The organism is Colwellia sp. Bg11-12 (genome assembly GCF_014076955.1).
Lineage (GTDB): Bacteria > Pseudomonadota > Gammaproteobacteria > Enterobacterales > Alteromonadaceae > Colwellia_A.
Window position 1 is genome coordinate 1 of the sequence record NZ_JACGUZ010000073.1, and the last position, 57,367, is coordinate 57,367.

Annotated in this window: 44 protein-coding genes, 2 tRNA genes and 1 riboswitch; of the genes, 31 read left to right on the forward strand and 15 right to left on the reverse strand. The window is 38.6% G+C overall.

Annotated elements, in window-relative coordinates; translation table 11 throughout:
• Positions 1–185: 185 nt before the first annotated feature.
• Positions 186–262 (reverse strand) — tRNA-Met (locus tag H4J39_RS12505).
• A 364-nt stretch (positions 263–626) separates the two neighbouring features.
• Here H4J39_RS12505 and rlmKL point away from each other — a divergent pair.
• The 8 genes from rlmKL to H4J39_RS12545 all read left to right on the forward strand — a co-directional run bounded on the left by rlmKL (position 627) and on the right by H4J39_RS12545 (position 9,880).
• A complete protein-coding gene (rlmKL, locus tag H4J39_RS12510; protein WP_182228758.1) occupies positions 627–2,762 on the forward strand; it encodes a bifunctional 23S rRNA (guanine(2069)-N(7))-methyltransferase RlmK/23S rRNA (guanine(2445)-N(2))-methyltransferase RlmL in 2,136 nt (711 codons plus the stop codon).
• Positions 2,762–3,007, forward strand: a complete 246-nt coding sequence (locus H4J39_RS12515; protein WP_182228759.1) for a glutaredoxin family protein — start codon at positions 2,762–2,764, stop codon at positions 3,005–3,007. The genes rlmKL and H4J39_RS12515 overlap by 1 nt, the downstream gene beginning before the upstream one ends.
• A gap of 3 nt (positions 3,008–3,010) precedes the next feature.
• Positions 3,011–4,918 (forward strand): ABC transporter ATP-binding protein, encoded by a 1,908-nt coding sequence (locus tag H4J39_RS12520; protein WP_182228760.1) that lies wholly within the window; start codon positions 3,011–3,013, stop codon positions 4,916–4,918.
• Between the two features lie 25 nt (positions 4,919–4,943).
• Positions 4,944–6,734, forward strand: a complete 1,791-nt coding sequence (locus H4J39_RS12525; protein ID WP_182228761.1) for a DUF3466 family protein — start codon at positions 4,944–4,946, stop codon at positions 6,732–6,734.
• Between the two features lie 103 nt (positions 6,735–6,837).
• Entirely contained in the window at positions 6,838–7,491 is a 654-nt protein-coding gene (gene bluB / locus H4J39_RS12530; protein WP_182228762.1) for a 5,6-dimethylbenzimidazole synthase, read from the forward strand.
• A 21-nt stretch (positions 7,492–7,512) separates the two neighbouring features.
• On the forward strand, positions 7,513–7,863 hold the full coding sequence (hinT, locus tag H4J39_RS12535) for a purine nucleoside phosphoramidase (protein ID WP_182228763.1): 351 nt from the start codon (positions 7,513–7,515) through the stop codon (positions 7,861–7,863).
• A gap of 122 nt (positions 7,864–7,985) precedes the next feature.
• A complete protein-coding gene (locus tag H4J39_RS12540) occupies positions 7,986–9,059 on the forward strand; it encodes a sensor histidine kinase (protein ID WP_182228764.1) in 1,074 nt (357 codons plus the stop codon).
• Between the two features lie 2 nt (positions 9,060–9,061).
• Complete coding sequence (locus tag H4J39_RS12545; RefSeq protein WP_182228800.1) at positions 9,062–9,880, forward strand: LytTR family DNA-binding domain-containing protein; 819 nt, start codon at positions 9,062–9,064, stop codon at positions 9,878–9,880.
• A gap of 97 nt (positions 9,881–9,977) precedes the next feature.
• Here the strand turns inward: H4J39_RS12545 and H4J39_RS12550 are convergent, their stop codons facing one another.
• Complete coding sequence (locus H4J39_RS12550) at positions 9,978–10,805, reverse strand: sterol desaturase family protein (RefSeq protein WP_182228765.1); 828 nt, start codon at positions 10,803–10,805, stop codon at positions 9,978–9,980.
• Positions 10,802–11,170, reverse strand: coding sequence for an SRPBCC family protein (locus tag H4J39_RS12555; RefSeq protein WP_310649753.1), 369 nt, complete (start codon positions 11,168–11,170; stop codon positions 10,802–10,804). The genes H4J39_RS12550 and H4J39_RS12555 overlap by 4 nt, the downstream gene beginning before the upstream one ends.
• Positions 11,171–11,345: 175 nt before the next feature.
• Here H4J39_RS12555 and H4J39_RS12560 point away from each other — a divergent pair, with 175 nt between their 5' ends.
• Together H4J39_RS12560 and H4J39_RS12565 are read left to right on the forward strand one after the other, a co-directional pair.
• Positions 11,346–12,350 carry an AraC family transcriptional regulator gene (locus H4J39_RS12560; protein WP_182228767.1) on the forward strand — a complete coding sequence of 335 codons (1,005 nt, stop codon included), beginning with the start codon at positions 11,346–11,348 and terminating at the stop codon, positions 12,348–12,350.
• 269 nt (positions 12,351–12,619) lie between these two features.
• Entirely contained in the window at positions 12,620–14,233 is a 1,614-nt protein-coding gene (locus H4J39_RS12565; protein WP_182228768.1) for an endonuclease, read from the forward strand.
• A 71-nt stretch (positions 14,234–14,304) separates the two neighbouring features.
• On the opposite strand, the gene H4J39_RS12570 is transcribed toward H4J39_RS12565, so the two are convergent.
• Positions 14,305–14,946 carry a TetR/AcrR family transcriptional regulator gene (locus H4J39_RS12570; RefSeq protein ID WP_182228769.1) on the reverse strand — a complete coding sequence of 214 codons (642 nt, stop codon included), beginning with the start codon at positions 14,944–14,946 and terminating at the stop codon, positions 14,305–14,307.
• A 479-nt stretch (positions 14,947–15,425) separates the two neighbouring features.
• On the opposite strand from H4J39_RS12570, the gene xdhA reads away from it, so the two are divergent.
• The 13 genes from xdhA to pgi all read left to right on the forward strand — a co-directional run bounded on the left by xdhA (position 15,426) and on the right by pgi (position 31,348).
• Complete coding sequence (gene xdhA, locus H4J39_RS12575) at positions 15,426–17,006, forward strand: xanthine dehydrogenase small subunit (protein ID WP_182228770.1); 1,581 nt, start codon at positions 15,426–15,428, stop codon at positions 17,004–17,006.
• The gene (xdhB, locus tag H4J39_RS12580; protein ID WP_182228771.1) at positions 16,999–19,371 is read left to right on the forward strand and encodes a xanthine dehydrogenase molybdopterin binding subunit; all 2,373 of its coding nucleotides are present in this window, start codon (positions 16,999–17,001) and stop codon (positions 19,369–19,371) included. Before xdhA ends, xdhB begins: the two co-directional genes overlap by 8 nt.
• Positions 19,364–20,332, forward strand: coding sequence for a xanthine dehydrogenase accessory protein XdhC (gene xdhC / locus H4J39_RS12585; protein WP_182228772.1), 969 nt, complete (start codon positions 19,364–19,366; stop codon positions 20,330–20,332). Before xdhB ends, xdhC begins: the two co-directional genes overlap by 8 nt.
• Positions 20,325–21,692, forward strand: a complete 1,368-nt coding sequence (gene allB / locus H4J39_RS12590; RefSeq protein ID WP_182228773.1) for an allantoinase AllB — start codon at positions 20,325–20,327, stop codon at positions 21,690–21,692. The genes xdhC and allB overlap by 8 nt, the downstream gene beginning before the upstream one ends.
• Before the next feature lie 59 nt (positions 21,693–21,751).
• Positions 21,752–22,783 carry an allantoicase gene (alc, locus tag H4J39_RS12595; RefSeq protein WP_182228774.1) on the forward strand — a complete coding sequence of 344 codons (1,032 nt, stop codon included), beginning with the start codon at positions 21,752–21,754 and terminating at the stop codon, positions 22,781–22,783.
• A 3-nt stretch (positions 22,784–22,786) separates the two neighbouring features.
• Positions 22,787–23,338, forward strand: a complete 552-nt coding sequence (gene uraD / locus H4J39_RS12600; protein WP_259368835.1) for a 2-oxo-4-hydroxy-4-carboxy-5-ureidoimidazoline decarboxylase — start codon at positions 22,787–22,789, stop codon at positions 23,336–23,338.
• Between the two features lie 4 nt (positions 23,339–23,342).
• Positions 23,343–23,687 (forward strand): hydroxyisourate hydrolase, encoded by a 345-nt coding sequence (uraH, locus tag H4J39_RS12605; RefSeq protein ID WP_182228775.1) that lies wholly within the window; start codon positions 23,343–23,345, stop codon positions 23,685–23,687.
• Position 23,688: 1 nt separating this feature from the next.
• Complete coding sequence (locus H4J39_RS12610) at positions 23,689–24,222, forward strand: ureidoglycolate lyase (RefSeq protein WP_182228776.1); 534 nt, start codon at positions 23,689–23,691, stop codon at positions 24,220–24,222.
• Between the two features lie 4 nt (positions 24,223–24,226).
• The gene (gene guaD, locus H4J39_RS12615; RefSeq protein WP_182228777.1) at positions 24,227–25,552 is read left to right on the forward strand and encodes a guanine deaminase; all 1,326 of its coding nucleotides are present in this window, start codon (positions 24,227–24,229) and stop codon (positions 25,550–25,552) included.
• 40 nt (positions 25,553–25,592) lie between these two features.
• Positions 25,593–26,804 carry a urate hydroxylase PuuD gene (locus H4J39_RS12620; protein ID WP_182228778.1) on the forward strand — a complete coding sequence of 404 codons (1,212 nt, stop codon included), beginning with the start codon at positions 25,593–25,595 and terminating at the stop codon, positions 26,802–26,804.
• 595 nt (positions 26,805–27,399) lie between these two features.
• The gene (locus H4J39_RS12625; protein ID WP_182228779.1) at positions 27,400–28,620 is read left to right on the forward strand and encodes a NupC/NupG family nucleoside CNT transporter; all 1,221 of its coding nucleotides are present in this window, start codon (positions 27,400–27,402) and stop codon (positions 28,618–28,620) included.
• Positions 28,621–28,676: 56 nt separating this feature from the next.
• On the forward strand, positions 28,677–29,639 hold the full coding sequence (gene tal, locus H4J39_RS12630; protein ID WP_182228780.1) for a transaldolase: 963 nt from the start codon (positions 28,677–28,679) through the stop codon (positions 29,637–29,639).
• Positions 29,640–29,701: 62 nt separating this feature from the next.
• Complete coding sequence (pgi, locus tag H4J39_RS12635; RefSeq protein WP_182228781.1) at positions 29,702–31,348, forward strand: glucose-6-phosphate isomerase; 1,647 nt, start codon at positions 29,702–29,704, stop codon at positions 31,346–31,348.
• A gap of 186 nt (positions 31,349–31,534) precedes the next feature.
• Here pgi and deoA read toward each other — a convergent pair whose 3' ends face one another.
• A complete protein-coding gene (gene deoA / locus H4J39_RS12640) occupies positions 31,535–32,851 on the reverse strand; it encodes a thymidine phosphorylase (RefSeq protein WP_182228782.1) in 1,317 nt (438 codons plus the stop codon).
• Positions 32,852–33,161: 310 nt separating this feature from the next.
• Between deoA and H4J39_RS12645 the strand changes: the two genes are divergently transcribed.
• Entirely contained in the window at positions 33,162–33,782 is a 621-nt protein-coding gene (locus tag H4J39_RS12645; protein ID WP_182228783.1) for a hypothetical protein, read from the forward strand.
• Between the two features lie 65 nt (positions 33,783–33,847).
• Here the strand turns inward: H4J39_RS12645 and H4J39_RS12650 are convergent, their stop codons facing one another.
• On the reverse strand, positions 33,848–34,024 hold the full coding sequence (locus H4J39_RS12650; RefSeq protein WP_182228784.1) for a DUF6435 family protein: 177 nt from the start codon (positions 34,022–34,024) through the stop codon (positions 33,848–33,850).
• A 335-nt stretch (positions 34,025–34,359) separates the two neighbouring features.
• Here H4J39_RS12650 and H4J39_RS12655 point away from each other — a divergent pair, with 335 nt between their 5' ends.
• From H4J39_RS12655 to lysC, 3 genes are all read left to right on the forward strand, one after another.
• Positions 34,360–34,644: a hypothetical protein gene (locus H4J39_RS12655; RefSeq protein WP_182228785.1), complete on the forward strand. Its 285-nt coding sequence runs from the start codon at positions 34,360–34,362 to the stop codon at positions 34,642–34,644.
• A gap of 48 nt (positions 34,645–34,692) precedes the next feature.
• On the forward strand, positions 34,693–35,097 hold the full coding sequence (locus H4J39_RS12660) for a GNAT family N-acetyltransferase (protein ID WP_182228786.1): 405 nt from the start codon (positions 34,693–34,695) through the stop codon (positions 35,095–35,097).
• 351 nt (positions 35,098–35,448) lie between these two features.
• Positions 35,449–35,649, forward strand: a riboswitch (Lysine riboswitch).
• 110 nt (positions 35,650–35,759) lie between these two features.
• On the forward strand, positions 35,760–37,112 hold the full coding sequence (lysC, locus tag H4J39_RS12665; RefSeq protein ID WP_182228787.1) for a lysine-sensitive aspartokinase 3: 1,353 nt from the start codon (positions 35,760–35,762) through the stop codon (positions 37,110–37,112).
• Between the two features lie 175 nt (positions 37,113–37,287).
• Here lysC and queC read toward each other — a convergent pair whose 3' ends face one another.
• Positions 37,288–37,944 (reverse strand): 7-cyano-7-deazaguanine synthase QueC, encoded by a 657-nt coding sequence (gene queC / locus H4J39_RS12670; RefSeq protein WP_182228788.1) that lies wholly within the window; start codon positions 37,942–37,944, stop codon positions 37,288–37,290.
• A gap of 79 nt (positions 37,945–38,023) precedes the next feature.
• On the opposite strand from queC, the gene queE reads away from it, so the two are divergent.
• On the forward strand, positions 38,024–38,698 hold the full coding sequence (gene queE, locus H4J39_RS12675) for a 7-carboxy-7-deazaguanine synthase QueE (RefSeq protein WP_182228789.1): 675 nt from the start codon (positions 38,024–38,026) through the stop codon (positions 38,696–38,698).
• A gap of 30 nt (positions 38,699–38,728) precedes the next feature.
• On the opposite strand, the gene pdsS is transcribed toward queE, so the two are convergent.
• Together pdsS and pdsR are read right to left on the reverse strand one after the other, a co-directional pair.
• Positions 38,729–40,924 (reverse strand): proteobacterial dedicated sortase system histidine kinase, encoded by a 2,196-nt coding sequence (pdsS, locus tag H4J39_RS12680; RefSeq protein ID WP_182228790.1) that lies wholly within the window; start codon positions 40,922–40,924, stop codon positions 38,729–38,731.
• Positions 40,914–41,612 (reverse strand): proteobacterial dedicated sortase system response regulator, encoded by a 699-nt coding sequence (gene pdsR / locus H4J39_RS12685; RefSeq protein ID WP_182228791.1) that lies wholly within the window; start codon positions 41,610–41,612, stop codon positions 40,914–40,916. Before pdsR ends, pdsS begins: the two co-directional genes overlap by 11 nt.
• A gap of 203 nt (positions 41,613–41,815) precedes the next feature.
• Between pdsR and pdsO the strand changes: the two genes are divergently transcribed.
• Positions 41,816–42,634: a sortase-associated OmpA-like protein PdsO gene (gene pdsO / locus H4J39_RS12690; protein ID WP_182228792.1), complete on the forward strand. Its 819-nt coding sequence runs from the start codon at positions 41,816–41,818 to the stop codon at positions 42,632–42,634.
• Positions 42,635–42,801: 167 nt separating this feature from the next.
• Here pdsO and H4J39_RS12695 read toward each other — a convergent pair whose 3' ends face one another.
• The 5 genes from H4J39_RS12695 to H4J39_RS12715 all read right to left on the reverse strand — a co-directional run bounded on the left by H4J39_RS12695 (position 42,802) and on the right by H4J39_RS12715 (position 53,947).
• Entirely contained in the window at positions 42,802–44,610 is a 1,809-nt protein-coding gene (locus tag H4J39_RS12695) for an alpha-amylase family glycosyl hydrolase (RefSeq protein WP_182228793.1), read from the reverse strand.
• A 50-nt stretch (positions 44,611–44,660) separates the two neighbouring features.
• Positions 44,661–46,841: a 4-alpha-glucanotransferase gene (malQ, locus tag H4J39_RS12700; protein WP_182228794.1), complete on the reverse strand. Its 2,181-nt coding sequence runs from the start codon at positions 46,839–46,841 to the stop codon at positions 44,661–44,663.
• A gap of 84 nt (positions 46,842–46,925) precedes the next feature.
• The gene (gene glgX, locus H4J39_RS12705; RefSeq protein WP_182228795.1) at positions 46,926–49,100 is read right to left on the reverse strand and encodes a glycogen debranching protein GlgX; all 2,175 of its coding nucleotides are present in this window, start codon (positions 49,098–49,100) and stop codon (positions 46,926–46,928) included.
• Positions 49,097–51,397 (reverse strand): 1,4-alpha-glucan branching protein GlgB, encoded by a 2,301-nt coding sequence (gene glgB / locus H4J39_RS12710; protein WP_182228796.1) that lies wholly within the window; start codon positions 51,395–51,397, stop codon positions 49,097–49,099. Before glgB ends, glgX begins: the two co-directional genes overlap by 4 nt.
• A gap of 45 nt (positions 51,398–51,442) precedes the next feature.
• The gene (locus H4J39_RS12715) at positions 51,443–53,947 is read right to left on the reverse strand and encodes a glycogen/starch/alpha-glucan phosphorylase (RefSeq protein ID WP_182228797.1); all 2,505 of its coding nucleotides are present in this window, start codon (positions 53,945–53,947) and stop codon (positions 51,443–51,445) included.
• A gap of 434 nt (positions 53,948–54,381) precedes the next feature.
• Between H4J39_RS12715 and H4J39_RS12720 the strand changes: the two genes are divergently transcribed.
• Positions 54,382–55,407 carry a LacI family DNA-binding transcriptional regulator gene (locus H4J39_RS12720; RefSeq protein WP_182228798.1) on the forward strand — a complete coding sequence of 342 codons (1,026 nt, stop codon included), beginning with the start codon at positions 54,382–54,384 and terminating at the stop codon, positions 55,405–55,407.
• A 116-nt stretch (positions 55,408–55,523) separates the two neighbouring features.
• On the opposite strand, the gene H4J39_RS12725 is transcribed toward H4J39_RS12720, so the two are convergent.
• Positions 55,524–56,975: an MFS transporter gene (locus H4J39_RS12725; RefSeq protein ID WP_182228799.1), complete on the reverse strand. Its 1,452-nt coding sequence runs from the start codon at positions 56,973–56,975 to the stop codon at positions 55,524–55,526.
• A 301-nt stretch (positions 56,976–57,276) separates the two neighbouring features.
• Here H4J39_RS12725 and H4J39_RS12730 point away from each other — a divergent pair.
• A tRNA-Ser gene (locus H4J39_RS12730) sits at positions 57,277–57,367 on the forward strand.

Here is a 57,367-nt window from a genome sequence, read left to right on the forward strand (position 1 = left end):
ATTTGAACTGACGACCTTCGGGTTATGAGCCCGACGAGCTACCAGACTGCTCCATCCCGCGTCCGAATGACCTACAATAAGTAGGAAGCCCTAAAGGTTTTAATTCTCTTTAGAAGAATTGGTTGTGGCAGCCCATATCTTTGAAGAGTGAACTGACGACCTGATTTTATACTTATATCTTAAGTTGGTTGCGGGAGCCAGATTTGAACTGACGACCTTCGGGTTATGAGCCCGACGAGCTACCAGACTGCTCCATCCCGCGTCCGAATGGTTTAAATACTTCCAGTAAAGGATTTACTTAAACAAGCCATAACTGTTTTAATTCGTGTTATTAACGAATGCATTTCAAAAACATCTGCCCTTGAAAGCGAGGCGTATCTTAAGGATAGTTACATCATATTGCAAGGCGTTTCTTTAACATTTTTACATCTATCAAAAAACGGCTTTAAATTGCCCTAATTGTAGACTAAAAGCTGTTTTAATGACCTTTTATTGCAGGTCAACACCGTTATTGAAAATATTTTAAAATATATATCGGAGAATATGAGTGTTTTATACATGTCTCTATATAAGTAGTTAACGTCTTTGTTTATAATCGCGGTCATAAATCGGTCTGGAAAACACTCATGCAGCAATTTTTAGCATTAACATCTCCTGGTATAGAAATTTTATTAGCCCAAGAGCTAAAAGATTTAAAAGCATCACAAGTCGTGCAAAAGCCTGAAGGCGTATATTTTACAGCGACAATTGAAGAAGCGTACAAAATTTGCCTTTATTGTCGTTTATCAACGCGAATTTTATTAAAGCTTGCCGAAGGCGATGCTATGAATAAAGACCAGTTGTTTGCAACAGCAACAACCGTTAATTGGTCAGAGCAATTTTCGAGTAACCATACCTTTGCTATTGATTTTGTCGGTTCAAGTGATGAAATTAGAAATACACAATTTGGCGCACTTACTATAAAAGATGCTTTAGTTGATCATTTTCGTGATCAAGGCATGGACAGACCTTCTGTTGATAAAAGCGCTCCGGATATTAGTTTCCAAGCACGTTTGTTAAGAGATAACGTCGTTATTTATCTCGACTTTTCAGGGCGTAGTTTATTTAAGCGAGGTTATCGTGAACATTCTGGTGCAGCACCATTAAAAGAACATTTAGCTGCTGCTATTATTACCCGTTCAGGTTGGTTAGACGATACATCTAAGCCGCTTGTTGATCCAATGTGTGGCTCAGGAACTATTCTAATTGAAGCGATAATGATGGCTGCTGACTATGCACCAGGTATCGACAGAGTAAAGTGGGGCTTTGATTGTTGGTTAGGTCATCAACTTTACCCGTGGCAAGCACAGTTGACACAAGCTAAACAAAAATCACATTTAGGCCTTGAGCAATTAAAGGCGAAGGTTTTTGGTATAGATATCGACAGTCGAGTGATAAATACCGCACAAGTTAATGCGCGTAATGCTGGTGTACAGAAATTTATTGAGTTTTCATGTAAAGATATTAATGCGCTTAATAATGGTTTTGGTCACAACGGAACGTTCTTACTTAACCCTCCTTATGGCGAACGTATCGGTGAATTACCTGAGCTTGTAGAAAACTTTGTTTTATTAGGTCGTAAACTTAAAGCACAGTTTGTTGACTGGCGTATTGCAATTTTAACGGCGAATGTTGAATTGCTTTCTATGATGAAACTTGCCAGTCATAAACGCTATAAATTTAAAAATGGTCCTTTAGATTGTCAGTTAGCACTTTATAACGTTGATGAAAAACAAGCTTCAGGGCAAAGCAATGATGCTGAGTTTGAAGATAAAGATTCAGATTTTGGCAACCGCTTATTGAAAAATAAAAAGAATTTAAAAAGTTGGCTTAAAAAAGAGCATATTGAATGTTACCGCTTATACGACGCTGATATTCCAGAATATAATGTTGCGGTTGATGTTTACGGTGACTACTTAGTTATCCAAGAATATTCAGCACCTAAGATTATTGAAGAAAGTAAAGTAGCTAAACGTTTGCAAGAAGTTATTTATTTTGCACCTAAGGTACTTGGCGTACCTACCGATAAAGTCATATTAAAAACCCGTGCTAAGCAAAAGGGTAGCGACCAATATCAGCGTGTTGATCAAAGTAAGCAGTCAATGATTATTACTGAACATGGCGCAAAATTAAAAATAAACCTGTGGGATTATCTCGATACTGGCTTATTTTTAGATCACCGTAAAACAAGACAAATTGTTGCTCAAAAATCAAAGAATAAAACATTACTCAATTTGTTTGCCTATACCGGTTCTGTTTCCTTACAAGCAGCACTTCATGGTGCAGCAACAGTTACAACTGTTGATATGTCGAATACTTATTTGAATTGGGCACAAGAAAACTTTGCGCTAAACAAATTGTCTGGTCATAAGTACCAATTTATTCAAGCAGATTGTTTAACGTGGTTAAAAGAACACAGAAGCACTTACGATGTTGTTTTTGTTGATCCGCCAACTTTCTCAAATTCAAAACGTATGGAAGACAGCTTCGACGTACAAAGCGATCATGTTTCACTTATCACTGACGCGATGAAATGTGTTGCTGAAAATGGTGAGCTGATTTTTACCAATAATAAGCGAAACTTTAAAATGGATTTCGACGCAGTAGCCGCTTTAAACTTTGAGGTTAAATCAATCTCTGAGTTAACGCGTGATAAAGATTTTCAGCGCAATAAGCATATTCATAACAGCTGGTTAATTACCCGTAAAAAAGTTAATAAATAATGACCGTATTATTTCACTTATATAGTAGTGAAGGTTGCCACCTTTGTGAGCAAGCTTTAGCACTAATCGCTAATGTAATTCCCGAACACCAACTTAGGGTAGTCGATATTATTGATGGCGATGAAGGAAGTGAAAATAACTTAGTAAAATTATACGGTGTTCATATTCCCGTATTAGAGCGTCTGAGTGACAATACAACGTTATTCTGGCCTTTCGAACAATCACAAGTAGTAGAGTTGAGATAGCCCATGGAATTAATCCGAATAGCTCAAGGCGAATTAGCCTTTGGTGAAGACAGTATTTTAGACAAATCAGACTTGACCGTAAAAACGGGCGAAAGAGTGTGTTTAGTTGGTAAAAATGGCGCAGGTAAGTCGTCATTAATGAAAGTGTTAATGGGTAAGCAAAACCTTGACGATGGTCAAATACTGATGTCGAGCAATATTAAGTTAGCGATGTTAGAACAAGATCCACCAGAGTCATCTGACATGAGCGTTTTTGATTATGTTGCTCAAGGTGTTGCAGAAAATGCAGAATTGATTAAGCAATATCATCATATCATTCATATTATTGGCGAAGACCCTTCAGAGAAAAATCTGAATAAGTTATCGAATGTTCAACAACAGCTTGACCAAGCTAATGCTTGGCAAGACGAACAGCGTATCGATAAAGTATTAACCACGTTAGCGTTAGAAGCTGACAAAATGATTTGCGACCTTTCGGGTGGTTGGTTAAGAAAACTTGCACTCGCTAAAGCTTTAGTCAGTGAACCTGATGTGTTACTACTCGATGAGCCTACTAACCATTTAGATATTAGTAGTGTGTTGTGGTTAGAGCAGTTCTTGAAAGACTTTAAGGGCACGATCATATTTATTAGCCACGATAGAGCATTTATTCGTGGTTTAGCAACCCGTATTTTAGACTTAGACCGCGGTCAATTAGTAAGCTATCCAGGTAACTATGATCTTTATATAGAACAAAAAGCCCATGACTTAGAAGTTGAGTCTACGCAAAATGCGCTTTTTGATAAGCGCTTAGCTGAAGAAGAAGTATGGATAAGACAGGGTGTTAAGGCTCGTAGAACCCGAAATGAAGGTCGAGTTCGCTCTCTAGAAAAATTACGTGTTGAACGCCAAGAGCGTCGTGAAGTTAAAAAGCAGGGTGATATTAATATATCAACAGGCGATCGCTCAGGTAAGTTAGTGTTTGAATGTGAAAACTTGCATATGGCTTTTGGTGATAAAACTATTTTCAATAATTTAGATTTACTGATTACTCGTGGTGATCGTTTAGCACTTATTGGCGCAAACGGCACGGGTAAGTCAACGTTAATTAAATTAATCATGGAACAACAACAACCATCGTCTGGAAAAATGCGAGTGGGTGTTAATTTAGATGTTGCCTATTTTGATCAACATCGTGATGCATTAGACTTGAATATGACTGTTCAAGATACTGTTGCTGAAGGTAAACAAGAAGTGACTGTTAATGGCGTAACACGCCATGTATTGGGATACTTGCAAGACTTCTTATTTAGCCCAAAACGTGCTCGAACTCCTGTAAGAGCATTATCAGGTGGTGAGAAAAACCGTCTGTTATTAGCACGTTTATTTTTGAGACCCAGCAACTTACTTATTCTCGATGAGCCAACTAACGATCTAGATATAGAAACTTTAGAATTATTAGAAGAAGTCGTTGCAAATTATGCAGGAACCGTTATTTTAGTTAGCCATGATCGTGATTTTGTTAATAATTGTGTAAACACTTGCCTTTACTTTGATGGAAGTGGTCAAATAACAAATATTGTCGGCGGTTACGACGATGTTGATAGTTATTTAGTTTACAAAGCTGAGCAGCGTAAGCAGTTAGCAGACGGTGTAAAAACAGCACCGACTTCAGCTAATGAAAGTAAGCCAGCTGTTAATACGTTAGCTAAAAAAAAAATGTCGTTCAAAGAAAGTCGTGAATTAGAAGCGCTCCCTGAACAAGTTGATGAGCTTGAATTATTAATTAGTTCACTGCAAGAACAGGTAAATGACGCTAACTTTTTTGCTCAAGATAGTGATAAAACAAAAAATATATTGAACCAGCTTGAAGAAAGTGAGTCAAAACTCGAAATCGCTTTCGCGAGATGGCAAGAGCTAGATGAATTATAACAAGAAATGAGAGTTAAGTAGTTATATGAACAAATTTGTAAAATCGGTATTAGTGTTAGGCATTAGCAGTACTTTAAGTGTATCAATGACACATGCAGCTAAATATGAAGTTATCGATAAAGGTGGCATTAACATAGTTAAATATAGTTATGCTCAGCAAGAAAATAACCAAAGTCAAATGGCTATTTCTGGCTCAGATCTTTATAATTTTCCTGTGCAATTTCAATATTTCGATGAAGTAGATTTTGACAATATTGTAAGATTAGCGGATCTGCAGTATGAAAATGTTTATGCCTTAAATAACATTGAAGATGAAATTGCTTTAAGAGCTGGTACCCCCACGGCAAACGATTTATCTTGGGTTGTTCGATTTTTAAATAGCCAAGCCAGTAGTAGCTTGTATCAAAAAATTGGTGGCATTGTAGCGATGCGCAACTTAACAGGTAATGCCGGTGATACTGAAGATTTTGTTGTATTTGACCAAAACTTTCCTAACACTACAACGTTAACACGCTCAACGGTAAATTTTGTTAATGGTATTACTAATGACGGATGGATTTACGGTAATGGCTCTGCACCATATATCCCAGTAGATTTTACTGAAAGTGATGGTGATGAAGTTGTGCATTGGGTGCGTGATTTCACTACTCGTGCTTTCTTTTCTCCTGATGCTGGTGAAACTATTATTGAATTAAAGCCACCTACGGAAGATGACAGCATTGCTGAAAACTTACGTTTTGGTGGGGAGTCTGCGATATTAGATATTAGTGAATCTTTATTTGCTGTCGGCTATGCAAGTACCAGCATAGATCAAAATGCCATTGATTTTATCACTGATGAAACAGGTGGTTGTGCTGATCCTAACGTACTTGACGATATTCCTTTTAAGGTGTGTATTCAAGGTGCTATTGATAACATGTACAATACCGAGGCTATTTTGTGGACACTTAATGCCGACGGTCCTACATCGGCAAAAACTTTAGGTCACTTAGTTACTCCAAACCCTGAAGATCAGCGTGAATTTGTTAATTACGCTCAAGCGATAAATAATCAAGGTGTGGCTGTAGGCTTTGCTCACGGATGGTGGGATGAATCTGAAACAGACCCAAGTATTAATGAACAACGTCAACTTTATGCTGTTGTTTATAAAAATGGTCAAGTAAAAGATTTTACTGAAGACCATAGCGAATTCTTTGATTCTCGCGCATACGGTATAAATAACGCAGGTATTGCTATTGGCCATGTTAAAACGTTTGTGAATGGTAGTTTACGAACTAAATTTTTCCATGTAGACACCAACGATTTTGATGGTGTTATGGAAATGATAAGACCGGACGATTTCTTTAAAGGTTCATCAAGCACTGCTCGTGCGATTAACGAAAACGGTATTATTGTTGGTGAAGGTGAAGTTGAAACGCATAATGACAGTGCAAATGCTCCTCGTCGTAAACATGCTTTTATGTATGATATTGCCAGTAAAAAGTTTACTGATCTTAACGATTTCCTCACCTGTACGTCTGATTACACGATTATTGAAGCCCGTGATATTAACGACAATAATGAAATAGCAGCTTCTGCCTTGATTAAAGTTCCGCGTCTTGATTCTAAAGGTCAACCGGTACTTGATACAACAACAGGCGAACAGCTTGTCGAAGATGTTGTTCGTGCTGTTACGTTGAAACCTATAGCGGGTGAGATTGAAGACTGTTCAGCCGTTGAAGAGAAAGTAGAAAGAGAAGGAGCCGGTTTAGGTTTTATTAGCTTTTTTGCTTTATTAACTTTTGGCTTTACACGTAGGTTTTTTACAAAAAACTAAGTTTTGCTTTAAAATATCTTATTAGGTCTAGATTAGTGATTAATCTAGACCTTTTTTATGCGACACTATTAACTGAAATTTTTACCTTAACCGAAAAATTCACATGAATATCTCTGAAGAAGAAAGAAACGCTGTTTATAAAACTATCTTTTCCCGTCGTGATGTTCGTAGCGACTTTATCAAAGAAACGATCCCTGAAGACGTTTTAAAGCGCGTATTAACGGCTGCTCATCATGCTCCTAGTGTTGGTTTTATGCAACCGTGGGACTTTATTGTTATAAATGACAATGAGACAAAACAGCGGATTAAAAATGGCTTTGATCAAGCAAACTCAGCTTCAAAAGCAATGTTTACTGATCATAAGCAAAGACAGTATCAAAAATTTAAACTTGAAGGTATCTTAGAAGCACCGATCGGTATTTGTGTCACTTGCGATAGAGAACGAAATGGCCCAGTAGTTTTGGGGAAAACCATCAAACCTGAAATGGACTTATACAGTGCGGTTTGTGCAGTACAGAATTTATGGCTTGCCGCCAGGGCTGAAAATTTAGGTGTGGGTTGGGTAAGTATTATCGAAGACAACATTCTAAGAGACGCTTTAGATATACCTGAAAAAATCGAAATTATTGCCTATCTGTGTATTGGCTATGTCACACATTTCAAGGATAAACCTGAGCTAGAAAGTGCAGGGTGGTTGCCCAGACGTACAGTCGATAAAGCAATACACTATAATAAATGGTCAGCCGAAAAAATTTAACATTAAAAATTGGAGTACATCATGGCAGAAGAAACTATATTTTCAAAAATAGTCAGACAAGAAATACCAACCCCCTTACTCTATCAAGATGACCTTGTTACTGCATTTAGAGATATAACGCCAAAAACAAGTACACATGTTCTTATTATTCCTAATAAATTAATTCCTACGATTAATGATGTAACCGAAGATGATGAACTCACTTTAGGTCGAATGATCACTGTAGCCAAAAAAATTGCCAAAGAAGAAGGCATTGCAGAAAATGGTTACCGTCTTATTATTAATTGTAACGAACATGGTGGCCAAGAGGTTTACCATATTCATATGCATTTAGTGGGTGGGCAACATTTGGGTAAAATGTTAGCGATATAAACACTCTCTTTATTTTATTTAAAATAAATGAGATAAGTCGCTGAAATGCTACGCTCAATGGCAATGCGTGAAATGCAAAGCTACCCCATAATTATCGTAATATATTCTATTGGTTATACTGTGTGAATTGGAAAGAATTATTAGAAAACAAAAATCGACTGTTTTGGCTGGTACATAGCTCAAGTTGGTTTGGTTTTGCTTTAGTACATTATTTAGGGTCATTGTTACATGATCCTCGCGATATTTTTGTCGTTATTATTTTTTTAAATGCTTACGCAGGCTGGCTCTTTACTGTACCTCTACGATATCTTTATCGTAGAGTTTGGAATTTTAGCCCAGCAAAAATAGCGGTTGTTGTTATCGTTGCGTCTTATCTGGTGGGTGTTCTTTGGCAAGTTGTCAAAAACATTAATCATTGGGAAATATATAAACACGGTTACCGACCTGATTTTTGGCTGTATTACACAACAAACAGTGTTTATTCATTTTTTATTATTTTGAGCTGGAGTGGTTTATATTTCGGTACTAAATACTATCAAATGCTGCAAAAAGAAAAGCAAAATGTATTAGAAGCAAATAGTGTTGCTCATCAAGCTCAGCTTAAAATGCTACGCTATCAATTAAATCCACATTTTCTCTTTAATACCCTTAACGCAATTTCTACCCTTATTCTGGTGCAAGAAAATAAAATAGCGAATGGTATGGTGACTAAATTAAGTGAATTTTTACGTTACTCTCTTGATAAAGACCCAATGAAAAAAGTCACTTTAAACAGCGAATTACAAGCACTTAAATTGTATTTAGATATAGAAAAAGTGCGCTTTGAAGACCGATTGTGCGTAGAATTTATTGTTGCTGTCGACTGTGAAAGTGCATTAGTACCTAGTATGATATTACAACCGATTGCTGAAAATTCGATTAAATATGCTATTGCTTCTCAAGAAGATGGTGGCACAATTAAAGTAACCGTAACGCGCTTTGCTAATGATTTGCTATTAGAACTTGCAGACAATGGCCCTGGTGCTGAAATTAAAAATGGCAATCTATACCGCGAAAATGGCGTTGGTCTTGCAAACAGTCGTGAAAGATTATCAGCATTGTATGGTAATGATTTTTCTTTGGTTGTTGCCAATAATAAACCAAAAGGTGTTAAAGTGAGCATCCGAATGCCCTATGAACTAGAGACAAATACATGACAATGCTTCTTTCAACAATCATTGTTGATGATGAACCTTTAGCAAGAAAAGGTCTTGCAGTAAGATTAGCTGATCACAAAGACGTTGATATTATTGCACAATGCCATAATGGTCGTGAGGCACTTGAAGCTATCCGTGCCTATGAGCCTGACTTAATGTTTCTTGATATTCAAATGCCTGGGCTCAATGGTTTCGAAGTTGTACAAGCTATTATTGAACAAGGTTTAAAATTACCGATAGTTATTTTCGTTACTGCATTTGATCAATACGCATTAAAAGCGTTTGAAGTTCACGCACAAGACTACCTGCTAAAACCTGCTGACGAAGGTCGCTTAGCAGAGTCGATGAACAAGGTACGACAGAGACTTATCAGTACAGAAAATGCGGCACATAAAAATAAACTCATTCAGTTAGTGAGTGATGTTACCGGTAATGACTGTGAAAAAATTCTAGAAGAGTTAGCAAACAATCAGCCCGTAAGCTTATCGTCATATTCTGATATTTTGGCTATTAAAGATGCTGGAGAAGTTAGCCGAGTTCCCGTCAAAGATATCTTATGGATTGATGCTGCAGGTGACTACATGTGTGTTCACACGGATACTACCACTCATATTTTACGTAAAACAATGAAACAGCTTGAAGAAATTTTAGACCCTAAACAATTTGTTCGTAGTCATCGCTCTACCATTGTTAATAAAAATTATGTGGATAAATTTTGTAGCCAACTTAATGGCGAATATTATTTAGTGATGAGCAACGGTAAAGAATTAAAAGTGAGCAGAAGTTACAAAGAAAAGGTTAAACACGCGGTAGGGATATAAGCTAAACAATAAAATATAGCCTCGACTTCCCCTAAAAAAAGGCCCTTCATTTTAAAAGGGCCCGATAACAAAACCTGATGTTAACACACCAAATTATTTATACTTTCTTATGTTTTATCGCACTTGTTGGATAGCCAAAGAGTACCTTCATTTTAGCTTTGAAGCCTTTAGCATTAAGTGTAGTTTTAATTAAGTAACGCCATTGATGAAAGGTGATCGTCAACGGGTTATTACTCTTCAATTGTCCGACAATGCCATATTTACAAGGTTTTGATGGCTCTTCTTCAGCATAAGTACCAAATAATTTATCCCAAATAATAAGCACGCCTGCAAAGTTTTTGTCTAGGTAACCTTTGTTTATTGCATGGTGAACCCGATGATGGGATGGGGTATTAAATATTTTTTCAAACCAACCTAACTTATTTACTATTTGTGTATGAACAAAAAATTGATAAGCCAAATTAAGTGCGACGACGGTAAATACCGTAATAGGGTCAAAACCTATTAGTATCATTGGCAGCCAAAATAACCACATTCCTGCAAGTGGGTACATCAAGCTCTGCCTAAAGGCGGTGGAAAAGTTCATTTTGGTAGAACTATGATGCACTACATGTGCTGCCCATAACCAATGAATATGGTGTGATGCTTTATGAAACCAATAATATAAAAAATCTTGTAATATAAATGCAGAAAACACACTCAAGACTGTAAGTTCTATGTCGAATACCCGGTAGGTATAAAGCCAATAAAAAAAAGGCATTAATACCAGTAAGGCAATTGCATCCGCACCTTGATGCATAAGGGCGAGAGCGGTATTGGCTAGGCTGTCTTTTATATCGTAATAGCGGCGATATTTAATAAATTCAAAACTGACAAAAACAATAAAGATCGGACTCAGTGCAAGCAAAATAATTTCTATTGTCATAGGGTCTTGCCTTTGAAGTGAAGCGCTATTTTTTTAAGAGCTTGAGTGACATCTTTTTTAATCAAAAAGCTCAGCACAAAACTCGGTAGCCACCAGGGAGCTTTACAACTTATATGGTAGATAACTTCAGTTGTTGGGATAGCTGTTATCTTATTTAAGCAAAAATAAATATCGCCACGGTGGTCGCTAACCGGTTTATTTCCGACTATTTTGTAGTGAATATGTTGGTTATCAGCACTTATTATTTCTTCTTTAAATTTAACGCCGAGCATACTTATCTGTCTAATAGCGCCTTTTCCGCCTTTTATTTCGCCATTATTTTGGTTTTTTATCAGTGAGAAGTCCGCATCAAAAAAACGATTCAACTGATCATGTTCCAGCAAGATAGTGCTTACTTGTGAAGGCGAAGCGATAACGTTCTGTTTTAAGGTTATTGATATCATTTTTATAACGACAACTATCTATAGCTTTCACTAGTATATAAAAAACTTCCGTGGCAGACTTGCTTTTACACGACCATTTTTTAGCTTTAGGCGACAAATGAACACACTTGCCGATCATTACTTTTCAAGCAGCCTAGATTACCTTGAAACTCTAGGGCTGAACAGTCAGCGTGTTTTGCTCGCTATTAATTTTACAGAATACTCCAATAAACAGACACAACAGCTAGCCCCGCGTATTAGTTTAGCGAGCTATAATGCACTTCTTGAGTATGCCCAACAGACCTTAGGTGAGCCATTATTTGGTTTCATGCTAGGTCAACAAATTAGGACTGCTGATTTTGGTGTACTGGGCTATCTAATAGAATCGAGTAATAACTTAGCGAGCGCAATTACAGCGCTTCTTAATTATGACAGGTTGGTCGCCGATATAGGAAAAGCACAATTTGAACAGCAAGAAGATTTTGCTGTTATTCGTTGGTTGCCTGACCCAAATTGTAACCCACAGGTGGTGCTTCGTAATATGACCGCTTGGGTAGGTGTTATTCGCCAATTACTTAACCTGCAGTTATCACCCAGTTGTATTTTTTTTACGCACGCTTGGCATGGTACTGAGCAATTAAGACTCTCTAATTGGTTTAAATGCCCGGTTGAAACGAATGCTCAATACAATCAAATAACATTCCCTAGCAGTTATTTAGCGTTGCCCTTTAAAACTGACAATACACACATTAACCAAGCGCTCAAACAAGTATCGGCCCAGCAACTTTCGCGCTTTAAAAGCCAACAGCGATTAACTGAAAAAATTAACCATTTATTGATGGCCAAACATGATTTAGACGACTGCAGCTTATTACGTACAGCAAGTGCATTAAACATGACTTCTAGAACAGTTCAGCGCTACTTAAAACAAGAAGAAACCTCGTTTGTTAATTTACTTGAATACGAACGAAAAAGACGACTGTTGCTGTACATAGGCAAATATCCCTTAAGCATCATCGCGAGTAAACTAGGCTTTAACGACCAAAGTTCTTTTAATCGTGCATTTCAACGTTGGTATGGGTGTAGCCCATTGTATTATCTTAAGCATAAATTAATAGTGTAGCTAATGCTCTGCTGTTAAAAAAAACCTTTGAGATAATAAGAGTTAAACATCGCTCTAAGGAACCGCTTGTCTAGATAACGGCTTGGACCTTACATTAAAATATTACTTTTTGTTACATGTTGACTAGTTGATTAAGACTCTCTAAATTAGTGTCGTATCAAATTTGCACGTAAATAGTGTCGGTTTTTTCGGGTTTTATTACGGAGCATTAAACATTATGGAAAATATAGGGAGGTTTATCATTATTCAATAAAACGTAAGGTATATAAATGAATTATAAAAATAATATGGCAGCTTTATTACTCTGCACTGTTAGTCACTATGCTACGGCAGATGTTACTAATGGTAGTTTTGAAACATGGCTCACTGGCTCTCCTTCGGGCTGGACCACCATTGATTCTGGTATAGGTGTAAACAAGAATACCCTTATCGTTCAAGAAGGCTTGAGCTCCGCTGAAATCACGGTCAATACAAGCACTCAAGGCTCAACCGACATGCAGCAGTTTGTTAGTGTTGTCTCAGGTCAAAACTATGACTTTTCTGTTTGGATATACCATACAGAAGGCAACATTAAAGCGCGTTTGTACATTGATGGCTATCAGGGCTATTCTGATGAAAATTTAGTTAATCAATGGCAACAAATTACCTATAACTTCACCGCAAGTACCACGTCAGATATTGCTGTTGGCCTTCGCTTCTATGACCTTGCTGGTTTTGATGGCTCCGAAATTGTTTATGTCGACTATTTTCAACCAACGCAAGTATCAGGTAGTAACAGCTGTAGCAGCAACGATGTTGTTTTTAGTTTAACGACAGACAATTACGGCTATGAAACTAGCTGGACCTTAACCAACAAGAGTAACCAACAAGTTGCGAGCGGTAATAATTATGAAAGTTCAACAAGCTATAATGAAAGTTATTGTTTAGCTGATGATGATTATACTTTCATTATTGATGACAGTTACGGTGATGGTATCTGTTGCACCTATGGTAATGGCTCTTATGAATTTTCTCTTGCGGGTACTTCATTAATAAGTGGTAGTGATTTTAGTTCGAGCGAAACTAAAAGCTTCAGTTTAGGCAATATGGGTAGTGTAACGGGCAACTATGTTGGTACTTATTATGATGGTATTACAGCATCAGCCGGTTATCCCTTAAAAACACAGCTTTATAATCTAATTAAAGACCACGCAAACCAAGGTTATTCAGCACTATGGACCTTCTATGAAAACCATTCACTGGATGTTTATTTTGAAAATGATGGTTCAATTTTAGATATCTATTCTGAGGATCCTCTGTCAGCCGACAATTATAGCTTTACTAAGATTACTGATCAGTGTGGTAACTATAGTGGTGAGGGGGGCTGTTATAACCGAGAACATACGTTCCCTAAAAGTTGGTTTGGTGGCAAGGTTGAACCGATGAATTCTGATGTCCATCACATTTATGCAACCGACGGTTTTGTTAACTCAAAACGTGGTGGTTTTCCTTTTGGTGAAGTGGCATCGGCATCTTTCACTTCAACCAATAACAGTAAACTTGGCTCTTCAACGACAACGTTAGGCTATAACGGTACTGTCTTTGAGCCGATTGACGAATTTAAAGGTGATTTAGCGCGCGCACAATTTTATATGGCAACGCGATATGAAAATTTGATTAGTAGCTGGCAGAATAATTCAGTTTATGGTGATGCTATTTTAGATGGTAGCAGTAACAGAGTATTTGAATTGTGGCAATTAGACATGTTAATGCGCTGGCATACCAATGACCCTGTCAGCCAAAAAGAAATCGACCGTAATGAGGCTGCACTTGGGCATCAAGGAAATCGTAACCCTTTTGTTGACCATCCTGAGTATGTTGACCGTATTTGGGGAAGTAATTAAAAGGTTTTCTATATGAAATATTCGACTTAGAAAATAACATAAGGCATTTTATCAAACGGTGAAATGCCTTCCTATTTAGTGATGCCACAACCTTTAAGAATGATCTGAGTGAGGGTTTTGGCCACTTGCTCAAAATCTTCATTGGTTAATTTATCTTTATTCATTGCAGCAGTAACCTGTGGAGAAAAGTCAGCATAATGTTGCGTTGCTCCCCATATTGTAAAGAGTAAATAAAGTGGGTCAACGTTATCCATTTTTCCTAGCTTAATCCAGCCTTCAATCGTCGCTTTAACTTCATCTACCCAAGTCTTAAAACTCGTTTGTAAGTAGTTCTGTAATCTAGGTGCGCCATGAATAAATTCACTGGCAAAAATGCGGGAAGCTTCAGGATTCGTCTTTGAATACATTACCTTAGCAAGAATATAATCACCTAAAACTTTAGCCGGTTCTTCAGTCGATGTAATAATAGATGAGTCCCATAACGAGAGTATTTCTAATAAAATATCAGAATAAATAGCTTCTTTATTTTTATAATAGTAGTGAACATTTGCGCGAGGGATCCCCGCACGTTCTGCAATACCTTTTATAGATGCTCCCTTAAAACCATGTTCTAAGAAATCTTGTTCGGCGGCTTTTAAAATGATGGATTGATTTTTTTTTCTTACTCGCCCTGCAGATGAAGTGTTTTGGTCTTTATTTTTTATTATTGGCATATTAATCAATCATTTTTGCTCAATCTATTCAATGTGGCAAATATAAGCTATTTCAGCAATAAAGTTAATACTCAATAGGCGGATTAATTTTATCAAAATCATTTATTACTTGACACTGGTGTCAGCTTATTTCTATTATGTAAATTAAAATAGCTAAAATTTAGTGAAGTTATTGCTAAAAGACGAATAAAAATTCGCAAAATTGGTCATGTTCTTCTGTAAATTAATTCTATGTGCCAGAGTCTTTGTCGTTGAAGTTCTTAAAAATAATAAATTATATCCGCATAAACCTAAGCTTACAGGCTTTATGGTTGCAGTGCTGAGTGAGTTTAAAGGCACATTTTTACTTACTGTGAGGCGCTTAAAATGCGCGAAAATATTAGCAGTAAACCGTCAGTTAAAATTTGGTTAAAGAACTAAAGTTACAATAGAAAGTTTGATTAAATTTTGTAATGCATACTTGTAAAGGTTAAAGCACTATGTCAGAAAATAACATTCAATTTTTGCTAAATAACGAGCTTACCGTCATAGAAAATTGTGACCCTAATATGACAGTGCTCAATTATTTAAGACAAGAGTTAAGTCGAAAAGGAACTAAAGAGGGGTGTGCCTCAGGCGATTGTGGTGCTTGTACCGCTGTGCTTGTGGAAGTTGCGACGAAAGAGAATAATCAGTCAACGACCGAAAACCTTAGTTACCAATCTATTAATACGTGTATTACTTTTTTATCGGCGCTTCATGGCAAACAATTACTAACCGTTGAAGATTTACAACAAGGTAATAAATTACATGTTGTTCAGCAAGCGATGGTTGATTGTCATGGTTCTCAGTGCGGCTTTTGCACCCCCGGTTTTGTTATGTCACTTTTCTCATTAAAGAAAAACTTAGCGCAAACTTCCTTTACCGATGCTACTACTGAATCTTCATCGTCTGATCTCAACCTAAGCTTAGACAATGACATAGAGCATGGATTAGCGGGTAACTTATGTCGCTGTACAGGATACCGTTCAATTACTGATGCAGCAAAGCAAGCTTGTAATAATGATGAGGTAGATCAATTCGACCAAGATAAATTAGCCACTATTAATACACTGAAAAATATTTCAAAGCAGCAAGAAACAGTCGTACTTCACAATAACGATAAAAGTCTTTACCTGCCCAGTACCCTTGATAAATTAGCCCAACTTGTTGAAAAATTTCCGCAAGCAAAGTTATTAGCGGGTGGCACTGATTTAGCATTAAGTGTTACTCAAAACATGGCGCAAATTCAAACCATGATTGCGATGGGTAATGTTAGCGAACTTGCTCAAATCAAAGAAACTGAAGATATGCTGTCTATTGGTGCAATGGTCAGTTATCAAGACAGTCATGCTTTATTAACCAAGCACTATCCTGAATTTGGTCAAATGCTTTATCGACTTGGTTCTACGCAAGTCAGAAACTCTGGCACGTTAGGGGGGAATGTCGGTAATGCTTCTCCTATCGGTGATACGCCACCGGTTTTAATCGCCTTAGGTGCAAAACTCGTGCTGAGAAAAGGACAACGTACTCGCGTAGTATCTGTTGAAGATTATTTTGTTGATTATAAAGTCACTAAGCTTGAAAGCGGAGAATTTATTCAACGTATTGAAATCCCTAAAGCGGTGAATAAAAAACACTTAAAAGTATTTAAAATTTCCAAACGTTTAGATGATGATATTTCAACCGTGCTCGCTTGTTTTTATATCGAATTTTCTCACCAAAAAGTGTCAGACATTAAAATTGCTTTTGGCGGTATGGCGGGAATTCCTAAACGTGCTTTTACTTGTGAACAAGCATTAATGGGCAAAGTGCCAAACGACCAAAATATTGCTTTAGCCATGGAGGCGTTAGCAACAGACTTCTCTCCTTTATCTGATGTTAGAGCGAGTAGTGAATATCGTTTACAAGTGGCAAAAAATTTAGTCAGAAAATGTTTTTATGAACTAGAGCAGACGCATGCGTCGACGCGGATTGAAACGTTTGAAACTAATACCTTTGAAGCAGAGAAGTTGAAAGTAAATGGAGTTACTCATGCGTAAATTGACTGATGCAGATAAGCAAAAAAATAAGAAAAGCAATACAGGTGCAGTAGGGCGCTCTACTAAGCATGAAAGCGCTGAAATGCACGTGACCGGCAAAGCTGTTTACACTGACGATAAGTTAGAGTCGTTAGGACAACTGCACGCAGCCGTAGGTATGGCAACCATTGCCAGTGGTAATATTACGGCGATAGATTTGACCGCAGTACGTACCGCAAAAGGTGTTATGGCGGTTATTACGCTTGATGACATTGTCGGCCATACAGACATTGGCCCTGTTTTTCCGGGTGATCCGATATTAACAAACGATGTTGTCGAATTTTATGGTCAAGCTATTTTTGCAGTGGCAGCAACAAGTCATGATCTCGCTAAACAAGCAGTAGCGCTTGCGAAAATTGAGTATAAAGAAACTAAGCCTGTGCTTAGTATTGATGAAGCGTTAGCGGCCAAAAGTTTTGTTAGACCGCCACATAGTATGAAAAGAGGAAATAGCGCAATCGCAATTAAGCAAGCTAAGCATAAACTTAGTGGTAAAATTGCTATTGGTGGACAAGAACATTTTTATCTTGAAGGTCAAGTTGCTAGTGTTATTCCAACCGAAGATGGCGGTATGACCGTTTATTCATCAAGCCAACATCCCGCTGAAGTACAAAAGCTTGTTGCTGAAGTTTTAGGTATTCCCTTTAATCGTGTCGTTGTCGATATGAAACGCATGGGTGGCGGCTTTGGTGGCAAAGAAACTCAAGCTGCTGGTTGGGCTTGTTTAGCGGCTGTGCTAGCTAATAAAACGCAAAAAGCAGTAAAAATTCGCCTAAACCGTTCAGACGATATGATGATGACAGGTAAGCGACACCCCTTTGAAAATCACTATCAAGTGGGCTTTAACGATCAAGGTATTATTGAAGGAATTGATTTAACCGTTAACGGTAATTGTGGTTACTCGCCTGATTTATCAGACGCTATTGTTGACAGAGCGATGTTTCATGCCGATAACGGGTATTACTTGGACCAAGTGAGTATTACTGGCAATCGTTGTAAAACAAATACCGCGTCTAATACTGCTTTTCGAGGTTTTGGTGGACCACAGGGCATGATGATCATTGAATGCGTAATGGACGACATTGCCTATTCTCTAGGATTAGATCCTTTAGCCGTTCGTAAAGCGAATCTTTATGGCACCGATGATCGCAATATTACGCCGTATCATCAGCAAGTTGAACACAATAATTTAAGCGAGATGATATCAAAACTTGAAGCAAACGCTCGATATACTGAACGTCTTCAAGAAATAGCGGATTTTAATGCTAGTAGTAAATTTCTTAAAAAAGGCCTTTCACTTACGCCTGTTAAATTTGGTATTTCGTTTACTGCGCAGCATTTAAATCAAGCAGGCGCGTTGATTAATATCTATACCGACGGTAGCGTAGACGTAACGCACGGCGGCACAGAAATGGGCCAAGGGTTACATACTAAAATCGCACAGATAGTTGCTCAGGTTTTTGGTATTGATGTTGATAACGTAAAGGTCTCTGCAACCCGAACCGACAAAGTACCTAATGCTTCACCAACTGCCGCCTCTTCAGGGACAGATCTTAATGGTAAAGCCGCTCAAAACGCCGCACAAACTATTAAGCAAAGATTGATTGATTTTGCGGTTGAGCATTTTAAAGTAGACAACAACGATATTACTTTTAGTGAAGATGCTGTTGAAGTAGGTAAAGACAAAATCAGTTTTGTTGAACTGGTTCAAAAAGCGTATTTTGCTCGTGTTTCCTTATCGTCAACTGGTTTTTACCGTACACCTAAAATTCATTACGATAGAGAGAATGCAACAGGTAGGCCTTTCTTCTATTTTGCGATGGGTGCATCAGTATCTGAAGTAATAATCGATACGCTAACGGGTGAATACAAATTATTGCAAACCGATATTTTACATGATGTTGGAGATTCTTTAAATCCCGCCATCGATATTGGCCAAATTGAAGGCGGTTACATTCAAGGTGTCGGTTGGTTAACCTCAGAAGAATTGCATTGGAATGATAAAGGACGTTTGTTAACAACGGGACCTGCAACATATAAGATCCCTGCGATTAGTGATGCACCTAAAGTATTTAATGTTGAGTTGTTAAAAGATTCGCCTAATCGTGAAGCAACAATTTACCACTCTAAAGCGGTTGGCGAACCTCCGTTTATGTTGGCTATTTCGGTATGGTCAGCATTGCGAGCAGCCATTGCTAATTCTGTTGATGTTAAAGACAGAGTTAAAGGCGTTATTCCATCTCTTGATACACCTGCTACACCAGAGCGAGTTTTGAAAGCTGTACAATTGATAACAGCGCAACAGCGGATTGTTGAAAATGGATAATCGTCAACGTTGGTCTGAAGCTGTTAGCTTATTAAAGGCTAAAGGTGAAGCATTTGTACTGCTTACTATTATTGGTGTTCATGGCTCTGCGCCAAGAAATTCGGGTACAAAAATGGTTGTTACTGCCAAGTCGACTTATGACACGATTGGTGGTGGGCACTTAGAATTTAAGTCTATCGCTATTGCACATAAATTATTAGCCGACAAGGATGAAAATCAACATATTGAACATTTCTCATTAGGTGCCACGTTAGGACAATGTTGTGGTGGTGATTGTACGGTTTTGTTTGAAAGCTTTGCGGCGTGTAAAACTCAAATAATGCTCTTTGGTGCAGGGCATGTAGGTAAAGCGTTAACGACTATACTGGCTGATTTGCCTTGTCAGGTAAAATGGGTAGACAACCGTGAAGCACAATTTCCAGCCAAAATGCTTAATAATTTCCCTCATAATGTTGAATGTATTGTCAGTGACAACCCTGTTGACGAAATTGCAAATATGCCAGCAGGCAGCTTTTTTATCATCATGACGCATAATCATCAATTAGATTTCGAACTTTGTCAGGCGCTATTAAAGCGAGGTGACTTTGCATACGCGGGTCTTATTGGTTCTGAGACAAAATGGAAGCGCTTTCAGCACCGTTTAAAACATAGAGAATTCAGCCAAGAAGCAATAGAACAACTCAAGTGTCCTATTGGCTTAAGCGAAGTCCCGGGTAAACGACCTATGGAAGTTGCGGTATCTATTGCTGCTGAAGTTATTGGTTTATATCAAAAAGATGACAATGCTAGTCATCACTCAAGTAAGGCTCAAGGCATTAGTTTTAAAGCGTTAGCACCGTTACTCAATAGCGGCTCTAACCTTAAACGTGCGGATCTTAAAAGTGAAAATTTTAAAAATACTAGCCAAAACAATAATGAACCTATACTCAGTAAATCGGTTACGGAGAAGATAAATGAATAATTTCGCACTGCGCTCAAAACGTGTGATCACACCAAACGGTGTAAAAGCTTTGACCCTTATTATTAATAACGGCTTAATTGATACCTTACTACCTTACGAATGTGAAGTTGAATGCGAGTTAATCGATCACGGTAATTTAGTGATAATGCCGGGGTTAGTTGATACTCATGTACATATAAACGAGCCCGGACGTACAGACTGGGAAGGCTTTAACACAGCTACACAAGCAGCCGCAGCTGGCGGTATTACAACATTAGTTGATATGCCACTTAATTGTATTCCAGCAACCGTTACAAAAGAAGCATTAGACATTAAACTGCAAGCGCTTAAAGGAAAACTTTGGGTAGATTGTGGGTTTTGGGGCGGCGTTATCCCCCAAAGTCTTGAGAACAATGGCGCACAATTAGATGAATTGTTGAGTGCTGGCGTTTTAGGCGCAAAAAGTTTCTTAATACATTCTGGTGTAGATGAATTCCCAAATGTTAGCGGTGAAGACGTTAAAAAAGCACTACCGATTATGGCAAAACATCAGGTGCCATATTTGATCCATGCTGAATTAGATAAAGCGCATAACGAACCACAGGAAATTGGCGATAAATACCAAAGTTTTCTCGACTCTAGACCAAGGTCATGGGAGAACGACGCTATTGATCTAATGGTCTCGTTGGGCGAAGAAGCTAAAGCGGAAGGGGTTGATGCTCACATCCATATTGTGCATTTATCATCAAGTGATGCATTAGAAAAAATCATTTATGCCAAAAAAGCAGGCCTGAAGTTTACCGCGGAAACGTGCCCTCATTATTTGACGCTGTTCTCCGAAGAAATTCCTGATGGAAAAACCCTTTTTAAATGTTGTCCGCCGATACGAGAAGATGAAAACAGACAAAAACTTTGGCAAGCATTAAAGGCCGGTGATATTGATTTTATTGTCTCTGACCATTCTCCTTGTACGCCTGAGTTGAAAAAAATAGACTCTGGCGACTTAGAGAGTGCGTGGGGAGGAATCTCCGCACTACAATTTGGTTTACCTTTAATTTGGACGGAAGCAAAACAACGCGGTTTTACTTTATCAGACATCAGTCATTTAATGTCGACAGCAACGGCTCAATTCGTTGGTTTAGATGACAAAAAAGGAAAAATCGCTGTAGGCGCTTATGCAGACATTTTAGTATTCGATGATGAAAAAGAAGTCATTATTAGTAGTGATATGATCAAACATAAACATAAAATCACCCCTTATGTTGGTAAAAAAGTAACGGGCGAAGTCAGCAAAACTTATCTCCGTGGCCAACTGGTTTATAGCGAGCAAGACATTATCGGTCAACCTCAAGGTAATACTTTGTTGAAACATAACTACTAATACGCGCGTTAAATAAAAGCTAAATTTAATAATAAAAGCATTAATGAAAGAGAATTTAAATGAATGATTTAACCGTAAACACTTCAGATACAAAAAGTATTGATACTTTATTGGACACTATAACCAGTAACTATGTTGATTTAGCGTCAAAACGTATTGGTGGAGAGACTATCGCGTGTAGTGATGATTTCTTTGCAGAAATGGAAAACTTACTTAAGCCTGGTCGTGGCATTTTTATTGACGATAAATATACAGATCGTGGTAAATGGATGGACGGTTGGGAATCACGCAGAAGCTATGGTCGTGACAATGGTCGAGCATTCGATTGGTGTGTGATCCGCCTTGGTACCCCAGGCATCATTAAAGGCGTAGATGTAGATACTAATTTCTTTCGTGGTAATGCACCTGCACAAATAAGTATTGAAGGCTGTATTTCAATAGGTAACCCTGATGATAATACACAATGGACAGAAATATTAACAAAGCATGAGACTCATGCGCATAGCCAAAATATATTTGCCGTGCAAAGCGATCAAGTTTGGACACATGTACGTTTGAATATTTTCCCAGACGGTGGTGTTGCAAGATTCCGCGTTTATGGTGAAGTTGTCGCTGATTGGCAGCAATTTTTAACAGGCGAGTTAATTGATGTTGCGGCCATTACCAATGGTGGTAAAGCCCTGTTATGTAGCGATATGTTTTTCAGTGATAAAAATAATTTAATTATGCCGGGTCGTGGTAAAGATATGGGGGATGGTTGGGAAACTAAACGTCGCCGAGACCCCGGACCTGACTGGATCATTATTGAATTGGCGAAAGTCGCTCAAATCAAAAAAGTACTCATTGATACCTGCCACTTCAAAGGTAACTTCCCTGACACCTTCAAGTTAGAAGGTGCTAATGCTGAAAAAAGCATAACGGCTTTAGATGAAATGAAATGGCAAACTATTATCGACCAAACAAAGCTTTACGCTGATAGAGAGCAGTGGTTTGTTGTCGACGATAATAAACAGTCTTTTAGTCATGTCAGATTAAATATCTACCCTGATGGTGGTGTTAGTCGAATGCGCATTATGGGCTACGTAGGGTAACTAATGAATATGAAAATTTCTGCGTTAAATAAATTACAACCTGAAGAAGCAAAACTTGCCTTTTTGCAGTGCTGTACGGCTAATGCCTGGGTTGAACGAATGATTGCAGCCATGCCATTTAGCAGTTTCGATACTCTGTCTGCGCAAGCAGATATCAATTGGCAAGGCTTAACGGAAGCTGATTATTTGCAAGCTTTTGAAGGGCATCCCAAAATTGGTGATGTATCAAGTTTAAGAGAAAAATATCGCTCAACAGAAAAAATAGCAGCGGGTGAGCAATCGGGAGTGAACACAGCAACAGAAAAAACGTTAACTCAGTTAAAGCAATTAAATGATAACTATCAAGAAAAATTTGGTTTCATTTTTATTGTTTGCGCCACCGGTAAAACAGCGTCACAGATGTTAGAAACATTGAGTCAACGTATTGTTAATGAAAGATCAGAAGAAATCATCAACGCAGCAGAAGAGCAAAGAAAAATTTTGCAGATCAGAATTGAAAAAATGATCGAAACGCCTGTGACTATAAACACTGCTTCAAACGTAAAAGAGATATAAAACGATGAGTCAAATAACTTCGCATGTATTAGACACAAGTCGCGGTAAACCCGCCGCAGGTATTACCATTTCACTGTTTGAACGTAATAATGAAGGAGAATGGTTGCTATTAGCACAAGGTAAAACAAATGCTGATGGGCGAGTACCTGCTTTACTTGAACAAAATCGGGTATTGCCTGCTGGGAGTTACCGCGTTCATTTTGCTATTAGTGATTACTTTAGCGCGCTGAACGAGCAAGCCTTTTACCCTTACGTTGATATTGTTTTTAATATTAGTGGAGATGGTGACCATTACCATATTCCCTTATTGCTGACGGCTTTTGGTTACTCAACCTATCGTGGTAGCTAGTATGGAGTTACATGCTAAGCCACTTACCCGAGAGGCATTTGAACCTTTTGGCGATGTTATTGAAGTCAGTGATGATGCTGAGAAAATATCGATTAATTATGGTCTAACCGAAAGGTTTCATGCATTAACTTCCCTTGATGTTACCGATGAAGCAGGACAAGGCATTATCAGTGTTTTTCGTTCATCGCCAAAAGCATGTTGTGAAATTAATGATAAGAAAGGGCAGTTAACGATTGATTGTATGGAGCGTCATCCCTTATCTAGTCAAGCATTCTATCCTTTGTCTGCTAACGCTTACCTTGTTGTGGTTGCACCAAAGGGCGAATTTGACGTGACCAAGCTTCAGATCTTTATTGCCCAAGGAAACCAAGGTGTTAATTACCATAAAGGTACTTGGCATCACTATAGTTTAGCCTTAGGTAAAACGTCTGACTTCTTAGTTGTTGACCGACAAGGTGTCGGTAAAAACTGCGATGAAGTTACGTTAGAAAATACAATTACCATTCATTTTAATTTAGACAACAGGAACTATTAAGTCGATGTCAGTAAAAGCTTTTCGTGGTGAAATTTTACACTTCACAGAAGACCCTGCCTTAACGTCTTGCCAAAATACTGAGCAAAACGAACCGTACGGCTATCAGTATTTTGAAGATGGTCTTTTGCTTATAGAAAATGGCAAAGTTAAACAACTCGGTACTGCAAAAGCTATCTTAGTTAATTTAGATAGTGCTATCGTCGTTACACACATTAAAAATGGCCTAATCGTTCCTGGGTTTATTGATACCCATATCCATTACCCTCAAACTGAAATGATAGGAAGTTATGGTGAGCAATTACTACAGTGGCTAGAAGATTATACCTTTCCTACCGAAAAAAAGTTTGCTGATAAAGCGTACGCGAGCAAAATCAGCGAGTTTTTCTTAAATGAATTACTTAGCAGTGGTACAACAACAGCACTTGTATTTGGCTCAGTACATGCTGAATCAGTCGATGCTTTTTTTGAAGTAGCTTTACGTAAAAATCTACGAATGATTGCTGGCAAAGTGATGATGGACAGAAACGCACCGGATGATTTAATCGATACCGCGCAAAGTAGTTATGATGATTCTAAACAGCTTATCGAAAATTGGCATGGTAGAGGCCGCTTGCAATACGCAGTAACGCCTAGATTTGCGCCAACCAGCAGTGATCAACAGTTAAGTTTGGCAGGACAATTGTTAAAAGAACATCCAGGTGTTTATATGCAAACTCATTTGTCTGAAAACTTGAAAGAAATAGAATGGGTTAAATCGCTCAACCCAGATTGTGAAAACTATCTGGATGTCTATAAAAAACATGAGTTACTCGGTGAACGCAGTGTTTTTGCTCACGGCATACACTTATGTGACGCTGAATATAAAGACTTAGCCCAGACTAATTCTGCTTTATCCTTTTGTCCAAGTTCAAACTTATTTTTAGGCAGCGGACTCTTTAAACTTGATGTTGCACAGCAACACAATATTAAAGTGGGTTTAGGGACTGATATTGGCGCAGGAACAAGCTTCTCAATATTAGAAACATTAAAAGATGCCTACAAAACACAACAGCTTAGAGGTAAAAAACTTGATTCGCTGCAGTCGTTCTACTTGGCAACATTAGGCGGCGCGAGGGCATTAGATTTAGAAGGTACGATAGGTAATTTTTTACCGGGCTGTGAAGCTGATTTTATCGTACTTGATTATCATGCAACGCCATTAATTAAGTTGAGATTAGAGCAGTGCCAAACACTGGCAGAAAAACTATTCTCTTTTACTATATTAGGCGATGACCGTGCGGTTAAGGCTACTTATATACAGGGCGAGTTAGCCAATATTCATCACGATTAGCGCACACAATAATTATAAGAATTAATAAGTAGGAAAAAATATGGATCCATATATTGCTGAATGGCTTAACTTAATTTTACGCTTTCTACATTTAGTAACGGGCGTTGCTTGGATTGGCGCGTCATTTTATTTTGTGTGGTTAGACAATCACCTTGAAACACCACCACAGTGGAAAGCAGACAAAGGCATTAAAGGCGACCTTTGGGCTATTCATGGTGGTGGTTTTTATGAAGTTGCTAAATATCAACTTGCACCAGAAAAAATGCCAACGACGTTACATTGGTTTAAATGGGAAGCTTACAGTACGTGGTTAACCGGTTTTGCACTGCTAATTGTAATGTATTATGTTGGCGCAGAATCCTATCTTATTGACCCTCGTGTTGCCGATATTAGTCAAATGCAGGCGATAATTATCGGCTTGTCAGTAATATTTGGTAGCTGGTTAGCTTATGAATTGATGTGTATGACTAGACTGGCTAACCATTCAGTGCTTTTTGCGCTGGTATTATTGCTTATGGGCGCAGGTTTAGCGTATGGATTAACCCAAGTTTTTAGTGCTCGAGGTGCCTTTATTCATGTTGGTGCTGTAATAGGTACCATTATGGCGGGTAATGTATTTCGCGGTATTATGCCTGCACAACGTGCTTTAGTTGCGGCTGTTGAAAGCGGCGAAGCCCCTGATCCAAAATATGCACAAAAAGCGAAATTACGGTCAACTTTTAATACCTATACCACCTTGCCAGTCTTGTTCATTATGATCTCTAATCATTATCCCATTACTTATAACCAACCTTATAACTGGGCGGTATTAGTGGCGATAATTATTATTACGGGTGCAGCGAGACAATATTTTATTCTTCGCCACTTTGGTAAGCAAAAACCGATGATACTTATTGCTGCAGGCTTGGCTACGATAGCCCTCGCTATTGTCATAGCGCCAAAATCAGCTGATAGTAGCGCTGACAAATTAGCAGCGGTTAATGCAAGTACCGCAATGAGTATTGTGCAGCAACGTTGCACGACATGTCATTCAGCAACCCCCACTGATGATATGTTCAGCTCAGCTCCTGCAGGTGTAATGCTTGATACTCAAGCACAACTTAAGCAGTGGGCACCTCGGATAAAAGCACGGGTAATTGATAGTCAAGATATGCCTTTACTCAATAAAACTAATATAACTGACAAAGAAAGAGCGCAACTAGCACATTGGATTAAAGCTGGAGCGATTATTGATGATTCAAATAAAGGCTAAAGTGATAAGCAAAAGTATTGAATATATGAAGATATTTTGCTTTAACCTTACCTTTATTTATCGAACATCATTTTGTGACCTAGGCTTAAGCGCTGATCATTCTTGGTCAGCACTGAGCAACTCTAACCAAAAAATATGACCAGCGCTTAAAATACCTACTTCATTATGCTACAGGACTCATATAATCCCTTCTGAACAATTTACTGTCTTTAGTGTCTATTGGCGGCATATATCTCTTCGCTCTTTTGGGTTATCTACAACGGTGTCAAATTCATTGAGAACAACTGTTCTGCCAAAAATAATCACCTCCTATAACATCAAATGTTAAATGCAATATAAATTAACCAAGCGGTCAGGTTTTTGTGTGGTCGCATTAATATTATTTCGTTTCAGCTCGGCAATAAAACTATAAAGACTTATTTTAAAAGACTGTATAGCCTTTTCAATACAAATATCTTATTGACCTTAATAGCTTCTTAGTTTAGATTTAAACTTGACTATACAGTCAGGTTTATTCAAATAATAATAATAAGTTTTTAATGTCGCTGTAATTTATATCGGTATCTAGTGTCATCAGAAATAATAAAGGAATAACATGGATACAAATATATTACGCAGTATCTTAGGGGTATTCATCCTCTTAGCTGTTGCCTATTTAGCTTCGTCAGATCGAAAAAATATTAACTGGCGTACCATCATCGGTGCCTTAGTGTTGCAAATATCTTTGGGGGCATTTGTCTTGTATATGCCCGCAGGAAAAGACATTTTACTGGGTGTTGCCAGCGGTGTGTCTAGTGTTATTGGCTATGCTAATGACGGTATTAGTTTTATCTTTGGTGAGCAAATTGGGCAAAAAAGTTTAGGCTTTATGTTTGCGTTCCATGTTTTACCGGTTATTGTTTTTTTCTCAGCCTTGATTGCCGTGCTTTACTACATTGGCGTGATGGAGTTAGTGATTAAATTTATAGGTGGTGGCCTACAAAAACTTCTTAAAACCAGCCAAGCAGAATCGATGTCAGCAACCGCAAACATTTTTGTTGGCCAAACAGAAGCGCCGTTAGTGATTAAGCCCTTTCTTCCTAAAATGACACGCTCGGAGCTTTTTGCTGTAATGGTTGGTGGGCTCGCTTCAGTAGCTGGATCTGTTGTTGCCGGTTATGCAGGCATTGGTATTGACTTAAAATATTTAATTGCTGCAAGCTTTATGGCCGCACCAGGCGGTTTGCTTATGGCAAAGATGTTAGTGCCTGAAACAGAACAACCCAATGATAATTTAGACGATATGAAAACCGATGCCAAAGAAGCGGTTAATGTGATTGACGCAGCAGCAACTGGGGCATCTAACGGCATGATGCTCGCGTTAAATGTTGGTGCAATGCTGTTAGCTTTTGTTGCTTTATTAGCCATGGTAAATGGTTTATTAGGCGGATTTGGAGAATGGTTCGGCCTACAAAACCTTAGTTTGCAACTGATTTTAGGTTATGTTTTTCAACCTGTCGCTTACCTTATTGGTATTCCTTGGCATGAAGCAAACATGGCAGGGAGCTTTTTAGGACAAAAAATTATCATCAATGAATTTGTTGCTTATCTAGATTTTATTACGGTTGCTGATCAATTAACGACAAGAACCCAAGCCATTATTACTTTTGCGCTGTGCGGTTTTGCCAACCTTTCATCGGTGGCTATTTTATTAGGCGGTATGGGGAATATGGCACCGACACGTCGACCTGATATTGCTAAGCTTGGCATGAAAGCGGTTCTCGCTGGGGCTATGGCTAACCTGATGAGCGCAACTATTGCAGGCATTTTTATCTAATTTACCTCATTAATTTAAACAAATAAATAAACAGAAACTTTTTTACAGGAATTATTATGCAAGCACAACTATCTCAACTCGAACAATTAAAAACCATGACAACAGTCGTTGCTGATACCGGCGATATTGAAGCCATAGCAAAATTTTCACCAATGGATGCGACGACTAATCCTTCATTATTATTAAAAGCTGCTGCTATACCTGCTTATCAAAACTTACTGACAGAAGCTGTCAATTGGGCAAAAAGTCAGACTAAAGACAAAGCCATTGAAGTCAGTCTTGCGGCTGATAAATTATCAGTATTAATTGGCTTAGAAATTTTAGCGATTGTCCCTGGGCGTATTTCTACAGAAGTTGACGCACGTTTATCTTTTGATAAAGAGGCCAGTATGGTTAAGGCCCGTCAACTTATCGCTATGTATCAAGAAGCCGGTATTGGGAAAGAGCGTATATTAATCAAAATGGCATCTACTTGGGAAGGTATTCAAGCCGCTAAACAACTCGAGCAAGAGGGCATTCAATGTAATTTAACGTTGTTATTTAGCTTTGCTCAAGCAAAAGCTTGTGCTGAAGCACAAGTGTATTTAATTTCACCCTTTGTTGGTCGAATTCTTGATTGGCACAAAAAAGATACCGGTCGTGATAGCTATTTAGCCGCTGAAGATCCTGGGGTGATTTCAGTGACAGAAATTTATAATTATTACAAACAGCATAATTATAACACTGTAGTGATGGGCGCAAGTTTTCGTAATATTGATGAGGTTATCGCATTAGCGGGCTGTGACAGACTAACAATCAGTCCACCATTAATGAGCGAATTATCAGAAAATTATCAGCAGATCACACAACAATTAATGCCAGCAACAAATATTCAAGAAAAGCCAGCATCATTAACCGAAGCGCAATTTCGCTGGGAGATGAATCAAGATGCTATGGCAACAGAAAAATTAGCAGAAGGTATTCGTAACTTTGCCACTGACCAGTGCAAGCTCGAAAGTCAACTAAGTCAATTATTTTAAGATAACGTCAGGAAACTGTTCATGCTAATGGATACTTTTAAGATAACGTTAGGACACCGCTCATGTTAATGGATACTTTTAACGATAAGTGGCAAGCACTGCAACAACACTTAGTTGAGGTAGAAAGTAGCCATTTGCGTGACTTGTTTGCTAGTGATCCCAAACGAGCAGAAAATTTATCAGTGAGCGCTTGTGGCTTAAATCTCGATTACTCAAAAAACCGTATTACCTTAAAAACGCGTGCTTTATTAATGGCATTAGCAGATTCAGCACAATTAGCCGCAAAACGTGATGCGATGTTTGCAGGTGCGCCGATTAATAATACTGAAAATAGGTCAGTATTACATACCGCTTTACGACAACAAGATGATAAGCCAATTCTCGTTGACGGAGTTGATATTATACCTCAAATCAAAGCGGTACGAACTAAGGTAGAAGCAGTCGTGAACCAAGTGCGCGACAAGCAATGGTTGGGGTATAGTGGCAAATGTATTACTGATGTTTTAAATCTTGGCATTGGTGGTTCTTTTTTGGGGCCAAAAATAGTAACGACTTCATTAAAACCTTATGTTCAAGGAGGGCCTAAACAGCATTTTGTTGCTAATATTGATGGTAATCATCTCCATGACGTCTTATGTGATTTAAACCCTGAAACGACTTTGGTGCTGATTGCTTCAAAGTCGTTTAATACCCAAGAAACCTTAACGAATGCTGAGTCTACTCGCCAATGGTTTTATGATAACAACGTGGCTTTTGAGCAATTGAGTCGTCACTTTATTGCTATTTCATCCAATGTTACTAAAGCCGTCGCATTTGGCATTAGTGGCGAGAATGTTTTTCCTATGTGGGATTGGGTTGGAGGTAGATATTCATTATGGTCAGCGATTGGTATGCCCATTGCAATGGCTATTGGTAATCAGGGTTTTACTGAATTACTTAAAGGTGCGGCGGATCTTGACCAGCATTTTAAAGAGGCACCGCTTGAGCAAAACTTACCCGTATTAATGGGGATGTTAGGGGTTTGGAACCATAACTTCTTTGGCTGCCAAACCCATGCTTTATTACCATATAGTCATTATTTACGTGGTTTCCCCGCGTATGTACAACAGATGGATATGGAATCTAATGGCAAAAGCTGTCAGCTTAACAATGAAATTGTCAGTAGTACCACAGGCCCTGTAATTTGGGGTGCAGAAGGCACAAATGGCCAGCATGCATTTCATCAGTTGTTACACCAAGGGACTTCGGTTGTCCCCGTTGATTTTATTCAACCTCTTGTCGCAGAACATAAGATGAATGGCCATCAAGATATGCTTGTGGCCAATTGTTTTGCGCAAAGTAAAACACTAATGCAAGGAAAAACCCATCAACAAGCCTATGATGAACTTGTTGGTTCAGGCATGGAAGAAGCGTTAGCTAAAGTGATTGCTAAACATAAAGAAATGCCGGGTAATCGACCATCAAATACCTTGACCTTTAACAGACTCACGCCTTATCAACTGGGAACGTTAATTTCCTTATATGAGCATAAAGTCTTTGTACAGGGGGTTATTTGGAATTTGAATTCTTTTGACCAATGGGGTGTAGAGCTTGGGAAAATATTAGGGGATGATATATTATCCCGTATAGGACAACCCAATAATACTGAGCTTTCAGATAGCTCTACCGAATTATTGCTTGCTCAATATCGTTATGCTAATCAATCTTAAGTGAGCGATAACGTTATTGATTGAGTGAGCTTCAATAAGCTGCTTTATCTCTGGGAATGCAGCAGTCTTCGCGCGTTATTTTAAGGGATGATATAATAACAGCCATAAAAAAACCGAGCTTATTATCGCTCGGTTTTTTATTATTAAAGATAAAGCATCATTGCGCTTTATTATCTCAAATAGATATTATGTAATGAGTTCGTGGATAACCGGTTCAACAATAACTTGAATCGCTGAAATTTCAACTGCACTTAAGTATTGTTCAATCGCTTGGCTTGCTTGAGCCTCATCTTTCGCGTGTATAATAGCAATGACATCACCTTCAGCCACTTTCGTGCCTTTGGGTTTTATATCACTAAAGCCAACACTGTAATCTAAGCTTTGATTATGATCGACACGACCACCACCCATTTCTACTAGCGCCATACCAATAGCGCGAGTGTTCATTGTGCCAATATAACCAGCTGTTGGCGCAGTGATGTTTTTAATGATCTTAGCTTTAGGCAGTCTATTTTCACTGTTTGTTAATAAATCAGCTGGGCCGCCCATTGCCGTGATCATTTTTCCAAATATTTCAGCCGCTTTGCCAGACGTTAGTGCCTCTTCGGCTAAAATAGTTGCTTGTTCAATACTCGTCGCTATCTTACTGGTTAATAACATGCGAGCAGCAAGGGCGATTGTTACTTCATGTAACCTTGGCTCACGGTATTTTCCAGTTAAATAATCAATAGTTTCTTGTATTTCAAGTGCGTTACCTACCGTTGTACCTAAAGGTTGATTCATATCAGTAATTAATGCTTGAGTAGGTGTTCCAGCGCCATTGGCAACAGAAACGATTGAGTGAGCTAAGGCTCGAGCTGATTCTATATCAGCCATCATAGCGCCATTGCCAACCTTGACATCCATCACTAATGATTCAAGGCCCGCTGCTAATTTTTTTGACAAAATAGAGGCGGTTATTAAAGGAATAGATTCAACCGTACTAGTAACATCTCTGATTGAGTAAAGACGTTTGTCAGCAGGGGCTAAGTCTTTTGTTTGTGAGATAATAGCGGTACCTTGAACTTGCACTGTCGCTTGGAACTCTGACAGACTAGGGCGTACATTAAAACCTGGAATAGACTCTAATTTATCAACTGTGCCACCAGTATGACCTAAACCTTGACCAGCAATCATCGGGACATTTGCACCACAGGCTGCCACTATTGGTGCTAACATTAAGCTAACTTTGTCACCAACACCACCGGTTGAATGCTTATCAACAATGGGTTTATCTAACATATTATGCCAATTTACAACAGTTCCCGAGTCACGCATAGCCATGGTTAGGTTTACAACTTCATCGGTTGTCATGCCGTTAAGCCAAATTGCCATCGCCATAGAACCTACTTGTGCATCGGTAAAATCACCCGTTTTAAGGCCATCAACAAAGCATTGAATTTCATCTACGGTTAAAGCTTGTTTGTTACGTTTTTGACGAATAATATTTTGAGGTAAGTGCATAAAGATCCTTTAGATAATAATTGTGTTATAAAAGCTTTAGGTACTCGCAGAACAAACATCCGTAGGGTAATTGTTCAGCGGGTTAGTTATAGCGATTATGGCATCTTGCCTTGAGCTGACAGCGTGACTAATCGCTCAATTTTATATTGCTTTACTTAGTTTATATTTGTGTCATAACTGACTGTTATCTGCAGTTAATGACGATATATTGTGTTTTCCTGACTGCTGTGTCAAGATAAAATCCATATTTTCTGACCAAATGGTCAGAAAATTATTTTTTCATTTAATTTCTTATTAAAAGAGTGATGTGATGTCCTTGTTAGAAGTCTTTGGTTATGTTGCTAGTGTGCTAATCGCGTTGTCGTTAATGATGTCTAATATCAAACGATTGCGTTGGATAAACTTATTTGGAGCTGCTGCCTTTAGTGCTTACGGTTACTTTATTGATGCTTATCCTGTTTTTATTTTAAATGGTTGGATAACTTTAGTAGATATTTACTACTTAGTGCGTATTTATAAAGAAAAAGATCAATTTGATTTAGTTAAATTAAAATCAGTGCAAACGCCACTGTTCAGCTTGTTAAAAGAGCGCTACGGTAAAGATATTAAACAGTTATGTACAAAATTTCAGTGGCAACAACTTGATGATGCACTTGTTCTGTTAGTGTTTCGTAACATGAAGCCCGTGGGTTTCTTTGCTTATCGACAATTGAATGATATGGGGAAGGTTGAAGTACTACTTGATTATATTATTCCAGAAGACCGAGATTTTAAAGCGGCTAAATTTATGTTTGCCCATCAAGAAAACAAACTAAAATTAGAAGGTATTAAGCATTTAGTGGTAGAAGCATCAGATAAAAACCATGAGGTATATTTAAAGCGAGTTGGATTTACCAAACAAGAACATTATTTCGAGTTAGTATTACACTGAGATTAAGAAGCGGAATATATAATTTTTAACGATATTACTTTCCGCTTCAATCTACTTACGATCGATTATTTTTTTGAACGTTCTAGTTCTTGTATTTGAACCGCTATTTTTTCAGCTTCAGCGGTGATCATTGAATAAGACTTTATATCACCATTTCTTTGCGAGAACATCGCTTGTTCGAGCTTAGCTTCATAGAGCTTATTTAATTTTTTTATCGGGTCTTTTTTAAATATTCCAAACATTTTATTTACCGTTAAGTTGGTTATAGGTTGTTATACGTATATAAACCGATTTTAGTTTTCATTATTGTCACTTTTAGATAAAAACTTATTAAGTCCTTTAACAAGACGGTTAATTTCATTTCAAATCCAAGCGTAAACGATACCACTATACAGATAAATATGATGGTTGCGTTATATTATCAAGCTTAATTTATTATCTGATGATGATATGCCAGTAAATATTGTTGTAAAGGTGAGAGAACATCAGCTAGTACTTTGTTTTCACTTCGTTTAACATTACAATTAATGACAATGAGTTGCTTAATGCAGCGCTATATATCTTTTGGGGCCCTACTATGAATTTAGATAAATCGACAAAACGTATAGAAAAAAGAGTTAAAAAAGGATTTCAAGGTTACCCTCAAATATCACTGGCATATTTTGGTGAATCAGCTGATTACGCAAGTGAAGTTGTGGTTGGCTTTATCGCTGGTGAAGGTGAGGCAGTTCAAGAACAAAAATTTACCAGTAAAGGTGATGCTAGAAAAGACGAAACCATTCAAACCACGTTATTAAAAGTTATTGAACGAGCGGATGCAAAAACAGTTGTAGAAGTTGCTGGTGTTTCAATTATTAAATAACGCCAATTAAATTTGGCGAATATCACTATACCTGGACTGTAAAATAATATGGAAATACGTGCTATCTCATGGGAACAAACTATTCCTCTTCGTCAACGCGTTTTGTGGCCAAGTAAATCTCTAAAGTATTGCTATGTAGATGGTGACATTGAAGGTCTACATTATGGCGCCTTTGTTCGTGGGGTGCTTGTTTGTGTTGCTTCTGTTTATTTCACGGTTAACAAAGCTCAGTTACGTAAGTTTGCTACCGATAATCACTATCAACATCAAGGTATTGGTTCTAAGATGTTAGCGTATATCATTCAATCGTTAAAAGATCGCCAAGTAGAATTTTTATGGTGCGATGCAAGAGAGGCCGCTGTAGATTTTTATAAGCGTTTTGGTCTGCAGATAAGTAGTGATCGCTTTTATAAAGCAGACGTGCCATTTTTCAAAATGGAAGTTGCGCTTTAAACGATATAAAACAACACCGTTTCAAATGTTTACTTTCTGATTTATAACGTATTATATTCATTTACCATTCAAATTATCAATAATATAACCATTTAATTTCGACCAAATTTATAGGCAGTTAATTAAGGGCATTAACACTATTCTATTAAGTGGCGCATTATTAAAACAAGAGTAAATCGATTAATAACCGTTATCTAATTTTTCTCTTGGCTCAGTAACGAATAAGCTGAAGTCTATGAGAAAGATTAATTATAGAAATATTGACCTTGACGGTTGATTTTTTATTATATATAGGTTTTAATTCGCTTGTGAAATATTAGACTAAATACTCAAATTGACTTGTTTAGTATTTACACCAGAAGAGGAGCTGTAGCTAGGTAAATAACACGAGGAACCACCATTCTTTTGACTGTTATTGAGGGAGACTACAGCCGAGAATAGTTAGCGAGTGGCGTTATTTATTCGGTTACTAGGGCTGAATCCCTAGAATTGTCACCTCTAATTAGCGCGGTTAAAAGCCTAATTATTTTATGGTGGAGAGCTTCTGGCTGAAAAGTTAAGTGGCTCTATTCATGAACACTTTCCCTTCAGTCATGCTCTTCCTTGCAGTTTACAAGTTATTTGATATTTATATATCAGGTACTTAATTAGGGAGACCTTAAATGTCATTATCACCTCTTACCGTTGCAAAATTTGGTGGCACCAGTGTTGCTGATCACCAAGCGATGTTGCGTTGCGCCCACATCATAAAAAACGATCCAAGTAATAAACTGGTTGTCGTTTCCGCAAGCTCGGGCGTAACAAACTTATTGGTTCGTTTAAGTCAAAAAAATGTTCCAGAACATGAACAAACAGACATTATTACCAATATTCGCGCTATTCAATTAAATATCACCCAACATTTAGCGCAAGAGCAAATGCTTAATGAACAAATTGCTGAATTACTTCAGCAGTTAAGTGAGTTTTCTAATGCCCAATCATTAAATTATTGCCCACGTATCTCAGATGCTATTTTGTCCTTTGGTGAGCAAATGAGTTCACGTATATTTGCACAAGTCCTGCAATCAGTGGGCGTTAATGGTGAAATGTTTGATGTTCGCCAAGTCATGAAAACCAATGCACAATATGGAAAAGCGGTGGTCGATCTTGAGCAACTATCTGCACATGCAAAACAGTCTCTTATTCCACTCCTTGTTGATAAAGTAATTGTTACACAGGGTTTTATCGGTCAAGACGAAGAGGCCTATACCACGACATTAGGTCGTGGTGGCTCTGATTACAGTGCAGCACTATTAGCTGAAGCATTACATGCTGATAATCTTTCTATTTGGACTGATGTTGTAGGTATTTTTACCACGGATCCACGCATAACCGATCAGGCCCGTGCGATTAAAGAAATTAGTTTTGGTGAAGCGGCTGAAATGGCAACGTTTGGCGCGAAAATTCTTCATCCTGCGACCTTAATTCCTGCGATGAGACAGAATATTCCAGTGTTTGTCGGTTCAAGCAAAGAGCCAGAAAAGGGCGGGACTCGTATTCAGCAATTTGTTGAATCAAGTCCGATTTATCGCTCAATAGCACTGCGACGAGAACAAACCTTAGTGACCGTAAAAAGCCCTGCAATGCTCCACGCAAGCGGCTTTCTTGCGCAAGTCTTTGGTATTTTAGCCAAACATGAGCTGAGTGTTGATTTAATTACCACGAGTGAAATAAGTGTCGCGCTTACTTTCGATAATCCAACGGGGTCAACGCAAGCCCTGTTAAATTCAACCGTTGTTGAAGAACTTGAGCAACTTTGTGAAGTCACCGTAGAGCATGGTTTATCGTTAGTTGCTGTTATTGGTAATAAAATGCATCGCAGTAATGGCGTAGGAACCAGTATTTTTGAGACAATTTCAGGCATAAATGTTCGGATGATTTGTCATGGCGCTAGTGAACATAATTTATGTTTTTTGGTGGATGAGAAGCAAGCGAACGAAACCGTTGAAAAGCTACACACGGCTTTGTTTGCTTAAATATCAGCTGTGATTAGCCAAGTTAATACCATAAAAAAAGATAAAACACATTTATGTGTTTTATCTTTATATATAATGGGCTGTCATAAATTAGTGCTAGAAAAATAACAAGGCCTACATCCATGCACGTCGATGTTAGTAAACGATGAATGTAAGTATGTTCAACCCGTCGTGGTTATTCGTAATTTAGTGGATCGGTCACATTATTATCACTGAAAGCTTCTAATCGCTCTTGGCAAGCGCCACATTGACCACAGGCTTTTTCACGACCGTTATAACATGTCCAAGTATTGTCATACTTCAAGCCCATTTTTAATCCATCCGTTAAAATATCACTTTTAGTGACAGTAAGATAAGGGCTGAATATTTCTACGGACTCATAGTTGGCTATTTTACATACTTCATTCATTTTCATCACAAATTCAGGACGACAATCAGGGTATATTGCATGGTCGCCAGAATGTGCACCGTAATAAACTTGGCTAGCACCTACTGAAACCGCATAACCAACCGCAAGTGACAATAAAATCATGTTACGGTTAGGAACAACCGTTGATTTCATACTTTCAGCTTCGTAATGCCCTTGTGGAATATCAATATCGTCAGTTAATGAAGAACCGGCAAGTAGCTGATTAATTGATGAAATATCAATAACTTTATGGTTTACGTTGAGTGACTGACAAACCGTGCTTGCATACTCAATTTCTTTGACATGACGCTGGCCATAGTCAAATGTTAAGGCAAATACTTCTTTGCCATCGTGCAAGGCGCGATTAAGTACAGTGAATGAGTCCATGCCACCAGAATAAATAACAACAACTTTGTTTGTCATTTCTAAAGTCTCTTAGGGTATAATTAATGTCGCACATTTTACTTCAATTCACACCAGCAATAAACAGGCAAAAACCCCGATGACCGTAAAATATAAAATTAATGAATTATTTGAAACTATTCAAGGAGAAGGAGCTTTTACTGGCCAACCTTCTATTTTTATTCGTTTACAAGGTTGCCCCGTTGCCTGTTCGTGGTGTGATACCAAACATACTTGGGACATCAATCTTGAAGACGAAGTAAACGCATCCGCAATGTTAACAAAAAAAGCAGAGTCTCAAACGTGGTCTGCACTCTCTGTAGAAGCTATTTTAGCGGTGATAACCGACAAAGGCTATCAAGCAAAACATATAGTGATCACGGGTGGAGAACCGGCAATGGTTGATTTACTCCCCCTTTGTCAAGCACTCGAAAATCAGGGGTTTAGCTGTCAGTTAGAGACTTCAGGGACTTTCGAACTTAAAGTATCTGAGCAGTGTTGGGTAACGGTTTCACCGAAAGTAAATATGAAAGGGGGCTACAAAATATTAAACTCAGCCATGCTTCGCGCTAATGAAATAAAGCACCCAGTTGCAACCGAACAACACATTGATGATTTAAAAGCGTTATTAACAGAGCATAATATTGTTGATACCCAAGTTTATTTGCAACCTATTAGTCAAAAAGAACGAGCAACAGCGCTAGCGATCAAAAGTTGTATTGAAAACAATTGGCGTTTATCAGTCCAAGTTCACAAATATCTAGGCATTGAATAAATACTTCGCTATACAATACCCCCTCATTTATTATTTTGTTTGTAGTGGTAAAGTGATCGAAACCGTGACACCTTGCGGATTATGATGGTTACTTGCCACTATTTGTCCATGATGAAATTCACAAATCAAGCGTGCGATATATAACCCCAAGCCTAAATGAGGTGTTTTATCTTCTTTGGTTTGAGGTGTTTCACGCATAGACACCATTGAATCAAACAATCGCTGTTCCATCGTTTCAGGTAATAGTATGCCGTTATTACTAATGTGAATAGTGATCGCTTTACTTTTTGTTTCTGTGGTTATAAATAACGTATTGTCTTGGCTAAACTCCACGGCATTCGTCACTACTTTGTCGAGTAATTGCGCGATATGCTCAGGAGAGCCGGCCAAAATAACTTTTTTATCTGATGCGATATATTCAATCTCAAAATGAGGATAAATTTGCTGGTAACCTTGAACACAGCCATTTAATACATCGAATACATTAAAACTAACATTGTCTGTTTGATTCAACATTTGCTCAAGACGCGTCGCTTCACTCATGTTGGTTAAAATATTGTTTAAGCGATTAATGCCACTCTGGGCACGGTCAATATAAGCTGAACTGCTGTCAGGTAATGCCTGTAAAGATAAATTCTCCAAGGATGTTCTAACAATGGCTATCGGTGTGCGTAATTCGTGAGAGAGTCGTGACGACATGTTTTCTAAGTAATGATTGTATTGGCTTAACCGATTTACTGCTGTTGAAAAGCTACGCGATAAATCACCAATTTCGTCATTTGCCTTTGATATTTGCATGTTTTGTGCAATATCATTATTAATTCTACCGTGTTCATCAATAGCGACTTCAGCTTGATTACGCAGTTGGCGAATACGGTTTGAAATACGTGACGCGAAAAAGAAAAAAGCTAACGCTCCCAATAACATAATCGCAAGTATCGACGTGAATAATTTCTCTAAGGCTTTATTTCTCACACTGAGAATACCATTGGTCGTTTCCTCAACGATCACCGCTCCGTTGACTTTGTCGCTGATGTAAATAGGGTAGGCGGCAGATATTATGACTGCTTTTTTATCGGTGGTTAACCGCCATTGCGATTTAGGTGTACCGGCGAGTGCGGCTTCAATATGTTCACCAGTCAGATTTTGTGTGTCATATAACTGGTCAATAAAATCATTTTGCGGTTTATTTAGTAAATGTTGAAAGACAGGGGCTAAATATTTCTGTGTCCAAGCATACCAAGAGTCATCTTTATCAGAGGTATTGATATTTTTCTGCCATAACCCACTGGCTTTTGTTATGTCACCGCTTTTTGCCAACACACGATGATGTTGGTCAACAACCCAAATACGCGATTGTGTGTAACTCATGCCTTTTACTATACGTTCAATTTCAGGCGACGGTACTAAAATAGTACCTAAGGTGTCAGCAGTACTAGGGTCAGCACTTCCTATGATGGTGGTTGCAGCACTTAATGGTGCATCAACATCATGAAGCGCAAAAGCTAAACGGTCACTGATTTTGGTTAATGGAATACGAAATTCAATATTATAGCCTTGGTCTGTATCGCGCCATTGTCCTTGAATAAAACTTACTGATGCTGGAAATTCAAGTATTTCATTGCTTTGTATATCATTAATACGATAAGCGGAAAGCCAACCTTGACGCTTATTGCTAATAATAAAGCGTTGAAAATCACCATTAACATCATTGAATGCTAATTCAAGATGGTCATTTCTGTTTATTGCCCGAGCATTTTCGTCGCGATAAATAACCTTGTCATCTACCACTTGTATAAAAAAATATAAGTATTTATCGTATTTTCCAACGGCGGCGCTGAAGTGATGGGTTAATTGATCAACCGACAATGGTGTCCCTAGTTGATTGTTAACACCATAATAATGCGATTTTTCTTGAAAGTTTGGCCAGTCGTTGGGTAAGCCGTCAAGATTTACCGCTTGAGATAGCTGGTAACCATATAAGTCTTTACCTTTTTCAACATCCGGTAAAAAACTCGCTTGGTTATTAAACAGGTTGGGGCGCTCATGTAAAGAAGTCGCCAGTGCTCTTGCGGTGCCTATTATTGTTTGCTCTTGCCCAAAACGTAAGTACTTTTCCATCTCCCATACGTATTGATAACCAAACCACGGAATAGCAAATAAGAAGCTTGATAAGAGTAATAATTTTGCCCGTAAACCAAAGCGAATATGGAGCTTATTTTTCATCTTTATTCCAACGGTAGCCCATGCCATAGACTGTTTCGATACAGTTAAAGTCTTTATCAATTTGGTTGAATTTTTTACGGATACGTTTGACATGAGAAGTAATAGTGCTGTCATCAACGTAAATGTTGGAATCTTTCATCAGTTGCTGACGGTTTTTAACGTGTCCGGGGTGTTTAGCTAAAGCAAAGACCATCCAAAACTCAGTAATAGTTAAATCAACACTGTGCTGTTGCCAGACAATAGTCATACGCTGATTATCGATAGTTAAGGGCCCTAATGTTAGCAAGCTACTTTCTGGAGTCGGTTGTTTAAGCGCTTCTTGGCGACGAAAAAGTGCGGCTATGCGCGCTGACAAATGTGGCAGGCTAATATCTTTAGTTAAATAGTCGTCTGCGCCGATGCGCAAACCTGAGACGGTATCAACATCATTATCACGAGCAGTTAAAAATATAATAGGCAATGTGGTTGATATATTTCTAAGCCATTGGCAAAGGGTAAAACCACCGTCATATTCTTGTTCTAAACCAATATCAAGGATAACCAAATGAGGCAAGCTTATCGCAAATGCTTGGCAGGCGCTTTCTCGGTTGGCAAAGGTTTGAACTTGATAACCGTGTGTGCGAAGCACGTCAGCATAGTTTTCTCTAATAGCGGCTTCATCTTCAACTATGGCAATTCGTTTTAACAATGTCTATCAACTCTATTTATTGACTTATTTTAGGCACTATATAAGAGTTTTTTTATAAAAGCGCGCAATTATTGTAATTGCCATATTGTTGCCACATTTGCTCATTACTTTGCCTTTTTTATGTCGTTTCAACGCCTATTTTTCTTGTTTTAATTACCTCGTCAACAACAAACAACAAACAACTTATTACTTTAGGAACTCACATGAAAACTATCAATATCAAAACAACGAATAACAGTAAATTAAGCCCAGCAAAATTATTTTTAATCGCTTCCCTTATTGCCGCGCCGACGTTAAGCCAGTCTGCTTATGCTTTTGACAATAACACCGCTACTGATAATGAATCACTACAACTTACTGATAGTGATAAAGAAGGCATTGGTTTTGGTGCTGGTATGGTCATTGGCGCTATTTTCGGTGGGCCGGTTGGCGCTATTCTTGTTGGTGTTACCGGCTCACTAGTAGCAAAAACTGCAAACGACAAAGAAAATTTAAATGAGTTGCAGGCGTCAATAAATAAGCAAGAAAGCGATTATTCGATTGCCGTACAACAATTTCGTCAAAAATTAGCACGCTCTGAGCAAAATCACCAATTAGAACTTTCTGTTTTAGAGCAAAATATTGATAAAAAATATCAACGTGCCAGTCAGTTACAAGCAGAAAACTTATTGATGAGTTTACAGTTTCCAACCGGCTCTAGTGACTTACAACCGCATTATCACAGTCAAATTGTTGCTCTGTCTGAAATGTTGCAGCAATCGCCTACACTATTTATCGATTTATCAGGTTATACCGATATGCAAGGCAATAAAAAGTTAAATCAGGCGCTTTCTATTGCCCGTGTTAATACGGTTAAGAATGCGTTAATCGACCAAGGAGTTAAAGCTGAGCGTATCCAGTTATTTGCTTTTGGTGAGCAAGCGCCTGTAGTAGCGAATAGTGAAAAGGAAGTGAGTTTTTACGATCGACGTGTCGTTATTAAGCTACACAGTAATAGTAAACAAATGGCAAATAATTATTAAGTGTTGTTTAGGTTTGTTGATTCATTAATTTATCTAAGGAGGTGAAACACCAGTGATAGAAATAGAGTTAAATGAATAAAGACTAAAAGACTAAAAGATTAAAAACCAAGGACACTCCCATGCCTCCTTGGTTTTTCTTTATCTGTGATTTTTATCTATAAAACTGGCTATTTAATTTTATAAATCGCAAAGCTCAACGCAGGAACACTTAATGTATTAGGGTTCACTTCATCAGATTTAGACGCGGGATAAACTTTTTGCGCGCCAGATAGTGCTAGGTCTAGCTCGATTGGCTGTGCTGTTTTTGCTGTATTAAATACAACGACCATTGTGTCGCTGTCTTTCAGCGTACGTGATATTGCAAACACACCGGGTGTATCTTGAGCGTATAAGGTTTTTTGTTCACCAAATCTTAATGCCGGATACTGATAATAAACATCGGCATATTTAGCAAATGTTTTATAAAATAGGTGATTTTCATCAAAATTGTCATCAGCAGTGGTTTTCGTATTTGCAAGTAAGTCATCATCGTTGTAGCTATCAACCAATGAAGGCATCATGTCTTGACGAGCTCCTTTGTCACCACCATCGCCAACAAAACCTTGTTCGTCGCCATAATAGACAATTGGCACACCACGTAGAAAGTAAACCATCGCGTGGGCTAATAAGGTGCGTTGAATTATTGCTGCTTCGCTGTAATTAAGATCACTGTCTTTTAACATGCCAGCAAAGCGCCCCATATCGTGATTACCAGTAAAATTAAGTAACTGATTGGCATTGCTGTCGCTGTCATTATAATAATGGTCGCGCTCAAATAACTCGACGAGTTTATCTGTCCCTTGTTGTTTAATTAGGGTGTCTTGCAAAGCAAACTGCATTGAAAAGTCGAGTACAGATTGCATTTTTCCTTCAGTGGTAAATGAGCTTAATTCTTCACTGTCACCACTATAAACTTCACCAAACATGAAGAATTCTGGAATACCAACCTCTTGAGCATGATTAACCAGTGCAGGTGCAAATTCTGCCCAGAACGCCATATTCACGTGTTTTACGGTATCAATTCTAAAACCGTCAGGTTTAAATTCACTTATCACGTTTTTGAATATATCGATCATACCACGAACAACTTCTGGTGAATCCGTATCAATATCGTCTAAACCACTGAAGTCACCGTATATTGAATTTTCCCCTTCGTAAGTGGTATCACCTTGATTGTGGTAGTACTTTTTGTCATTTAACCAAGCAGGAGATTTAAGACTTTCTTGTCCTTTAGGGATAATAGGCTGATAGGCATCTCCGGCAGCAACTTGAGCAAGCGACTTATAAAGGCAACCGTCATTTTCTTTCATCAGATATTGCAAGCCATCTTCGCCATGACATTCAACGTACTTAATGACGTCAGCGGTATGGTTAGTAATGATGTCAAAAAATACTTTTATATTTTCTTTATGTGCTGCGTCAATGAAGCGCTTTAAATCTTCATTGCTGCCTAAATGCGGGTCAATCTCATTGAAATCTAAGATCCAATAGCCGTGATAACCAGAAGAATCGCCTTGAATAGCTTGATTACGCATTATTGGAGTTAGCCAAATAGCACTTACGCCCATCTTTTTTATGTAAGGGAGCTTTGCTTGCAAGCCTTGTATATCACCGCCGTGATACATGCCTTTGTCGGTTTTATCAAAACCACCCGCAGAGATAGGGTCAGTTTTTGAACCTTGATCATTGGTCATGTCACTATTGTTGAAGCGGTCTGGCATAACAAAGTAAAACACTTCATCTTGTATATTGCGCTGTAAATAATGAGGCAAACTATCCACATTCTTTAATGTCGAAGTTGCTACATTGTCCAAGGGAGTATCATTGCTTGTACTCACAGTTTTAGGCTCGCTACAAGCGCTGAGCCATAAACCGCCCAGTAAAACGACCGCAATTTTTGATAGCTTAAATTTGAAGGTGTTTTTTATTATTATCATTTATTTCTCATTTATTATCGTGATCATTAAAACGTATAATCCTAAACAAACTAGCCTTTTGGCCTAGCTTGTTGCATGGCATTTGCAATGGATTTTACGGAGTTTTCCTGCCAAAATTCATTCATTGTTACGGGCAGTTTTTGGCGCCAATTAGGGTGTTCATCAATAGTGCCAGGAATATTGACCTGTTCAACAATCTCTAAAGTGTCTTCCAAAGGGATCAGTTGAATATGACTGGGCGCTTTGGCCATATATTTTTGTACTGCGACTGATAACTCGGTATTCATTAGCGCAGGTGTTTGTTGTGGCAGGTTTTGCTTGTCGATAACGTCTAAGTCCGCCAATGCTGCAATAAGTAAATTCCGGTCTTCAATACGTGAGTTTCGCTCTTGTTGACCCATCTCTTGGCTAGGATATAAGTTTAAAGCTTGGCGCCAATGTAAATCTCGACCTGTCCACCAACCGGTAAGTGTAGGTAAATCGTGTGTTGAAACGGTAACCATAGATTGTGCAGGGTACAATTCAGGGCGTTTAAATAGACCAGACTCCCAACGTTCAAAAAATAAAACTTTGTATGAGAGTAAACCCGCTGCTGCCATTATTTCACTAAAACCATCAGGTACAGTACCTAGGTCTTCACCAATAACAACACAATCATTTCGACGCGACTCTAGCGCAATAATGCGCAAAATATCTTTAAATGGAAAGGTAATATAAACCCCTTCATTCGCTTTCATACCTGGTGCTACCCAGTATTGACGCATTAAACCTAAAATATGATCAATACGTAAAGCGCCAGCATATTGCATGTTACTGCGTAGGGCTTTAGTAAGTGGTAAATAGCCTTGTTGTTGAAGCGCCACTGGGTTTATCGGTGTTAAGCCCCAATCTTGACCTAAAGTATTCATGGCATCGGGCGGTGCACCAACAGCAGCACCAGAAACATAAACATCTTTGTCTGACCAAACATCTACACCTGAGCCATCACAACCGACCGCAAGGTCAAGATACAAACCAATAGGCATACCCTCATGTTTAGTGGTCGTTGAAACATCACTTAACTGTCGATGAGCAAGCCATTGTAAAAAGGCGAAGTAATCAAGGCGTTTAGCATGCTGTTGTTGAAAAGCAGCTACTTGTGCTGAATGAGGTGATTGAAACTCACTCGGCCACATTTTCCAACCATAAGCATTAAAATCAATCTTTCTAAAATGCTCATATAAAGCATCAAAGGTGGTTAATAGTAATAAATCATCGCCTTGTTCGGCTTTAAATTCGCTGAACTCTTGGTTGGACGCGCTTACATTCTGGTCATTATTCGCTTGAATGAAATCTTCAAAGAGTAGTTCAATAATTTCAAATTTAACATCAGCAACTGCTGGGTAATCAATAAGTTTGGTGTTACGTGCAAAGTTAATTTTTGCTTGAAATTCTTCACTGTTAAAACGTTGTTGGGCTGCTTTACATGTTTCAAAATTAGGTACTTGGGTTACATCAATATACAAGCTGTTAAGAAAACAACGGCTGGTGGGTGAATAAGGGCTACGGTGTGCGGGATTGTTTTGATATAACGGATGCAACGGATTCAAACCAATGGCTGAAGCGCCTTGCTCAGCAGATTTTTTAACCAGTGCCTTTAAGTCGCCAAAGTCGCCCATACCCCAGTTATTTTCACTTTTGAGTGAATATAACTGTGCAGCATATCCCCACATTTTCTGTGTTGATGCTTCTTGTGGGCTATAACAGGTTTTTGGCGCAAAGATTAAATGGCAAGTTGCTGTTTGTTGACCATAACAAAGAGAAAGTTGATGATACCCCTGCGCTAACAATGGTAGAGATAACGAAAATTTTCGATATTCTTGGCCTGAAAGTTGATTGTTTTTTTGAAAAACCAGATCACTGACCAATATTTCTCCTGTTAATTTCTCCCCTTGCTCAGTCGTTATCTGCCAAGTGACATGCGCACTCTCATTTACCGCGAGGCTAATCGTAATAAGATGACTACTTTCTTCAAGCTTAGCGATATGAACACTAGGTAACATTTTACGCCAAGTATCTTCTTGTAGTGAGGTAATACTGGTGTTGACTGCTTGGTCACTGCTTAAATCATAACCCATCGCAGAAAGTAAGCTGTGCCTAGCACTTTCATTGGCGTGTACTTGGTGTCCATAACTGTCAGTATAACTGCGGTGAAAGCCAACTAAATCGGCAAGTTGTTCTATCAAATTCATAAGTTTACTACTCTATTCTTTTGAATGACTAAAGGAAACCTTTCGTCCATTCTTATGGTGATTTTGTTATCTACTTTGTAACGGTTATTGTTCATAAGTAGGTTGTTGATCGCGTGGGCTATGTAAATAGCGCAATACCACACAGCTATGCTGAGCAATGTTAATAGCGGAATGTCTATTGCTTTTCGTTAAGTTAGTGTCGTTTTGGGCGCTATCATTAGCGTTTTCTGTAGCGGTATTAATAAGGACTTGCCAATAGCCATTAAGCTCAGGCAATAAATAATTAATACTGCGCTGATGGGCATTAAAAATAACAAGTAGGGCATCGTCTTGCTGTTCAGCATCGGTCTCGGGTTGCTCGGTATTTGCTAACATCATTGCGAAACACTTAACCGATGCATCATGCCAATTGTCTTTGGTCATCGCTGTACCATGACAATTCAACCAACTGATATCGGCTAAGCCAGTATGTTTACTTACTTTAAAACCATGTTGGTAATGTGTTCTATTTAATAATGGGTGCGCTTTTCGTAAGGCGATTAATGCTTTAACAAAATTTGATTCTTGCTGTGCCTGTGGGTCTTGCCAGTCGATCCATGAAATTTCATTGTCTTGGCAGTAAGCATTGTTGTTACCGTGTTGGCTATTATTGAGTTCGTCACCACTGAGTAACATTGGCGTGCCTTGCGCAATAAAAAGCGTAGTCAGTAAATTACGTTTTTGTTGTCGGCGAAGTACGTTAATACGCTCATTGTCGGTAGTTCCTTCTGCGCCTAAATTATTGCTAAAGTTACTGTCGTGGCCATCATTGTTTTCTTCGCCATTGGCTTTATTTTGCTTGTTATTAAAACTGACTAAATCAGTTAGCGTGAAGCCGTCATGTGAAGTAATGAAGTTAACGCTGGCGCTAGGTCGACGGCTCGGCTGCTCGAATATGTCACTTGAACCATGCAAGCGTTTGGCAAATTCGGCAACTAAGCCTTGTTCACCACGCCAAAAGCGTCGACAAGAATCTCGAAAACGATCGTTCAATTCTAGCCAGCTATTAGGGAAGCGACCCAGCTGGTATCCGCCATGTCCTACATCCCAGGGCTCTGCAATAAGTTTAACTTTTGATAACACAGGGTCTTGCCGAATGCTGGTAAAAAAATGATTGTTTGCTTTAAAATCAGGGGCGTCACGGCCAAGAACCGGCGCTAAATCGAAACGAAAACCATCAACCCCCATTATTTCAACCCAGTAACGTAAGCTGTCTGTGATCAGTTGAATAACTCGTGGATGCTGTACATTAATGGTATTGCCACACCCTGAAAAATTTTCATAATAGCGTTTGTCTGATGTGTGCAAACGATAGTAACTGGCATTATCTATCCCTTTAAAGCTTAACGTTTGGCCCAGCTCGTCGCCTTCTGCGGTATGGTTATAAACCACATCGAGAATAACTTCGATACCCGCTTCGTGGTAGGTTTCAACCATAGAACGAAACTCGCCAACTTCACCCGAATGGCAATAGGCGGCGTGCGGCACAAAAAAAGAGATGGTGTTGTAACCCCAGTAATTACTTAACCCTTTGTCTTGAACAAAATCTTCATTAATAAATTGCTGAACCGGTAACAGTTCAATACTGGTTACCCCCAACGATTTCAGATACTGGCAGACCTTTTTATTAGCAAGACCAGCAAAAGTACCGCGAAGCTCAATAGGCACATCAGGGTTTTGTTGCGTAAAACCTTTCACATGTAACTCATAAAGAATGGTGTCACGACGGCGTACTTGAGGATGTGTTTCGCTAATCAAAAGCGGCAATACCACCACACACTTAGGCATAGTTGTCGCGTTGTCACGATTATCGAGGGTTAAATCTTTTTGGGTACTTTTTAGGTCGTAGCTAAAATTAAGTTCGCTTTGTATAAACTGACCAAATATTTTTTTTGCATAAGGGTCTAGCAATAATTTGTTCGGGTTAAAACGATGGCCGTTGTGAGGTTCAAAAGGGCCATATACTCTATATCCGTATAAACAGCCTTCGGTAATACCTTCAACAAAACCATGCCACACATCGTCAGTAAACTCTGGTAATTCAATGCGCTGTAGTTCAGTTTTACCGTCAGTTGAGAAAACGCAGAGCTCTACTTTTGTGGCATGAGCGGAAAAGAGGGCAAAATTACAGCCCTTGCCATGTTTAGCCAGTGATGCACCCATTGGATATGAACGCCCAGAGGTCACATTTTTACCTACGCTAATGCCAAGACCTGTCATTGAATGGTCTCGAGTTCGACGTGTTCACTTTTAAGGGTAAACATCACTGTGGCTAAAGGTGGCACTGTAATTTCTATGTAGTGTTGTTGACCTTGCCAAGGTAATTCAACACTCGTTAACGTACCAGAGTTTACTGTGTTACTGCCGCCATAAATTTCAGCATCAGAGTTAAGTAATTCGGTATATTCTCCACGTGTTGGCACGCCTAATTTGAATGTTTTGTGCGTTAGAGCGGTAAAGTTACAGACCACAATTACTGCACTTTCTTTAGCGGTATTTTCTGTTAACTGGCCAAACCTGATAAAACTATAAATAGACTGTTCACGGTTTTGATGATCTAACCAACTAAAACCTTCCGCTTGACAGTCTTTTTCATATAAAGCGGGCGTATTGCAGTAAACATTATTTAAATCTTTAATGAGTTGTTGTACACCACTGTGCCAATGAATATCGAGCTGATGCCAGTCAAGTTCACTGTCGTGATCCCATTCTTTTCCTTGGGCAAACTCACAGCCCATAAAAAGAAGTTTTTTACCGGGGTGAGCCCACATAAAGCTGTAATAGGCACGTACGTTGGCAAACTGTTGCCAAGCATCACCGGGCATTTTTTGTAAAATAGAGCCTTTGCCATGAACAACTTCGTCATGACTTAGTGGCAGAATAAAGTTTTCATCAAAGGCGTAAACAAGGCTAAAGCTTAGTTCGTCATGGTGATGTGAGCGATGAACAGGTTCACGTTGCATGTACTGCAAACTGTCATTCATCCAGCCCATATTCCATTTAAAGCCAAAACCTAAACCACCATCGTGCGTTGAGCGAGAAACCCCCGGCCATGATGTTGATTCTTCCGCAACAGAAAATGTACCCGGATATTGTTGATAAAGTTCTTCATTAAAACGCTTTAAAAAATCAACGGCTTCTAAGTTTTCTCGGCCACCGTGAATGTTAGGGATCCATTCATTTTCTTTACGACTGTAATCGAGATAGAGCATCGATGCCACGGCGTCTACGCGAATACCGTCAACATGATATTTGTCTAACCAGTGCAGGGCGCTTGACCGTAAAAAATTAGCCACTTCAACACGGCCATAATTATAAATTAGTGTATTCCAGTCAGGGTGAAAGCCTTGTTTAGGGTCTTCATGTTCGAAAAGGTGGGTGCCATCAAATGTTGCTAAGCCGTGATCATCGCTAGGGAAATGACCGGGTACCCAATCAATGAGTAAACCTAAATTGGCTTGATGACACGCATCAACAAAGTATTGAAAATCAGCTTCGTTACCAAAACGTGCTGTTGGTGCAAATAACCCAACTGGCTGATATCCCCAGGAGCCATCGAATGGGAATTCACTGACCGGCATTAACTGAATATGGGTAAACCCCATCGATAATGTGTAAGGAATAAGCTGGTTGGCGATGTCTCTATAATTTAAAAATTCGTTGTTCTTACCTCGACGCCAAGAGCCTAAATGCACTTCATAAATTGAAATTGGCGCGTTGTTACTATTACGTTCTTGACGTTCTTTTAACCACTTTTGATCTTGCCACTTGTAATTGTCTGTTTTGCTAATAATTGACGCTGTATCAGGTCGGTATTGGGCTTGGTTGCCATAAGGGTCGGCTTTAAAAGGTAACGCGATACCATTTTTATCTTTAATGGCGAACTTATAGTGTTGTCCTACAGACGCTTGTGGAATAAATATATTCCAATAGCCACTTGTCACGTTATCTATGGTTATATTTTGCATAGGATGGCTACGTTGGTCCCAATGATTAAAGTCGCCAATTAAAGAAACATGGCTTGCATTGGGTGCCCAAACAGCAAATGAAACACCGGAAATTTTGTGGCCATTAAGTGTTTTTATTTGCTGATGAGCGCCAAGTTTTTCATAAGGTTTTTGATGATTACCTTGTTGTAATAGATAAATATCAAGCTCGCCTAACGTCGCTGAAAACTGATAGGGATCGTCAATTAACCGTGTTTCATCTGAGGTAGTAACTTTGAGTCGATAATTAAAAATATTTTTACGGCGTAATTTAAGCGTGTAAAGTCCGCTGTCATCAATCTTGACTAACTTCCCTAAAGATTTTGCACTTTCTTTATTGCCAAATTCAGATGATTTCTTGCAGGGCAACAAGGCGAGTATTTCAACAGATTCAATATTCTTAATATGAGGAAAGTAACAAGTGATCCGTAAATAACCCTTACTTTGGTCAGCCGTTAGCCCTAAAACCTGGTTAGGTGCAATATGGCGAGCGTTGACTAAAGTGTTGATGTCATTTATAGATAAACTCATATAATTTCCTCGTGTTCCTAATAATTAACCGTTAATAGGCGATAACTAAATACTTGGCGTTAAGAACCAAATGTTTTTAACGTAGTCTTCAATCGAACGGTCTGAATTAAACTTGCCCATTAGCGCAGTATTGAGAATGGCCATTTTTGCCCAACGCTTTTGGTCTTGGTAAGCAATGCCTAATGCTTGTTGAGCGTCACTGTAGCTTTCAAAATCAGCCAGTACTTTGTATGGATCGCCACCTTCAAGGAAACTTTGTTTAATTGAAGATAATTCACCTGCGTGGCCTGGCGTAAAGTAGTCTGTGTCTAACCAGTCTAAACACGCTTTAATTTCGTTGTTATTTTCGTAATAGTGATAAGGGTTATAGCCTTCGTTATCTAGCGTTTTAACTTCATCAACGGTTAAGCCAAAGATGAAAATATTGTTGTCGCCAACTTCTTCAGCTATCTCAATATTTGCCCCATCTAAGGTGCCAATTGTTACGGCGCCATTGAGAGCCAGTTTCATATTACCGGTACCCGATGCTTCTTTACCTGCGGTTGATATTTGCTCTGAAACGTCAGCGGCTGGAATTATTTTTTCAGCTAAGCTGACGCGATAATTTGGTAAAAACACCACTTTTAATTTGTCTTTTATGCGGGTGTCATTATTGATTTTTTCAGCGATTTTATTCGTTGCGTAAATAATTTCTTTTGCTAACTTATAACCGGGTGCGGCTTTCGCGCCAAAAATAAATACACGCGGTTGCATGTCTAACTCAGGGTTTGCGAGTAAGCGACGGTAAAGTGCAAGAATATGTAATAAATTCAAGTGCTGGCGCTTGTATTCATGAAGACGCTTTATTTGCACATCAAAAATAGCGTCAGGGCTGACAATAACACCGGTTAGTGTTTCTATTTCTGCGGTAAGCGCGACTTTATTTTCATGCTTTATCGCCATGAACTTCTCTTGAAAATTGGCATTGTCAGCAAATGTTGCTAATGACGATAAGCTGTTTAAGTTTTTCGCCCAATCTTCGTCAACGTGTTTTGTTAGTAACTCAGACAATAATGGGTTACAAGATTTCAACCAACGTCGTGGCGTAATGCCATTGGTAACATTGGTCAACTTCTCAGGCCAAAGCTGGTTGAATTCTGGAAATAAATCTTGTTTGACTAAGTCAGAATGAATTTGAGCAACCCCATTAACTTTATGTGAGGTAATAACACATAAATGTGCCATACGTACTTTACGCTGTTCACCTTCTTCGATAATTGAAAGACGCGCACGCATTTGTTCGTTGTTTGGCCACATAGCATTTACTTCGTCATTGAGAAATGCTTCGTTTATGCGGTATAAAATCGTTAAATGACGAGGTAATACGCGTTCAAATAATGAAACTGACCACTTCTCTAATGCTTCAGGTAAAAGCGTGTGGTTAGTATAAGAAAATACTTTGCGCGCTAATTGCCAAGCGTCTAGCCAAGAAAAACGATACTCATCAAGCAAAACTCGCATTAGTTCTAAAATAGCGAGAGTGGGGTGGGTGTCGTTAAGTTGAATAGCTACTTTTTCGGCAAAATTTTGGCTACTTGCTGTGGTAAGTGGTCCAAATTGCAATTGATAACGACTAATAATGTCTTTAACAGAACAAGCGCAGAAGAAATATTGCTGAATAAAACGCAATTCTTTACCGGCATCGTGGTCGTCATTGGGATAAAGTACTTTCGAAACAGTTTCCGCATTTACTTGATCTTTGTGCGCGTATAAGTAGTCACCTTGGTTAAGTGTATCCCAGTCAAAAGCTGAATCTGCACGACATTCCCACAAACGTAAAGTATTAACGGTTGCTGAGTTATAGCCAACAATTGGAATATCCCAAGGAACGCCCTTAAGCATTTTTCCTGCACGCCAAATTGACGTTAAGCTACCATCAACTTGGGCCTGCTGTTCAACATAACCATACACCGGAATATGCTGAGTAGATTCAGGACGACAAATTTCCCATGGGCTGCCAAATTCACGCCACATATCAGGCTGCTCTATTTGGTGTCCGTCTTTAAAACTTTGTTTAAATAAACCATGTTGGTAATGAATACCATAACCCATCGCGTTGTAATCTAGTGTTGCTAATGAATCAAGAAAACAGGCTGCTAGGCGACCTAATCCGCCATTACCTAACGCTAAGTCAGCGCCTTCCTCACATAAATCTGCAAGGTCAAAACCTAGCGATTTTAGTGCTTGTTCAGTGTTTTTATATAAATCTAAATTATGTAAGTTATTTGACAACAAACGGCCCATCAAATACTCAAGCGACAAATAGTTAATACTTTTATTTGCTGACTTTGCTTGTTGACGTTTACTTGCTTGAAGTTTTTCAACAATAATTTCATTTAGGGCAAGTGATGTTGCTTGCCAATAAGCCTGCTTGTTTTGTGGCGTGTTCTCGTGTGTACTTTCAGAAATAACACGATCACCTAAAGTGCTGTTTACGTGATGTTGAATGCGTTTCTTTAATTCTGTGGCAGTAAAACTGGCAGAAATGTCTTTTTTAGCTTTAGTTGTCATAATTAATTTTTATCCTCAAAACTGTCTTTTACCTGCTGACGTTTTGATTTAATTCCTATTTATTTAAAATTTGTGGTGTATATAAGGACTTTGTCCATCCTTTTTACTTATTTGCATCAGTTGAACGAATTCTTTCCACAATAAATAACGTGATGATTAAATTATGCCGATGTTAAGAATTAGAGCAATAAACTACATACGTATGCATGAGCGTTTTATTCACTATTTCACATGCATACGTATGCATTTCACGGTTTATTTCAGACTAAAGTTATGTGGTGCTCGGTGACTACAGCCACTGCACTAAAATATCGGGTAAATCGATAGCTAAAAAATGAGTGAATTATCTGTTTACCTTTAATAAGCTATACAAGGCTAGAGGGCTAAGTTAGTATCTAAGCAGTATATTTATTAATAAGTTGTCGGTTAATTTAATGGTTAAAGCTAAAAATACTTCGTTTGATATTGCATATCGTGCGGGTGTTTCTCAATCAACAGTATCAAGAGCATTGCGTAATAGCCCTTTAGTGAATGAAGAAACTCGATTACGTGTGCAAGCTATTGCCAAAGAACTTAATTACAAAGTAGACAAAAATGCCAGCAGTTTACGTACCCAACGAAGCGGCACTATTGCGTTATTATTGTTTGAAGACCCAACGAATGATGATTCATTGATCAACCCATTCTTTATGTCAATGTTAGGCAGTATTACTCGAGCTTGTGGTAACAAAGGCTATGACTTATTAGTGTCTTTTCAACAAATGAGTCACGACTGGCATGCTGACTTTGAAGATACACGTAAAGCCGACGGAATAATATTACTGGGCTATGGCGACTACACTGATTATGAGGAAAAGCTTATTCAGCTTATTGAACAAGAAACACATTTTGTTCGTTGGGGGGCTGAAGTTAAAGATCTTGATGTGGTCTCGGTGGGTTGCGACAACTTTCAAGGGGGTTACCAGTTAACCGAACATGTGATCAAAAACAACCGCAAAAACTTTGCTTTTTTAGGCGGAGTATCTACCGGTTCACCTGAATTTTTAGATCGTTATGCAGGACATTCTAAAGCGTTACTCGAGCACGATTTAGTGGTTAATGAAAAACTTCAATTTGACGCGATTTCTACGGAAGAAGCAGGGCATTATGCTGCACTACAATTGCTTAAAACAGGTGAGAAATTTGACGCGATAATGGCAGCAAGTGATTTAATTGCCGTAGGGGCAATGCGAGCTTTGCAAGAAAACAATATTCGCGTACCTGAAGATGTTGCCGTTTTTGGTTTTGATGATATTCCTGTTGCGAGTTTTACCTTTCCAACGTTAACAACTGCCCGACAAGATACGATGTTAGCAGGGGAGTTATTAGTTGAAAAACTATTAGCACTAGTGAATGGCGAAGCAGCTAAAACAGAGTTAATGGCAACCACATTGGTTGTTCGTCAGTCTTGTGGCAGTTAACGTTTTATTGTGTTGTGTAGGCTAGCTTCACTAAAAATTTAGTATGTTTCCTAATCTAACCTACAATACAAAAATGGCCAACCCTCAGTAATTATAAACAACTAAAGCGAGTCGCATTACTCGCTTTTTTCTTTGACAAAATAAACTGAAACAGCACCTAGAACCATAGATATACCCGCCAGCATAATAATATTTATCGCATGGTTTTCAAAAACCGAATTTAATATCCAACCAGCAAATATACCCGAAACAATTTGTGGCGCGGCAATGGTGAAATTAAATATTCCCATATAAACCCCCGTTTTATTAGCAGGTAATGCCCCAGCAAGTATTGTGTAAGGCATTGCTAAAATTGCTGCCCAAGCAATACCCACACCCATCATTGGAATAAACAAGGTAACCGCACCTTGTGGCACTGTTATTTCTGTAATCAATAAATTAACGAGAGTCGGCTCAGGGTTTTGAATAAACATAAAGCTTAAATAACCGAGTCCACCTGCGAGTAAAGAAAACGAGTACACCGCTTTTCGGCCAAAGGTATTCGCAAGCTTTGCTAGCACAATAGAGAAGAATGCGGCAAATAATGAGTAAGCCGCAAATAAAATACCTACCCAGTCTCCCGCTGCACCTTTAGCCGCAGCTATGTCTTGGGGTACGCCACCCGCAGCGGTAATATAGCTAGGGTCAAACCATTTTACATCAATGCCCCAAACTTGCTGAGCAATAGCGGGCATAGTGTAAACCCACATAATAAATAATGAGAACCATGAGAAAAATTGCACAAGTGCTAAACGTTTCATTACTACGGGCATCGTTTTCATTAATCCGACAAAGTCAGTTAACTTTTCAAGTAACGACTTTTCAATGGCTTGTTCTTTAGCAACTTCTTCGGCGTCCATTCCTTTGAATTCATAATAATCTTTAGGGGAATATTCTTTGGTTCTAAAAATGGTCCATAATACCGAACCCAATAAAACCGTTGCGCCAATATAAAATGCCCAAACAACCGACGGAGCAATGCTGCCTTGTTGCGAAGTGTTTTCTAAGCCAACCACATTAGTAAGCACGAACGGGAGTATAGAACCAATAACCGCACCAATATTAATTAAAAAGGCTTGGATAGAGTAACCCTTATTCATCTGGTTATCGGGCACCATATCAGACACGAGTGCTCTGAAAGGTTGGAAGGCGATATTAAAGGAAGCGTCCATAACAGCTAACATCATTGCCCCAAATATCATCGGCGTGATTATAGAGACAAATAGCGGGGCATTTGGCATTAATAGCATCCCCACTGTTGCTGATATCGCGCCAATGAGTATATAAGGATTACGGCGACCGAACTTATTCCATGTTTTATCTGATGCTGCGCCAACTATTGGTTGAATAAGTAAGCCCATAATAGGCGCTACTAACCAAAATAAAGACAAAGAGTGAAGGTCTGCACCCAAATCTGAGAGAATTCGACTGACATTCGCATTTTGTAAAGCAAAGCCAAACTGGACACCTAAAAAGCCGAAGCTAACATTCCATATTTGCCAAAAACTGAGCTGAGGTTTGTTTTTCATTTATTATTTTTCTTATAAGAGTAAAGACGCATTATGTCGACATATAATCACAACCGAAAAATTGACACAACAAATTACATACGTATTCAGCTTGATGTAAGCCACGAGCGCTTAAATAAAAAGAGAAAAAGAAATTTCAAATGAATAATAGACTGACTTTCAGCTAAAAAGCTGTTTTTTTAGTTATCTTGCTGATTTATTGAACATAAAGATAAAATAATAAAATTAGTGCTTTACAAATGTTATTGCAGGTCTTAATATCTGCACCGTCTTCAAGCAAGCAATTGTTTTAAGACATTCAGGTGAGATGGCTGAGTGGTCGAAAGCACTGGTCTTGAAAACCAGCAAGGGTTTATAGCCCTTCTAGAGTTCAAATCTCTATCTCACCGCCA

Bases quoted from the DNA above. Each gene is read 5' to 3' on its own strand.
- rlmKL (WP_182228758.1), top strand. From the start codon at position 627: ATGCAGCAATTTTTAGCATTAACATCTCCTGGTATAGAAATTTTATTA.
- H4J39_RS12515 (WP_182228759.1), top strand. From the start codon at position 2,762: ATGACCGTATTATTTCACTTATATAGTAGTGAAGGTTGCCACCTTTGT.
- H4J39_RS12520 (WP_182228760.1), top strand. From the start codon at position 3,011: ATGGAATTAATCCGAATAGCTCAAGGCGAATTAGCCTTTGGTGAAGAC.
- H4J39_RS12525 (WP_182228761.1), top strand. From the start codon at position 4,944: ATGAACAAATTTGTAAAATCGGTATTAGTGTTAGGCATTAGCAGTACT.
- bluB (WP_182228762.1), top strand. From the start codon at position 6,838: ATGAATATCTCTGAAGAAGAAAGAAACGCTGTTTATAAAACTATCTTT.
- hinT (WP_182228763.1), top strand. From the start codon at position 7,513: ATGGCAGAAGAAACTATATTTTCAAAAATAGTCAGACAAGAAATACCA.
- H4J39_RS12545 (WP_182228800.1), top strand. From the start codon at position 9,062: ATGCTTCTTTCAACAATCATTGTTGATGATGAACCTTTAGCAAGAAAA.
- H4J39_RS12550 (WP_182228765.1), bottom strand. From the start codon at position 10,805: ATGACAATAGAAATTATTTTGCTTGCACTGAGTCCGATCTTTATTGTT.
- H4J39_RS12560 (WP_182228767.1), top strand. From the start codon at position 11,346: ATGAACACACTTGCCGATCATTACTTTTCAAGCAGCCTAGATTACCTT.
- H4J39_RS12565 (WP_182228768.1), top strand. From the start codon at position 12,620: ATGAATTATAAAAATAATATGGCAGCTTTATTACTCTGCACTGTTAGT.
- H4J39_RS12570 (WP_182228769.1), bottom strand. From the start codon at position 14,946: ATGCCAATAATAAAAAATAAAGACCAAAACACTTCATCTGCAGGGCGA.
- xdhA (WP_182228770.1), top strand. From the start codon at position 15,426: ATGTCAGAAAATAACATTCAATTTTTGCTAAATAACGAGCTTACCGTC.
- xdhB (WP_182228771.1), top strand. From the start codon at position 16,999: ATGCGTAAATTGACTGATGCAGATAAGCAAAAAAATAAGAAAAGCAAT.
- xdhC (WP_182228772.1), top strand. From the start codon at position 19,364: ATGGATAATCGTCAACGTTGGTCTGAAGCTGTTAGCTTATTAAAGGCT.
- allB (WP_182228773.1), top strand. From the start codon at position 20,325: ATGAATAATTTCGCACTGCGCTCAAAACGTGTGATCACACCAAACGGT.
- alc (WP_182228774.1), top strand. From the start codon at position 21,752: ATGAATGATTTAACCGTAAACACTTCAGATACAAAAAGTATTGATACT.
- uraD (WP_259368835.1), top strand. From the start codon at position 22,787: ATGAATATGAAAATTTCTGCGTTAAATAAATTACAACCTGAAGAAGCA.
- uraH (WP_182228775.1), top strand. From the start codon at position 23,343: ATGAGTCAAATAACTTCGCATGTATTAGACACAAGTCGCGGTAAACCC.
- H4J39_RS12610 (WP_182228776.1), top strand. From the start codon at position 23,689: ATGGAGTTACATGCTAAGCCACTTACCCGAGAGGCATTTGAACCTTTT.
- guaD (WP_182228777.1), top strand. From the start codon at position 24,227: ATGTCAGTAAAAGCTTTTCGTGGTGAAATTTTACACTTCACAGAAGAC.
- H4J39_RS12620 (WP_182228778.1), top strand. From the start codon at position 25,593: ATGGATCCATATATTGCTGAATGGCTTAACTTAATTTTACGCTTTCTA.
- H4J39_RS12625 (WP_182228779.1), top strand. From the start codon at position 27,400: ATGGATACAAATATATTACGCAGTATCTTAGGGGTATTCATCCTCTTA.
- tal (WP_182228780.1), top strand. From the start codon at position 28,677: ATGCAAGCACAACTATCTCAACTCGAACAATTAAAAACCATGACAACA.
- pgi (WP_182228781.1), top strand. From the start codon at position 29,702: ATGTTAATGGATACTTTTAACGATAAGTGGCAAGCACTGCAACAACAC.
- deoA (WP_182228782.1), bottom strand. From the start codon at position 32,851: ATGCACTTACCTCAAAATATTATTCGTCAAAAACGTAACAAACAAGCT.
- H4J39_RS12645 (WP_182228783.1), top strand. From the start codon at position 33,162: ATGTCCTTGTTAGAAGTCTTTGGTTATGTTGCTAGTGTGCTAATCGCG.
- H4J39_RS12650 (WP_182228784.1), bottom strand. From the start codon at position 34,024: ATGTTTGGAATATTTAAAAAAGACCCGATAAAAAAATTAAATAAGCTC.
- H4J39_RS12655 (WP_182228785.1), top strand. From the start codon at position 34,360: ATGAATTTAGATAAATCGACAAAACGTATAGAAAAAAGAGTTAAAAAA.
- H4J39_RS12660 (WP_182228786.1), top strand. From the start codon at position 34,693: ATGGAAATACGTGCTATCTCATGGGAACAAACTATTCCTCTTCGTCAA.
- lysC (WP_182228787.1), top strand. From the start codon at position 35,760: ATGTCATTATCACCTCTTACCGTTGCAAAATTTGGTGGCACCAGTGTT.
- queC (WP_182228788.1), bottom strand. From the start codon at position 37,944: ATGACAAACAAAGTTGTTGTTATTTATTCTGGTGGCATGGACTCATTC.
- queE (WP_182228789.1), top strand. From the start codon at position 38,024: ATGACCGTAAAATATAAAATTAATGAATTATTTGAAACTATTCAAGGA.
- pdsS (WP_182228790.1), bottom strand. From the start codon at position 40,924: ATGAAAAATAAGCTCCATATTCGCTTTGGTTTACGGGCAAAATTATTA.
- pdsO (WP_182228792.1), top strand. From the start codon at position 41,816: ATGAAAACTATCAATATCAAAACAACGAATAACAGTAAATTAAGCCCA.
- H4J39_RS12695 (WP_182228793.1), bottom strand. From the start codon at position 44,610: ATGATAATAATAAAAAACACCTTCAAATTTAAGCTATCAAAAATTGCG.
- malQ (WP_182228794.1), bottom strand. From the start codon at position 46,841: ATGAATTTGATAGAACAACTTGCCGATTTAGTTGGCTTTCACCGCAGT.
- glgX (WP_182228795.1), bottom strand. From the start codon at position 49,100: ATGACAGGTCTTGGCATTAGCGTAGGTAAAAATGTGACCTCTGGGCGT.
- glgB (WP_182228796.1), bottom strand. From the start codon at position 51,397: ATGAGTTTATCTATAAATGACATCAACACTTTAGTCAACGCTCGCCAT.
- H4J39_RS12715 (WP_182228797.1), bottom strand. From the start codon at position 53,947: ATGACAACTAAAGCTAAAAAAGACATTTCTGCCAGTTTTACTGCCACA.
- H4J39_RS12720 (WP_182228798.1), top strand. From the start codon at position 54,382: ATGGTTAAAGCTAAAAATACTTCGTTTGATATTGCATATCGTGCGGGT.
- H4J39_RS12725 (WP_182228799.1), bottom strand. From the start codon at position 56,975: ATGAAAAACAAACCTCAGCTCAGTTTTTGGCAAATATGGAATGTTAGC.